Source organism: Streptomyces sp. NPDC048191, from assembly GCF_040652655.1.
Taxonomy (GTDB): Bacteria; Actinomycetota; Actinomycetes; order Streptomycetales; family Streptomycetaceae; genus Streptomyces.
This window is the reverse complement of record NZ_JBEZMO010000040.1, coordinates 1-53,518: the sequence shown is the minus strand read 5'-3', so window position 1 is coordinate 53,518 and position 53,518 is coordinate 1. Positions and strand designations below refer to the sequence as shown.

The 53,518-nt window shown below is 71.7% G+C and carries 53 protein-coding genes and 1 pseudogene; 35 read left to right on the top strand and 19 right to left on the bottom strand.

The features are described from left to right. Window positions 1-171, top strand: a pseudogene (locus AB0D93_RS37680) (esterase); the annotation flags it as partial. A 96-nt stretch (window positions 172-267) separates the two neighbouring features. Beyond that, window positions 268-1,734 (top strand): hypothetical protein, encoded by a 1,467-nt coding sequence (locus tag AB0D93_RS37675; RefSeq protein ID WP_362129929.1) that lies wholly within the window; start codon window positions 268-270, stop codon window positions 1,732-1,734. Window positions 1,735-1,788: 54 nt separating this feature from the next. Here the strand turns inward: AB0D93_RS37675 and AB0D93_RS37670 are convergent, their stop codons facing one another. After that, the gene (locus AB0D93_RS37670) at window positions 1,789-3,213 is read right to left on the bottom strand and encodes a PH domain-containing protein (RefSeq protein ID WP_362129926.1); all 1,425 of its coding nucleotides are present in this window, start codon (window positions 3,211-3,213) and stop codon (window positions 1,789-1,791) included. Then, window positions 3,210-3,713, bottom strand: a complete 504-nt coding sequence (locus AB0D93_RS37665; RefSeq protein ID WP_362129923.1) for a PH domain-containing protein — start codon at window positions 3,711-3,713, stop codon at window positions 3,210-3,212. The genes AB0D93_RS37670 and AB0D93_RS37665 overlap by 4 nt, the downstream gene beginning before the upstream one ends. A gap of 31 nt (window positions 3,714-3,744) precedes the next feature. Here AB0D93_RS37665 and AB0D93_RS37660 point away from each other — a divergent pair, with 31 nt between their 5' ends. Further along, window positions 3,745-4,896, top strand: a complete 1,152-nt coding sequence (locus AB0D93_RS37660) for an NADH-quinone oxidoreductase subunit D (protein WP_362129920.1) — start codon at window positions 3,745-3,747, stop codon at window positions 4,894-4,896. 24 nt (window positions 4,897-4,920) lie between these two features. On the opposite strand, the gene AB0D93_RS37655 is transcribed toward AB0D93_RS37660, so the two are convergent. After that, on the bottom strand, window positions 4,921-6,018 hold the full coding sequence (locus AB0D93_RS37655; RefSeq protein WP_362129935.1) for an SAM-dependent methyltransferase: 1,098 nt from the start codon (window positions 6,016-6,018) through the stop codon (window positions 4,921-4,923). A gap of 250 nt (window positions 6,019-6,268) precedes the next feature. Between AB0D93_RS37655 and AB0D93_RS37650 the strand changes: the two genes are divergently transcribed. Then, window positions 6,269-7,474 carry a sensor histidine kinase gene (locus tag AB0D93_RS37650; RefSeq protein WP_362129916.1) on the top strand — a complete coding sequence of 402 codons (1,206 nt, stop codon included), beginning with the start codon at window positions 6,269-6,271 and terminating at the stop codon, window positions 7,472-7,474. Window positions 7,475-7,541: 67 nt separating this feature from the next. After that, complete coding sequence (locus AB0D93_RS37645) at window positions 7,542-8,213, top strand: response regulator transcription factor (RefSeq protein ID WP_362129913.1); 672 nt, start codon at window positions 7,542-7,544, stop codon at window positions 8,211-8,213. Between the two features lie 78 nt (window positions 8,214-8,291). On the opposite strand, the gene AB0D93_RS37640 is transcribed toward AB0D93_RS37645, so the two are convergent. Beyond that, window positions 8,292-9,473: a beta-eliminating lyase-related protein gene (locus AB0D93_RS37640; protein WP_362129911.1), complete on the bottom strand. Its 1,182-nt coding sequence runs from the start codon at window positions 9,471-9,473 to the stop codon at window positions 8,292-8,294. A 245-nt stretch (window positions 9,474-9,718) separates the two neighbouring features. On the opposite strand from AB0D93_RS37640, the gene AB0D93_RS37635 reads away from it, so the two are divergent. The 10 genes from AB0D93_RS37635 to AB0D93_RS37590 all read left to right on the top strand — a co-directional run bounded on the left by AB0D93_RS37635 (window position 9,719) and on the right by AB0D93_RS37590 (window position 18,076). After that, window positions 9,719-10,666, top strand: a complete 948-nt coding sequence (locus AB0D93_RS37635) for a DUF2520 domain-containing protein (RefSeq protein ID WP_362129909.1) — start codon at window positions 9,719-9,721, stop codon at window positions 10,664-10,666. Then, a complete protein-coding gene (panC, locus tag AB0D93_RS37630; protein ID WP_362129907.1) occupies window positions 10,663-11,664 on the top strand; it encodes a pantoate--beta-alanine ligase in 1,002 nt (333 codons plus the stop codon). The genes AB0D93_RS37635 and panC overlap by 4 nt, the downstream gene beginning before the upstream one ends. Continuing rightward, complete coding sequence (locus tag AB0D93_RS37625; protein WP_362129904.1) at window positions 11,661-13,382, top strand: L-aspartate oxidase; 1,722 nt, start codon at window positions 11,661-11,663, stop codon at window positions 13,380-13,382. Before panC ends, AB0D93_RS37625 begins: the two co-directional genes overlap by 4 nt. Before the next feature lie 5 nt (window positions 13,383-13,387). Next, the gene (nadC, locus tag AB0D93_RS37620) at window positions 13,388-14,353 is read left to right on the top strand and encodes a carboxylating nicotinate-nucleotide diphosphorylase (RefSeq protein WP_362129901.1); all 966 of its coding nucleotides are present in this window, start codon (window positions 13,388-13,390) and stop codon (window positions 14,351-14,353) included. A gap of 5 nt (window positions 14,354-14,358) precedes the next feature. Continuing rightward, window positions 14,359-15,156 carry a type III pantothenate kinase gene (locus tag AB0D93_RS37615; RefSeq protein ID WP_055708030.1) on the top strand — a complete coding sequence of 266 codons (798 nt, stop codon included), beginning with the start codon at window positions 14,359-14,361 and terminating at the stop codon, window positions 15,154-15,156. Between the two features lie 197 nt (window positions 15,157-15,353). After that, on the top strand, window positions 15,354-16,004 hold the full coding sequence (locus AB0D93_RS37610; protein ID WP_362129932.1) for a hypothetical protein: 651 nt from the start codon (window positions 15,354-15,356) through the stop codon (window positions 16,002-16,004). 178 nt (window positions 16,005-16,182) lie between these two features. Further along, entirely contained in the window at window positions 16,183-16,359 is a 177-nt protein-coding gene (locus AB0D93_RS37605) for a hypothetical protein (protein ID WP_362129897.1), read from the top strand. 138 nt (window positions 16,360-16,497) lie between these two features. After that, window positions 16,498-16,995 (top strand): BlaI/MecI/CopY family transcriptional regulator, encoded by a 498-nt coding sequence (locus tag AB0D93_RS37600; RefSeq protein ID WP_362129894.1) that lies wholly within the window; start codon window positions 16,498-16,500, stop codon window positions 16,993-16,995. A gap of 9 nt (window positions 16,996-17,004) precedes the next feature. Continuing rightward, window positions 17,005-17,538: an amino-acid N-acetyltransferase gene (locus AB0D93_RS37595; RefSeq protein WP_362129892.1), complete on the top strand. Its 534-nt coding sequence runs from the start codon at window positions 17,005-17,007 to the stop codon at window positions 17,536-17,538. 202 nt (window positions 17,539-17,740) lie between these two features. Next, window positions 17,741-18,076 carry an Lsr2 family protein gene (locus tag AB0D93_RS37590; RefSeq protein ID WP_362129889.1) on the top strand — a complete coding sequence of 112 codons (336 nt, stop codon included), beginning with the start codon at window positions 17,741-17,743 and terminating at the stop codon, window positions 18,074-18,076. Here the strand turns inward: AB0D93_RS37590 and AB0D93_RS37585 are convergent. Next, entirely contained in the window at window positions 18,055-18,765 is a 711-nt protein-coding gene (locus AB0D93_RS37585; RefSeq protein ID WP_362129886.1) for an SCO3374 family protein, read from the bottom strand. The genes AB0D93_RS37590 and AB0D93_RS37585 overlap by 22 nt on opposite strands. A 430-nt stretch (window positions 18,766-19,195) precedes the next feature. Between AB0D93_RS37585 and AB0D93_RS37580 the strand changes: the two genes are divergently transcribed. Further along, complete coding sequence (locus AB0D93_RS37580) at window positions 19,196-21,721, top strand: ATP-dependent Clp protease ATP-binding subunit (protein WP_362129883.1); 2,526 nt, start codon at window positions 19,196-19,198, stop codon at window positions 21,719-21,721. 78 nt (window positions 21,722-21,799) lie between these two features. Here the strand turns inward: AB0D93_RS37580 and AB0D93_RS37575 are convergent, their stop codons facing one another. Beyond that, on the bottom strand, window positions 21,800-22,414 hold the full coding sequence (locus tag AB0D93_RS37575) for an HAD family acid phosphatase (RefSeq protein WP_362129880.1): 615 nt from the start codon (window positions 22,412-22,414) through the stop codon (window positions 21,800-21,802). Between the two features lie 385 nt (window positions 22,415-22,799). On the opposite strand from AB0D93_RS37575, the gene AB0D93_RS37570 reads away from it, so the two are divergent. Next, a complete protein-coding gene (locus tag AB0D93_RS37570; protein ID WP_362129878.1) occupies window positions 22,800-23,351 on the top strand; it encodes a M23 family metallopeptidase in 552 nt (183 codons plus the stop codon). 1 nt (window position 23,352) lies between these two features. On the opposite strand, the gene AB0D93_RS37565 is transcribed toward AB0D93_RS37570, so the two are convergent. Next, entirely contained in the window at window positions 23,353-23,952 is a 600-nt protein-coding gene (locus tag AB0D93_RS37565; protein WP_362129875.1) for a TetR/AcrR family transcriptional regulator, read from the bottom strand. A gap of 125 nt (window positions 23,953-24,077) precedes the next feature. On the opposite strand from AB0D93_RS37565, the gene AB0D93_RS37560 reads away from it, so the two are divergent. From AB0D93_RS37560 to AB0D93_RS37550, 3 genes are all read left to right on the top strand, one after another. Continuing rightward, window positions 24,078-25,652: an MDR family MFS transporter gene (locus tag AB0D93_RS37560; RefSeq protein ID WP_362129872.1), complete on the top strand. Its 1,575-nt coding sequence runs from the start codon at window positions 24,078-24,080 to the stop codon at window positions 25,650-25,652. A gap of 114 nt (window positions 25,653-25,766) precedes the next feature. Continuing rightward, window positions 25,767-26,273 (top strand): helix-turn-helix transcriptional regulator, encoded by a 507-nt coding sequence (locus AB0D93_RS37555; protein WP_362129869.1) that lies wholly within the window; start codon window positions 25,767-25,769, stop codon window positions 26,271-26,273. Continuing rightward, window positions 26,270-26,719, top strand: coding sequence for a VOC family protein (locus AB0D93_RS37550; RefSeq protein ID WP_362129866.1), 450 nt, complete (start codon window positions 26,270-26,272; stop codon window positions 26,717-26,719). The genes AB0D93_RS37555 and AB0D93_RS37550 overlap by 4 nt, the downstream gene beginning before the upstream one ends. A gap of 24 nt (window positions 26,720-26,743) precedes the next feature. Here AB0D93_RS37550 and AB0D93_RS37545 read toward each other — a convergent pair whose 3' ends face one another. Then, the gene (locus AB0D93_RS37545; protein ID WP_362129863.1) at window positions 26,744-27,496 is read right to left on the bottom strand and encodes an SDR family oxidoreductase; all 753 of its coding nucleotides are present in this window, start codon (window positions 27,494-27,496) and stop codon (window positions 26,744-26,746) included. Window positions 27,497-27,629: 133 nt separating this feature from the next. Between AB0D93_RS37545 and AB0D93_RS37540 the strand changes: the two genes are divergently transcribed. Continuing rightward, window positions 27,630-28,211 carry a TetR/AcrR family transcriptional regulator gene (locus tag AB0D93_RS37540; protein ID WP_362129860.1) on the top strand — a complete coding sequence of 194 codons (582 nt, stop codon included), beginning with the start codon at window positions 27,630-27,632 and terminating at the stop codon, window positions 28,209-28,211. 17 nt (window positions 28,212-28,228) lie between these two features. Here the strand turns inward: AB0D93_RS37540 and cseC are convergent, their stop codons facing one another. The 5 genes from cseC to AB0D93_RS37515 form a co-directional block, all read right to left on the bottom strand. Further along, window positions 28,229-29,581 (bottom strand): two-component system sensor histidine kinase CseC, encoded by a 1,353-nt coding sequence (gene cseC / locus AB0D93_RS37535; protein ID WP_362129857.1) that lies wholly within the window; start codon window positions 29,579-29,581, stop codon window positions 28,229-28,231. Window positions 29,582-29,591: 10 nt separating this feature from the next. Then, entirely contained in the window at window positions 29,592-30,296 is a 705-nt protein-coding gene (gene cseB, locus AB0D93_RS37530; RefSeq protein ID WP_362129853.1) for a two-component system response regulator CseB, read from the bottom strand. Between the two features lie 39 nt (window positions 30,297-30,335). Continuing rightward, a complete protein-coding gene (locus AB0D93_RS37525; RefSeq protein WP_362129850.1) occupies window positions 30,336-30,932 on the bottom strand; it encodes a hypothetical protein in 597 nt (198 codons plus the stop codon). A gap of 41 nt (window positions 30,933-30,973) precedes the next feature. Beyond that, entirely contained in the window at window positions 30,974-31,513 is a 540-nt protein-coding gene (locus tag AB0D93_RS37520) for a SigE family RNA polymerase sigma factor (RefSeq protein ID WP_055703482.1), read from the bottom strand. A gap of 274 nt (window positions 31,514-31,787) precedes the next feature. Further along, window positions 31,788-32,663: an A/G-specific adenine glycosylase gene (locus AB0D93_RS37515; RefSeq protein ID WP_362129846.1), complete on the bottom strand. Its 876-nt coding sequence runs from the start codon at window positions 32,661-32,663 to the stop codon at window positions 31,788-31,790. Between the two features lie 180 nt (window positions 32,664-32,843). Between AB0D93_RS37515 and AB0D93_RS37510 the strand changes: the two genes are divergently transcribed. Beyond that, complete coding sequence (locus AB0D93_RS37510) at window positions 32,844-33,653, top strand: hypothetical protein (RefSeq protein ID WP_362129843.1); 810 nt, start codon at window positions 32,844-32,846, stop codon at window positions 33,651-33,653. A gap of 60 nt (window positions 33,654-33,713) precedes the next feature. On the opposite strand, the gene disA is transcribed toward AB0D93_RS37510, so the two are convergent. Both disA and radA read right to left on the bottom strand, forming a co-directional pair. Next, window positions 33,714-34,838, bottom strand: coding sequence for a DNA integrity scanning diadenylate cyclase DisA (disA, locus tag AB0D93_RS37505; protein WP_362129840.1), 1,125 nt, complete (start codon window positions 34,836-34,838; stop codon window positions 33,714-33,716). An 80-nt stretch (window positions 34,839-34,918) separates the two neighbouring features. After that, entirely contained in the window at window positions 34,919-36,328 is a 1,410-nt protein-coding gene (gene radA, locus AB0D93_RS37500) for a DNA repair protein RadA (protein WP_362129837.1), read from the bottom strand. 200 nt (window positions 36,329-36,528) lie between these two features. Between radA and AB0D93_RS37495 the strand changes: the two genes are divergently transcribed. Then, a complete protein-coding gene (locus AB0D93_RS37495) occupies window positions 36,529-38,280 on the top strand; it encodes a hypothetical protein (protein ID WP_362129834.1) in 1,752 nt (583 codons plus the stop codon). A gap of 36 nt (window positions 38,281-38,316) precedes the next feature. On the opposite strand, the gene AB0D93_RS37490 is transcribed toward AB0D93_RS37495, so the two are convergent. Next, window positions 38,317-39,177, bottom strand: a complete 861-nt coding sequence (locus AB0D93_RS37490) for a hypothetical protein (protein ID WP_362129831.1) — start codon at window positions 39,175-39,177, stop codon at window positions 38,317-38,319. Window positions 39,178-39,248: 71 nt separating this feature from the next. Between AB0D93_RS37490 and AB0D93_RS37485 the strand changes: the two genes are divergently transcribed. The 4 genes from AB0D93_RS37485 to ilvD all read left to right on the top strand — a co-directional run bounded on the left by AB0D93_RS37485 (window position 39,249) and on the right by ilvD (window position 43,822). Further along, complete coding sequence (locus AB0D93_RS37485; protein WP_362129828.1) at window positions 39,249-40,181, top strand: Ppx/GppA phosphatase family protein; 933 nt, start codon at window positions 39,249-39,251, stop codon at window positions 40,179-40,181. Between the two features lie 191 nt (window positions 40,182-40,372). After that, the gene (locus AB0D93_RS37480) at window positions 40,373-41,191 is read left to right on the top strand and encodes a sugar phosphate isomerase/epimerase (protein ID WP_362129825.1); all 819 of its coding nucleotides are present in this window, start codon (window positions 40,373-40,375) and stop codon (window positions 41,189-41,191) included. A gap of 14 nt (window positions 41,192-41,205) precedes the next feature. Beyond that, window positions 41,206-41,835 (top strand): TetR family transcriptional regulator, encoded by a 630-nt coding sequence (locus AB0D93_RS37475; protein ID WP_362129822.1) that lies wholly within the window; start codon window positions 41,206-41,208, stop codon window positions 41,833-41,835. A gap of 133 nt (window positions 41,836-41,968) precedes the next feature. Beyond that, window positions 41,969-43,822, top strand: coding sequence for a dihydroxy-acid dehydratase (gene ilvD, locus AB0D93_RS37470; protein ID WP_362129819.1), 1,854 nt, complete (start codon window positions 41,969-41,971; stop codon window positions 43,820-43,822). A gap of 49 nt (window positions 43,823-43,871) precedes the next feature. On the opposite strand, the gene AB0D93_RS37465 is transcribed toward ilvD, so the two are convergent. Next, complete coding sequence (locus AB0D93_RS37465; protein WP_362129816.1) at window positions 43,872-45,971, bottom strand: serine/threonine-protein kinase; 2,100 nt, start codon at window positions 45,969-45,971, stop codon at window positions 43,872-43,874. A 178-nt stretch (window positions 45,972-46,149) separates the two neighbouring features. Here AB0D93_RS37465 and AB0D93_RS37460 point away from each other — a divergent pair, with 178 nt between their 5' ends. Genes AB0D93_RS37460 through AB0D93_RS37445 form a run of 4 tightly spaced genes read left to right on the top strand, consistent with a single transcriptional unit; the run spans window position 46,150 to window position 47,785 of the window. Further along, complete coding sequence (locus AB0D93_RS37460) at window positions 46,150-46,476, top strand: SH3 domain-containing protein (RefSeq protein WP_362129813.1); 327 nt, start codon at window positions 46,150-46,152, stop codon at window positions 46,474-46,476. A 25-nt stretch (window positions 46,477-46,501) separates the two neighbouring features. Next, window positions 46,502-46,846 (top strand): SH3 domain-containing protein, encoded by a 345-nt coding sequence (locus AB0D93_RS37455; RefSeq protein WP_362129810.1) that lies wholly within the window; start codon window positions 46,502-46,504, stop codon window positions 46,844-46,846. Window positions 46,847-46,873: 27 nt separating this feature from the next. Next, entirely contained in the window at window positions 46,874-47,218 is a 345-nt protein-coding gene (locus tag AB0D93_RS37450; protein ID WP_362129807.1) for a hypothetical protein, read from the top strand. A 42-nt stretch (window positions 47,219-47,260) separates the two neighbouring features. Further along, entirely contained in the window at window positions 47,261-47,785 is a 525-nt protein-coding gene (locus AB0D93_RS37445; RefSeq protein WP_362129805.1) for an EamA/RhaT family transporter, read from the top strand. Window positions 47,786-47,821: 36 nt separating this feature from the next. On the opposite strand, the gene AB0D93_RS37440 is transcribed toward AB0D93_RS37445, so the two are convergent. After that, complete coding sequence (locus tag AB0D93_RS37440; protein ID WP_362129802.1) at window positions 47,822-48,307, bottom strand: SAM-dependent methyltransferase; 486 nt, start codon at window positions 48,305-48,307, stop codon at window positions 47,822-47,824. A gap of 162 nt (window positions 48,308-48,469) precedes the next feature. Here AB0D93_RS37440 and AB0D93_RS37435 point away from each other — a divergent pair, with 162 nt between their 5' ends. The 4 genes from AB0D93_RS37435 (at window position 48,470) to proC (ending at window position 51,929) form a co-directional block, all read left to right on the top strand. Then, window positions 48,470-49,255, top strand: a complete 786-nt coding sequence (locus AB0D93_RS37435; protein WP_362129799.1) for a class I SAM-dependent methyltransferase — start codon at window positions 48,470-48,472, stop codon at window positions 49,253-49,255. A 117-nt stretch (window positions 49,256-49,372) separates the two neighbouring features. Then, window positions 49,373-50,173: an ABC transporter ATP-binding protein gene (locus AB0D93_RS37430; RefSeq protein WP_362129796.1), complete on the top strand. Its 801-nt coding sequence runs from the start codon at window positions 49,373-49,375 to the stop codon at window positions 50,171-50,173. Beyond that, on the top strand, window positions 50,170-50,967 hold the full coding sequence (locus AB0D93_RS37425) for an ABC transporter permease (RefSeq protein ID WP_362129793.1): 798 nt from the start codon (window positions 50,170-50,172) through the stop codon (window positions 50,965-50,967). The genes AB0D93_RS37430 and AB0D93_RS37425 overlap by 4 nt, the downstream gene beginning before the upstream one ends. A 149-nt stretch (window positions 50,968-51,116) precedes the next feature. Continuing rightward, on the top strand, window positions 51,117-51,929 hold the full coding sequence (proC, locus tag AB0D93_RS37420) for a pyrroline-5-carboxylate reductase (RefSeq protein WP_362129790.1): 813 nt from the start codon (window positions 51,117-51,119) through the stop codon (window positions 51,927-51,929). Window positions 51,930-51,976: 47 nt separating this feature from the next. On the opposite strand, the gene trpS is transcribed toward proC, so the two are convergent. After that, the gene (trpS, locus tag AB0D93_RS37415; RefSeq protein ID WP_362129787.1) at window positions 51,977-53,005 is read right to left on the bottom strand and encodes a tryptophan--tRNA ligase; all 1,029 of its coding nucleotides are present in this window, start codon (window positions 53,003-53,005) and stop codon (window positions 51,977-51,979) included. Window positions 53,006-53,518 lie beyond the last annotated feature (513 nt).

Genomic DNA, 53,518 nt, shown 5'->3' with positions numbered 1-53,518 from the left:
GGTGAACACAACTACAAGGACACGCTCAGATTCATCAAGAGTGTGCAGGACACGAACGTGACCAGGATTTCGTCGATCATCCTTCCGAGCGGCGGGCACAACTTCAACACCTGGCGGCGCGAGATCCCCGCCACGCTCCAGTGGCTCAGCACCCGACTGGTCGCCCACTGAGCATCCCGGACCCGAAGCCCCGTGAAGCCGGTGATGTGGCCGGGTTTTTACGGGGCGGGGGTCCGCGATTCGCCTACGCGCGGTAAGTTTCTGGCCATGCCACGTGGACGCCACCGCCATTCCCCACCTCTGCACAGGCTGTTGCCTCCCTCGGCGATCGCCGGTGTCTCCCTCGTCTGCGCGCTGGGTCCCTGGGTGTTCTCCGAGGCGACGGTGTTGCGCGCGCTGGCCGCGGCCGCCGCGGCGACCGCGCTCGTCGGCGCCTTCGTGATGCGCCGCTGGGACATTCATGCGGGCAAGCAGGTCGCCGACCTCACGCGCGCGCGTGCCGGCGACGAATGGCGGTACGAGGAGCGGGTCGCCGAACTGGAGACCGACCTGGAGGAGTCGCGCGAGCTGCGCACCAAGCTGGAGCAGCGGCTGCGCGCCAAGCGCGCGGAGCTGGCCGGCCTGCGCAACGAGCACGCGGCCCTGCTGCGCCGGTACGCCACGGCGGAGACCGAGCGCGCGAGTGCCCTGGAGGGACGCCGGCTGCTGGAGCTCGAGGCGGCCGTGCCGTCGTCCTCGCCCGCGCTGCCGCCGGCGCGCAGCCCCGAGCCGGAGCCGGCCGAGGAGCCGGAGCCCGCGGGGACGAAGGCCGTGGGCGAGGCGGACTCCGCGGACGAGCCGACGGCCTACGCGGTGTTCTCGCCCGAGGGAGCACGGCTGTACGGGCGGGCACTGACCGCCCTGGCCCGGTTCGAGGCCAAGGCCGAGGACGAGTCGGCGACGCCCGCCGCGGAGGCGGCCCCGACCGTCGTGGACGAGGCCGCGCCCGCCGCTGACGAGGCCCCGCCCACCGCTGACGAGGCCGCGGCCGCCGCTGTCGAGGCCGCGCCCGTGTCTGCCGACGCCGCGCCCGCCGGGGACACGGCTCGGACGCCGACGTCTCCCGACGTGGACGAGGACGACGGTGACGGCGGTGACGACGGTGACGGCGTCAAGGCCGACGCGGGCGTCGTCGTCACGCGCAAGGACCAGGTTCGCAGGGCCGGTGCGGGCGAGGCCGCACCCGTCGCCGGAGGCGCGGTGGACGGCGGCGTGCCGGACGGCGCCGGAGCCTCCCGGAGCGAGGCCGCCGTGTCGGCCGCACCGGAGAACCAGGAGGACGAGGCGCAGGGGCAGTCCGTGGCGGCCGGCGAGCACGCGCGCGCGGCCGCCGCCCCCTTGGCACCGGCCGAGCCCGCCAAGCCCGTGACCCAGCCGCCCGCCGGGCACTTCACGGTGCCGACCGCGGTGGCCGTCGTACCGGCCGCGCCCGCGCGGCGCCCGGTGGTCGAGGGCGGTTTCGACTTCTTCGGCACCCAGAAGGACGCGCCGCAGGCCACGCTGGACTCCGTGCAGAACGAGGATCTCGCCGACGTCGTCGGCCCGGAGGCCCTCGCCGTGCACAAGGCCGAGGCCGAGGCGGAGTTCAAGCACGCCGGTGCGGGAGAACACGGCGTCGGCCAGGTCATCGACCTGACCGCGCACGACGAGACCGAGCAGATCGACGTCCAGGGACTGCGCACCGCGGCCTCCTGAGACCTCACCAGGCACAGGGCCCGGCTTCCCCGCGCAGGGGAGCCGGGCCTCCTGTCATCCGGAGGTCATCCAGCGGTCGGGACGGGCCTCCCGGCGGCCGGTACGGGATCTCTCCGCCTGGGCGTGCAGGAGCCGCTCGGCCTCCTGGGCGTCCCGCAGCCGGGCCGTCACGGTCTTGTCGGCCCCGGTGTCCACGTGGACGTCCGCGAGCCGCCAGAGGCGCTGCCAGGGTCCCTGGCTCAGCCGTACGCTCTGCACCTTGGCGTGCGGGACCAGTGAGAGCCTGCGCCGCAGCAGGCCGTGCCGGGTGGCGAACACCGTGTCGGTGACCGCGAGACGGTGGCCGCGCCACCACACCGGCACGTACCAGCGGGAGCGCAGCGGCGGCCGGGACAGTTCCTGAGGCACCGTCACCCCGTGCAGTACGCGCGAGACCACCGACTCGGCGATCGGGCGCGGGGCGACCGGCACCAGCACCGAGTTGGCGGATCCGGCCACGTCCAGCTCCACCCGCACCCAGCCGAGCCGCCGCCACAGCACCGGTTCCACGATCCGCACGGTCTGCACCCGGCCGGGCGGGACCGTCTCGTGCGTACGGTCCAGGAGGCCGTGGTCGATGCGCAGCCCGTCCGGTGACTCGCTCACCTTCCAGTCGAACTCGCCGGCGAACCGTCCGGCGCTGCCCGCGCCGGCCGCGCCGAGCAGCGGCAGAGCCGTCGCGAGGACGGTCCACAGGCTGTGGGTGGTGAGCCACAGCACGGCCGGCACGACGATCGCGGCGCACAGCGAACCCCAGGTGGCGCCCGTCAGCACCAGGGAGAGCGCCAGCGCGCGTGGGGGCACGCGCAGCAGCTCCCGCGCCGGAGCCTCACCGACTTCGCGCGCCGTCTCGGGGGCGAAACCCGCCGCGCGCGCGAGCAGCTCCGCGCGCAGGGCGCGCGCCTCCTGCTCGCCCAGGAAGGCCAGTTCGTCCTTGTCGTCGGCGCCCACGACGTCGATCCGCAGCTTGGCGACGCCGGCCACGCGTGCGAGGAGGGGACGGGAGACGTCCACGGCCTGGATGCGCTCCAGCCGGATGTGCGCGGTGCGCCGGAACAACAGGCCGGTCCGGATGCGCAGTTCGCCTCCGGTGACCGCGAAGTGCGTGAACCACCAGGACAGGAAGCCGTACAGGCCGGCCACCGGCACCAGCACCGCGAGCCCCAGCAGCAGCGCGGTCGTGGTCAGGCGCGCCAGCTGCTCCTGCGTGCCGTTCGGGTCGTGCACGGCCCACCCGGCGAGTACGGCGACCGGGGCCCAGGCCCGCCGGAAGGGCGTGACGGGGTGCAGTCGGCGCTCGGTCACGTCCGCGCGCCCCGCGGCGCCCGCCGGACCGCCCGCGTCCCGTATCGGCTCTGCGGCGTCCACGCCGTCCATGGAGTCCCCGGCGTCCGCGGCGCCCGTCGCGTGTATCGCGGCGCCGTCGTCCGGGCCCGTCACAGGCCCGCCGATCGCGCCTCGCCCAGCTCGGTGAGCCGGTCGCGCAGCCGCTCCGCCTCGGCCGGGTCCAGGCCGGGGATGGTGGCGTCGCTCGCGGCGGCCGCCGTGTGCAGCTGCACGGTGGCCAGCCCGAAGCGCCGCTCGAGCGGCCCGGACGTGACCTCCACGAGCTGCATCCGCCCGTACGGCACCACGGTCTCCTCGCGCCACAGGACACCGCGGCTGATCAGCAGGTCGTCGGCGCGCTCGGCGTACCGCCACGAGCGCCAGTTGCGCCCGATCAGCCACCGGCACCATACGGCGACGGCCAGGGGGACCAGCGCGAACGCCGCCCACGCGGGCCCCACGAGCAGGCCGAGCAGCAGTCCGGTGGCCACCGCGAGCCCCGTCATCCACACCGCCACGAGCAGCCGGCGCACCTGCATCAGAGCGGGCTGCAGTCCCCGCCAGACCAGGCCGGCCCCCGGTATCCCGGTCTCACCCGGGCTCCCCGTTTCCATGGGCCCAGCGTACGTAGGGGAAACTGGGGCCATGACTCCTACGACGGAGACCACGGTCGGTATCGGCGGCGCCGCGGAGAGCACCGACATGGTGCTCAACATCGGGCCCCAGCACCCGTCCACGCACGGCGTGCTGCGGCTCAGGCTCGTGCTGGACGGGGAGCGCATCGTGCGCGCGGAGCCGGTGATCGGGTACATGCACCGCGGCGCCGAGAAGCTCTTCGAGGCGCGCGACTACCGGCAGATCATCGTGCTCGCCAACCGCCACGACTGGCTGTCGGCGTTCTCGAACGAGCTGGGCGTGGTCCTCGCCGTGGAACGGATGCTCGGCATGGAGGTGCCCGAGCGGGCGGTGTGGATGCGCACGCTGCTCGCCGAGCTGAACCGGGTGCTGAACCACCTGATGTTCCTCGGGTCCTACCCGCTGGAGCTGGGTGGCATCACCCCGGTGTTCTACGCGTTCCGCGAGCGCGAGGTGCTCCAGAACGTCATGGAGGAGATCTCCGGCGGCCGCATGCACTACATGTTCAACCGCGTCGGCGGTCTCAAGGAGGACATGCCGGCCGGCTGGACGGCACGCGCGCGTGCCGCCGTCGCCGACGTGCGCTCGCGCATGGACGTCTTCGACGAACTGGTGCTCGGCAACGAGATCTTCCGGGGGCGTACCCGCGGGGTGGGCGCGATGACGCCGGAAACCGTGCACGCCTACGGGGTGAGCGGGCCCATCGCGCGTGCCTCGGGCGTCGACTTCGACCTGCGCCGCGACGAGCCGTACCTGGCGTACGGCGACCTCCAGGACACCCTGAAGGTCGTCACCCGGAGCGAGGGCGACTGCCTCGCCCGCTTCGAGGTGCTCCTGGAGCAGACCCACAACGCGCTCGATCTCGCCGACGCCTGCCTGGACCGGCTCGCCGAGCTGCCGCAGGGGCCGGTCAACCAGCGGCTGCCGAAGGTGCTGAAGGCGCCCGAGGGGCACACGTACGCGTGGACCGAGAACCCGCTCGGCATCAACGGCTACTACCTGGTCAGCAAGGGCGAGAAGACGCCGTACCGGCTGAAGCTGCGCTCGGCGTCGTACAACAACATCCAGGCGCTGACCGAGCTGCTGCCGGGGACGCTGGTGGCGGACATGGTGGCGATCCTGGGCTCGATGTTCTTCGTGGTCGGCGACATCGACAAGTAGGCCGGCGCAGGGAGAGCGGCCGGCTCAGGCGAGCGGGTCCGGGATCCCGACCGCCTGGACCAGCCAGCCGAAGTCGCCGAGCCCGCCCGGGGCGGTGAGTTCGGCGGCCTCTCCGGCGCTCGCGAGGGCGCGCACGTAGGCGGAGGGGTCGGTGGAGGCCAGCGTGAGCGGGGGGCGTGCGCCGGTGATGTCCAGGGTGCGCAGGGCGGCGCGCTGGGTGAGCAGGCGCGCGGGGGGCAGAGTGCGCGTCGTGCCGGAGGGCGCGTCCGCCGCGCCCGGGTGCGAGGCCGAGCGCGCCGGGTCCTGGGGCGCGTCCGAGTGTGCGGGCGCCGGGCCCAGCGACGTACGCGCCGTGCGCGCCGTGTCCCATGGCGCCTCCGAGCGCATGCGCGCCGTAGGAGCCGCCGCGCACGCGTCCAGTGCGACGTGCGCCGTGATGTCGCACGACCCGTCCGGCACGGGCGCCGTCTCGCGCCCTTCACAGAAGCCCGTGAGCGTCCCGAACGGGGGACGCGTGCCGGCGGTGTGCGCGTAGTCCACGGCCACCGCGAGCCCGCGCGCCATCCGGTCCACGACCGACGCCCACGCCAGGTCCCGCGGCAACCCGATCTCCGCGCGCAGCCCTTCCTCGGCCGGCAGCGGCCACCATCGTGCGAGCCAGTCCGCCCCGGCGCCGGTCACCGGCTCACCGAGCCGCTCGGTGCCGTCGTCGGCGACGAGCACCAGCCGGGGCACCCCCGCGGAGTCGGCCTGCACGACGTCGACGGGCACGTTGTCCAGCCACTCGTTGGCGAACAGCAGCCCCGTGACGGCGGCCGGGGGCGTGTCCAGCCAGGTGACCCGGTTGTCCAGTCCGGCCGGGCGGTCGGCGAGTTCGACGGCGTACGCGCGCGTGCGGGCGGCCACCTCGGCCGGCAGGGCGGCCAGCACCCCGGTGACCAGTTCGCCGCGCCCCGCCCCCATGTCGACGAAGTCCAGCCCGGGGGGCCGTCCCAGCGCCCCGTCGACCAGGCACAGCAGCCGGGCCACGGCCCGCGCGAACAACGGGGAGGCGTGCACGGACGTACGGAAGTGGCCGGCCGGTCCCTCCGGGCGGCGGTAGAAGCCGCCGGGTCCGTACAGCGCCGCTTCGGTCGCCGCGCGCCAGCCGCGCCGGCCGCGCCGGGCCCCCGCGCCGTGCGGGCCGGGCCGGTCGTGAGCGCCGTGGCCGTCGCCGCCGGGCCGTTCCGCTTCCGGGGCCGTCTCATCCGTCACCGGAACAGACTAGGCGCACAGATGATCACTTCCTCCACCTTGCGGAGTACGCGTGCGGGGGACGGATCGGCCCTCCGGTTGACCCCTGCACGCATCTGTTTTCCCTACTCTGGGTTACGTGCAGCGCCTCTACGACTTCCTCCGCCGCCACCCGACCTGGGTCGACACCTTCTGGGCCGTCGTCCTGCTCGGGCTGTCCGGTCTGAGCGTGGTCAACATCCACGGGGCGCCCGGTCACCACATGACGCTCGCCGGCGGGGCGGCCGTGTCCGCCGTCCTGTGCGTCGTCGTCGCACTGCGCCGCCGCTTCCCCGAGCCCATGCTGCTGGTGGCCCTCGCCGTGGGCCTGGCCCAGCTGGTGCTGGACATCGAGACGACCGTCGCCGACTTCGCGATGCTCGTGATCGTCTACACGGTCGCGACGATCGGCGCGCGCTGGGCCTCCCGGCTCGCGCTCGCCGCCAGCCTCGGCGCGGCGACCCTCGCGCAGATCCGCTGGCCGAGCGAGCACACCGGCTTTCTGGGGCAGATCGTCATCGTCGTCTTCCAGACCGTGCCCTTCGCGCTCGCCTGGGTGCTCGGTGACTCCATGCGCACCCGGCGCGCCTACTTCGTGCAGCTGGAGGAGCGGGCCGCCCGCCTGGAGAAGGAGCGGGAGGCGCAGTCGAAGGTCGCGGTGGCCGCCGAGCGCGCCCGTATCGCACGCGAGCTGCACGATGTCGTCGCGCACAACGTGTCGGTGATGGTGGTGCAGGCCGACGGCGCCGCCTACGTCCTCGACACCACGCCCGACCAGGCCAAGAAGGCCCTGGAGACGATCTCCTCCACCGGCCGCCAGGCCCTCGCCGAGATGCGCCGCCTGCTGGGCGTGCTGCGCACCGGTGAGCACCAGGAGGGCGGGGAGTACGTCCCCCAGCCCGACGTCGAGCAGATCGACGACCTAATCGAGCAGTGCCGCAGCTCCGGCCTCCCGGTCGACTTCAAGGTCGAGGGCACCCCGCGTCCGCTGCCCAGCGGCGTGGAGCTGACCGCGTACCGGATCGTGCAGGAGGCGCTCACCAACACCCGTAAGCACGGCGGGCCCAACGCGGGCGCGAGCGTCCGGCTGGTCTACTTCGACGACGGGCTCGGCCTGCTCGTCGAGGACGACGGCAAGGGCGCCCCGCACGAGCTGTACGAGGAGGGCGGTGCGGACGGCCACGGGCACGGGCTGATCGGCATGCGCGAACGGGTCGGCATGGTCGGCGGCACCCTGGACGCCGGGCCGCGCCCGGGCGGAGGATTCCGCATCAGCGCGCTGCTCCCGCTCAAACCGGCGCACTGACGCAGCCGTACGCCCCCTGTTGGCACCTGTACACCGGTACGACCCCGCTCCGACCGAAAGAGGCCCGATGACGATCCGCGTGATGCTCGTCGACGACCAGGTGCTGCTGCGCACCGGGTTCCGGATGGTGCTCGCCGCCCAGCCGGACATGGAGGTCGTCGCGGAGGCGGGCGACGGTGTCGAGGCCCTGCAGGTGCTGCGGTCCACCGCCGTCGACGTCGTCCTGATGGACGTCCGCATGCCCAAACTGGACGGCGTGGAGACGACCCGGCGGATCTGTGCCGAGCCCAACCCGCCCAAGGTGCTGATCCTGACCACCTTCGACCTGGACGAGTACGCCTTCTCCGGGCTGAAGGCGGGCGCCTCCGGCTTCATGCTCAAGGACGTGCCGCCCGGTGACCTGCTGGGCGCGATCCGTGCCGTGCACAGCGGTGACGCGGTCGTGGCGCCCTCCACCACCCGGCGCCTGCTGGACCGCTTCGCACCGATGCTGCCCTCCACCGGCAAGGAGCCGCAGCACAGGGAACTGGAGCGGCTCACCGACCGGGAGCGCGAGGTGATGGTGCTGGTCGCCCAGGGCCTGTCCAACGGGGAGATCGCGGCCCGGCTGGTGCTGAGCGAGGCGACAGTGAAGACCCATGTGGGCCGCATCCTGACCAAGCTCGGCCTGCGCGACCGGGTACAGGTCGTGGTGCTGGCCTACGAGACGGGCCTGGTGCGCGCGGGCGGCCACGGCTGAGCCCGGCCGCCGGGCGACCCGGGTGCGGGCCGCCGTCCGGTCACGCCCCGCACCGCCGGCCGCGCCCGCGCGCGGTGATCACGGAGCGGGCAGCCGGGAGACGAAGTCCGCCACGGCCGTGCGCACGTCGTCCGCCGTCCAGCCGAGGCCGGGGGCACGCACGGCGACCTCGGTGAAGGACAGCCCCGGTCCGCCGCGGTCCCACGGACCGGCGAAGAGGTACGTCCCCGTCTCCTCGGCCTGGCGCAGCGCCGCCTCCGTCAGGACGCCGTGGTCGTACGGCAGCCAGACCTGGAAGTCGTGGGTGTGCGGTTCCCCCGGGTGCACGCGCGCCCACGGGACCCCGGCCGCCGCGAACCCCTCCCGCAGCGCGGCGGCCACCACGCGCGCGTGCCGCACGTAGTCCGGCAGCCGGGGCAGTTCCCGCTCCAGGCCGGCGAGCGCCGACAGCGCGGTGGGGAACTGCTGGAAGACCATCCCGCCGTACCGGTGCCGCCACGTCTTCGCCTCCTCCACCAGCGTCCTCGGACCGGCCAGCGCGGCACCGCCGAAGCCGTCGAGGGACTTGTAGAAGGACACGTAGACGCTGTCCGCCAGCCCGGCGATCTCCTCCAGGGACCGGCCGAAGTGGACCGTGGTCTCCCACAGGCGCGCGCCGTCGAAGTGCACCACCGCGTCACGCTCCCGCGCGGCCTCGACGACCTCGGTCAGCTCCTCCCAGGCCGGCAGCACGAAACCGGCGTCCCGCAGGGGCAGTTCCAGCATCAGTGCCCCGAAGGGCTCGTCGAAGTCGCGTATCTCGGCGGCGGTGGGCAGCCGCGGCTCGCTGGTCACGCGCACCGGACGCAATCCGCTGACCTCGCTGAACGCGTGGCGTTCGTGCACCTCCGGGTGGGCCAGGGCGTGCAGCGCGACCGTGGGGCTGCCGGTGCGGCCCGCCCAGCAGCGCAGTGCCACCTGCTGGGCCATCGTGCCGGTCGGGAAGAAGGCGGCGGCCTCCGTGCCGAGCAGGGCGGCGACCCGGCCCTCCAGGTCCGCCACGATCCCGTTGCCGTACTGGTCCACGTACTGGTCCAGGTCGTACACCTGCGGCGCCGCTTCCTGGAGGGCCGCCAGCCGCTCCCCGATGGTGAGCCGGAAGCCCGCGCGCGACAGCACGCACCGCGCGTTCGCGAAGGCGGCCCGCCGCCGCTCCCGCACGCGCTCCTGCTCGGACGCTTCCGCCTGCCGCTCTTCGCCCTGCTCCGCCGTGTCGGTCATGTACGGATCATGCCGTGGGGCCCCGCGCGCGGGCAGCCGGTTTTCCGCGGGCGAAACCGCCGCCACGCCGGGCGAAACCGCCGCGACGCGTGGGGAAACAGCCGCCACGCCGGGCGAAACCGCCGCGACGCGTGGCGAAACCCACAGCCTGTGGACAACCGGTCGGCGCCGGACCGAGATAGCGTTAACATGACGAGAAATCGTCCGGTACCCAGAGCGGACTGGAACGGGAAGGCCGCCGTCGCGTGAGTACAGTCCACCAGCCAGACCTCAAGGACCGCCCCGCGCGGCTCACCGTCGGCGTCGTCGGCGCCGGCCGCGTGGGCCCCGCGCTCGCCGCGTCCCTCCAGCTCGCCGGGCACCGCCCGGTGGCCGTCTCCGGAGTCTCCGACGCCTCCCGCAGGCGCGCCGAGACCATGCTCCCCGACGTGCCGCTGGTGCGGCCCGCCGAGGTCCTCGACCGCGCCGACCTTGTGCTGCTCACCGTCCCCGACGACGTCCTGCCCGACCTCGTCACCGGCCTCGCCGAGACCGGCGCCGTACGGCCCGGGCAGCTGCTCGTGCACACCTCCGGCCGGTACGGCGCACGGGTCCTCGACCCGGCCCTGCGCGCGGGCGCGCTGCCGATGGCCCTGCACCCGGCGATGACCTTCACCGGCACCCCCGTGGACGTCCAGCGCCTGGCCGGCTGCTCCTTCGGCGTCACCGCGCCCGAGGAGCTGCGGCTGGCCGCCCAGGCCCTGGTCATCGAGATGGGCGGCGAGCCCGAGTGGATCAGCGAGCAGAACCGCCCGCTCTACCACGCGGCCCTCGCGCTCGGCGCCAACCACCTGGTGACCCTGGTCGCCCAGTCGATGGAGCTGCTGCGCACGGCGGGCGTCGAGGCGCCCGACCGGATGCTCGGCCCGCTGCTCGGCGCCGCCCTGGACAACGCCCTGCGCTCGGGCGACGCGGCGCTCACCGGGCCCGTCGCGCGCGGGGACGCGGGCACCGTCGCCGCCCACATCACCGAGCTGCGCGAGCACGCCCCGCAGACCGTCGCGGGCTACGTCGCGATGGCCCGCGCGACCGCCGACCGGGCGCTCGCGCACGGCCTGCTGAAGCCCGAACTCGCCGAGGACCTGCTCGGCGTCCTGGCCGACGGGACCGGCGGCACGAGAGGCACTCACGGCACCGAGGGGAACGACCGATGACCACCGCCCTGCTGAGCACCGCCGACGAGCTGCACGCGCGCGTGCGCCGCGGCCGGCGTGCCGTCGTGATGACCATGGGCGCCCTGCACGAGGGCCACGCCACCCTGATCCGCACGGCGCGCGAGATCGCGGGACCGGACGGCGAGGTCGTCGCCACCGTGTTCGTCAATCCGCTGCAGTTCGGCGCGGGCGAGGACCTGGACCGCTATCCGCGCACCCTCGACGCCGACCTGAAGATCGCCGAACAGGCGGGGGCGGACGCCGTGTTCGCGCCCTCCGTGGACGAGGTCTACCCCGGCGGCGACCCCCAGGTCCGCATCACCGCGGGCCCCATGGGCGAACGCCTGGAGGGCTCCTCGCGGCCCGGGCACTTCGACGGCATGCTCACCGTCGTCGCCAAGCTGCTGCACCTCACCCGCCCCGACATGGCCCTGTTCGGGCAGAAGGACGCCCAGCAGCTGGCGCTGATCCGGCGCATGGTGCGGGACCTGAACTTCGGCGTCGAGATCGTCGCCGTACCGACCGTGCGCGAGGCGGACGGGCTCGCCCTGTCCAGCCGCAACCGCTACCTCTCGCCCGAGGAGCGCCTGACCGCGCTCGCGCTGTCCCGCGCGCTGTTCGCGGGCCGCGACCGGCACGCCGCGCAGGAGGCCCTGCGCGCGCGTGCCCGGGAAGTGCCCTCCACGCAGGCGCGTGCCGAGGCGCTGAGCGCCCTCGGGGAGTCCCGGGCGGCCGCCGACGCGCACGCGGTCGCCACGGCGTCCCCCGGCGGCCCGGCGGCCGTCCGCGCCGCCGCCCGCCAGGTGCTGGACGAGGCCGCCCGCTACGCCCCGCCGCTCGAACTGGACTACCTGGCCCTCGTCGACCCGTCCGACTTCACCGAGATCGGCGACGGCTTCACCGGCGAGGCCGTCCTCGCCGTGGCCGCGCGGGTCGGCACGACCCGCCTGATCGACAACCTGCCCCTCACCTTCGGAACCCTCGGAGCCGCCTCGTGACCAGCACAGGCATACGACTGCACGCGCCCGCCCCCGGCTGGGCCATCTCCGCGGACGTGGTCGTCGTCGGCTCCGGAGTCGCCGGCCTGACCGCGGCCCTGCGCTGCCAGGCCGCGGGTCTGACGACCGTCGTCGTCACCAAGGCCCGCCTGGACGACGGCTCCACCCGCTGGGCGCAGGGCGGCATCGCCGCGGCCCTCGGCGAGGGCGACACGCCCGAGCAGCACCTTGAGGACACACTGGTGGCCGGCGCGGGCCTGTGCGACGAGGAGGCCGTACGGATCCTCGTCACCGAGGGCCCCGACGCCGTCCGGCGGCTGATCTCCACCGGTGCGCACTTCGACACCGACGACGAGGGTGACATCCAGCTCACCCGCGAGGGCGGCCACCACCGGCGCCGGATCGCGCACGCGGGCGGCGACGCGACCGGCGCGGAGGTCTCCCGGGCGCTCGTGGAGGCCGTACGCGCGCGTGGGCTGCACACCATCGAGAACGCGCTCGTGCTGGACCTGCTGACCGACGCCGACGGCCGCACGGCCGGTGTCACGCTGCACGTGATGGGCGAGGGCCAGCACGACGGCGTGGGTGCCGTGCACGCCCCCACGGTGGTCCTCGCGACCGGCGGCATGGGCCAGGTGTTCTCCGCGACCACCAACCCGTCCGTGTCGACCGGTGACGGCGTGGCGCTGGCGCTGCGCGCGGGCGCGGAGGTCTCCGACCTGGAGTTCGTGCAGTTCCACCCGACCGTGCTGTTCCTCGGCCCGGACGCCGAGGGACAGCAGCCGCTGGTCTCCGAGGCGGTGCGCGGCGAGGGCGCCCACCTGGTCGACGCCGACGGCGTGCGGTTCATGGTCGGGCAGCACGAGCTGGCCGAGCTGGCGCCCCGGGACATCGTCGCCAAGGGCATCCTGCGGCGGATGCTGGAGCAGGACGCCGAGCACATGTTCCTGGACGCCCGGCACTTCGGCGCCGAGATGTGGGAGCACCGCTTCCCGACCATCCTGGCCGCCTGCCGCGCCAACGGCATCGACCCGGTCACCGAACCGATCCCGATCGCCCCGGCCGCCCACTACGCCTCCGGAGGCGTCCGCACCGACGCCTGGGGCCGTACGACGGTGCCCGGCCTGTACGCGTGCGGGGAGGTCGCCTGCACCGGTGTGCACGGCGCCAACCGGCTCGCCTCCAACAGCCTCCTCGAAGGCCTCGTCTACGCCGAGCGGATCGCCGCCGACATCGCGGCCGCGCGAGCGGAGAACGGCCTCCACGCGCGCGTGCCCGTACCGGTCGCGCACCCCGAGAAGCCCGCGCACCCGCTGCTCGCCCCCGAGACCCGGTTCGCCATCCAGCGGATCATGGCCGAGGGCGCCGGCGTGCTGCGCTCCGAGGACTCCCTCGCCCGCGCCGCCGAAGAGCTCCAGCAGCTGCACACCGACGCCCGCGGCGCCCTGGAGGAGAACGGCAAGACGGCCGAGCCCGGCGTCGACACCTGGGAGGCCACCAACCTCCTGTGCGTCGCCCGCGTCCTGGTCGCCGCCGCGCGGCTGCGCGAGGAGACCCGCGGCTGCCACTGGCGCGAGGACAGCGCCGAGCGCGACGACAGCCACTGGCGGCGCCACATCGTCGTACGGCTCAATCCGGACCGGTCGCTGGCCGTGCGCACCACCGACACCGCAGACTTCCCCCCGACCCGGCACAACCAGCGTCCCCAGGAGCAGTGACAGACGTGAGCACCGACGACCTTCCCCTCGTCCCCAACGGCGGCTGCGGCTGCGGCGCCGAGGGCGACGAGGAGTACCTGGAGAGCGGGCTCGACCCCGCGCTCGCCGAGCTGCTGGCCGCCGCCGGGCTCGATCCCGTAGAGGTCGAGGACATCGCCAACGTGGCCATCCAGGAGGACCTGGACGGCGGCGTGGACGTGACGACCGTCTCGACCATCCCGGAGGACGCCACCGCCACCGGCGACTTCATCGCCCGCGAGGCGGGCGTCGTGGCGGGCCTGCGGGTCGCCGAGGCCGTGCTCTCGGTGGTCTGTACGGACGAGTTCGAGGTCGAGCGGCACGTCGAGGACGGCGACCGGGTCGAGGCCGGACAGAAGCTGCTGTCGGTCACCACGCGCACGCGTGACCTGCTCACCGCCGAGCGCAGCGCCCTGAACATCCTGTGCCGTCTGTCCGGCATCGCGACCGTCACGCGCGCGTGGTCGGACGTGCTGGAGGGCACCAGGACGCGCGTGCGCGACACCCGCAAGACCACCCCGGGCCTGCGCTCGCTGGAGAAGTTCGCCGTCCGCTGCGGCGGCGGCGTCAACCACCGCATGTCGCTGTCCGACGCGGCCCTGGTGAAGGACAACCACGTGGTCGCCGCCGGCGGTGTCGGCCAGGCCTTCAAGGCCGTACGGGAGGCCTTCCCGGAGGTGCCGATCGAGGTCGAGGTCGACACCCTGCACCAGCTGCGCGAGGTCGTCGAGGCGGGCGCCGACCTGATCCTGCTGGACAACTTCACGCCCGACGAGTGCGCGGAGGCCGTCGGGATCGTCCACGGGCGGGCCCTGCTGGAGGCCTCCGGCCGGCTCACGCTCGACACCGCACGCCTCTACGCCGACACCGGCGTGGACTTCCTGGCCGTCGGCGCGCTCACCCACTCCGCGCCGATCCTGGACATCGGCCTCGACCTGCGCGAGGCGGAGTAACCGCGATGCTGCTCACGATCGACGTCGGCAACACGCACACCGTCCTCGGCCTGTTCGACGGCGAGGACATCGTCGAGCACTGGCGCATCTCCACGGACGCGCGGCGCACGGCGGACGAGCTGGCGGTGCTGCTCCAGGGCCTGATGGGCATGCACCCGCTGCTCGGCGAGGAGCTCGGCGACGGCATCGACGGCATCGCGATCTGCGCGACCGTCCCGTCGGTGCTGCACGAGCTGCGCGAGGTCACCCGGCGCTACTACGGCGACGTTCCCGCCGTCCTGGTCGAGCCGGGCGTGAAGACGGGCGTGCCGATCCTCACCGACAACCCCAAGGAGGTCGGCGCGGACCGGATCATCAACGCGGTCGCGGCCGTCGAGCTGTACGGCGGCCCGGCGATCGTCGTCGACTTCGGTACGGCGACCACGTTCGACGCGGTCTCCGCGCGCGGGGAGTACGTCGGCGGTGTCATCGCGCCGGGTATCGAGATCTCCGTGGAAGCGCTCGGCGTGAAGGGCGCGCAGCTGCGCAAGATCGAGGTGGCCCGGCCGCGCAGCGTGATCGGCAAGAACACGGTCGAAGCCATGCAGTCCGGCATCGTGTACGGCTTCGCCGGGCAGGTCGACGGGGTCGTGAGCCGGATGGCGCGGGAGCTCGCCGACGATCCGGACGACGTACGGGTGATCGCCACGGGCGGGCTCGCGCCGATGGTGCTGGGGGAGTCCTCGGTGATCGACGAGCACCAGCCGTGGCTGACGCTGATCGGCCTGCGCCTGGTGTACGAGCGGAACGTGTCGCGTCTGTGAGGTGACCTGCGCCCGTGCGGGGTGCCGGTCCTCCCGCCCCCGCACACGCGCGGGGGGGCGCCCGGGGTGCCGGGTCCGTGGCCCCGGTCGGGGGAAACCGGGAGCGACACGCGGCGAAACAACAGTCCGATCCATCACTTTTGTCCGATTAGCGGTAGCGTCGCCGCATGCCCACGCCATACGGATCCCGCGGCGGCATGGCGTTCGGCGTGGAGGAGCTGCGTGTGCTCCGCCGCGCCCTCGCCCTCGCCCTTCAGCCCGGCCAAGCCTCCGCCGAGGACGTCAAGGACTGCCTCTGGCTCGCCGAGTCGCTCGACGAGGCGATGCGCGAGGGGGCGAGACTGCGCGCCTTCCTGGTGGCCGACCTCGGCCGGTACCGGGCCGCGCTGCCGGGTACCGCCGCCGGCTACCTCGGCCTGCTGGAGGAGGCGCTGGGGGCCGGGCACCGGCCGACGCCGGACGATCTCGCCGCGCTGCGGGCGCTGCGCGGCAACCCCGCGGCGGCCGCGCTGCTGGACCGCTGCCAGGCGCTGGCCGAGCAGGACGTACGGGCCCGGTTCGCGCAGGGTGCGCGCAGGGTGCCCGCGCCCGCCGTACCGCCCGCACGCACGCGCCTCCTGGCCCTTCCGGGCGGCGTGACGGAGTCCGGGGCCCGGCAGGCCGACGAGTCGCGGAAACCCGCGGAGAAGCCCGCCCCGAAGCCCGCGCCCAAGCCCGTCGAACGGCCCGCCACGCAGCCGCCGGCCGCGCCGAAACGGCCCATCCCGACGCCGGGTGAGGTCTTCCCGCGCCGCAAGCCGACGCCCTCAGCGGACCCGGCCGAGCCCCGCGAACTGGCCGCCGGCTGAGCAACCCACGGCCTCCGGCCGGAACGGCCGTCCCACCCGCACCACCCGCGCGGGCGGGACGGCCGTCCGTCCCTGCCGCGGTGCAGGCGGGAATGGTGCGGTGCAGGTGGGAAGGGTGACTCGTGGGGTTCGTGCCCCCCGTACCTTTCGCCCGTTGCGCCGTGGCTACCCTGGTGCCATGGACTACGTCTCCGCGCTCGTGCCCCCGGTCGTCATGGCCGCGTTGTTCATCGGTGTGGTCAGGGTGATCGTGAAGACCCAGGGCGGGGCCGCCAAGGCCAAGGAGGACGCGGCCGTCGACGCCGCCCTCGCGCGCGCGGAGAGCGCGCGTCAGGCCTCCGCCGGCGACGCCTGAGCCGACCCGCCCCCGCTCCCCGTACGGCTCCGCCCTCCCGGTGCGCCTTCGGGCCGTGCGCCCCTTTTGTTCCGTATTCGTGGGCCTGGTGCACGTCCGGCACGCCATTGACGGGATGTCCCACTATTGTTCTGAGTTGTGCCTCGCCCATTGGGAGAACTCGAAGACGCGGTCATGACGCGGGTGTGGAAGTGGAACCGCCCGGTGACCGTTCGAGAAGTCCTGGAAGACCTCCAACAGGAACGCTCGATCGCGTACACCACCGTGATGACCGTTTTGGACAATCTCCATCAGAAGGGCTGGGTCCGGCGCGAGGCGGAAGGGCGGGCCTATCGATATGAGGCCGTCTCGACCCGGGCCGCGTACGCCGCCGCCCTCATGAACGACGCCTGGTCGCAGAGCGACAACCCGGCCGCCGCTCTCGTCGCCTTCTTCGGGATGATGAGCGAGGAACAGCGCCAGGCCCTCCGGGACGCCGTACGCATCGTCCAGGGACCGGAAACCCTGGCAGCCCCCGAACCGCGGGAACAGGAAGCCGCGCGAGAGGAAGCCCCCCGGGAAGCTCCGCAACAGCAGGCGTCCGGAGCCCGGGAAGAGGAGAACCCCGGCTCCGCAGAGGACGCGGACGGGCGATAGCGTCCGCTCATGTCAGCAGAGCGCCCCGAAGTCTCCGCAAAAGCCATCACGGTCCGGCGTGCCCGCACCAGCGATGTCCCGGCGGTACGCCACCTCCTCGACGCCTACGTCCGTGGCCGCATCCTGCTCGACAAAGCCACGGTCACGCTTTACGAGGACATCCAGGAGTTCTGGGTCGCGGAACGCGACGACAACGCCGAGGTGGTCGGCTGCGGTGCGCTGCACGTCATGTGGGAGGACCTCGCGGAAGTCCGCACTCTCGCCGTGAAGCCCGGCCTCAAGGGCGCCGGCGTCGGCCATCAGTTGCTGGAGAAGTTGCTGCAGACGGCGCGCTGGCTCGGCGTTCGCCGGGTTTTCTGCCTGACCTTCGAAGTGGACTTCTTCGGGAAGCACGGCTTCGTGGAGATCGGGGAGACGCCGGTCGACACCGATGTGTACGCGGAGCTGTTGCGTTCCTATGACGAGGGCGTCGCAGAGTTCCTCGGTCTCGAACGAGTGAAACCGAACACCTTGGGCAACAGCCGGATGCTTCTGCATCTGTGATCGTCATTGCCCAGGTGCCCTATGTCCGAAACGCGCATGTTTCCGGGCGGAGGCGGTCCGTCGGTGCTCTCCCAGGGGTTTGTGTTTTTCCGGCAAAAGCGGTTTGCTTTCCGACGTACTGCAGTACTGCATATAACAGGGGCGGCGAAACGGCGGACGCCGCACACCCCTGGTCCTCACGTTATCGATGAAAGGAAATCCGGTGGCACAGAAGGTTCAGGTCCTTCTTGTCGACGACCTCGACGGCGGCGAGGCGGACGAGACCGTGACGTTCGCGCTGGACGGCAAGACGTACGAGATCGATCTCACGACTACCAATGCGGACAAGCTGCGGGCGCTTCTCGAGCCCTATGTGAAGGGCGGCCGTCGTACCGGAGGCCGTGCTTCGGGCGGACGCGGAAAGGCGCGTGCCGCTTCCGGTGGCAACCAGGACACCGCGGCGATCCGCGCCTGGGCGAAGGAGAACGGTTACGAGGTCAACGACCGCGGCCGTGTTCCGGGGAACATCCGCGAGGCTTACGAGAAGGCCAACGGCTGATCCCGTCGGCAGACGGTCGGCAGCCCGGCGCCCAGGCGCCGCAGCCGGACCCGGTGACACCGCGCTGCCACCGTGTCCAGGACCCTCACGAGATCGGGGGCGTTCCCCCCGCGCCCCATGGTCGGCAGAGCCGGCAGCGAGGCCTCGACCTCGCCTCCAGCCCCAGGGGGCCGCAGCCACACGGCGGCCCCCTGCACGGACGACCCGGCCCGGGCCGGCATGACGCCCGCCGGCGGGACCGGCGCCTGAATCGCGTCGCCCGCGCCGCGTACCCGTAGATCGAGGGTCACGGCGCTCCACTCCAGCCAGTCCAGCAGCCCCGGCAGCTCCTCCGCGCTGCCCGCGGCCACCAGCAGCTTCATCCGGTCGCCCCGACGGGCCACCGGAGAGCCCGGCGCGAGATGCCGGAGCGCCTCCGCGCCCGCCTCGGCCGGCACGTCCAGGACGTCGAACCGCACCCCGGTGAGAAGCCGCAGCGGCCGTCCGGGCACTGTCGCCCAGCCCAGATCGTTCTCGTACCAGTGCCGGGCCCGGGCGTCCGGGTCGGCCGGGAGATCACGAGCAGCCGTCCCATCCGCTACGTCCGGTACGTGCCGTACATCTGGTACATGCCGTACATCCGGTACGTCCGGGTCCGGGGATCGACGGGGAAGGGGCACCGTGGAGGTGGTGGGGACCGGGCCAACCATGCCAAGTGCAACCCCCGAAGCGACCGGCAAGTTACGCTGGGTGGCCCGTCAATTGCGCTACGTCCCGAAAGAGGGGGCGCGTGGGGGCGCGGGGAGGCGCAAGGTTGTTCGCCCATAGCGGAGGGAACCGGCGCGCGCGGCATGGAGTGTCAGTCCCTGCGGGTAAGACATGCCTAGTGGGAGGGGGCGACACGCAGTACGGGCCGTCTCACGTTCGCCATGGGCGTACTGGCGATGGGGGTAACTGTCTGGCCTGCGGGAACATCGTCTCGCACCATCGGGTTGGAGCAGATGTCGGCGTTCGGGGTCAGGAGGCCAAGGACGGTGTCGGCAGTTGGAATGAGCGGTCCCCGCTTGCGGGACTAAGCTGCGGAAGGACAGGGAGGGGAAGTTCCCCCCACTGCCTGACCGCTCTGAGGAGCGATTAACGATGTTCGAGAGGTTCACCGACCGCGCGCGGCGGGTTGTCGTCCTGGCTCAGGAAGAAGCCCGGATGCTCAACCACAACTACATCGGCACCGAGCACATCCTCCTGGGTCTCATCCACGAGGGTGAAGGTGTCGCCGCTAAGGCCCTGGAGAGCCTCGGCATTTCGCTTGAGGCGGTCCGCCAGCAGGTGGAGGAGATCATCGGCCAGGGCCAGCAGGCCCCGTCCGGACACATCCCCTTCACTCCCCGTGCCAAGAAGGTCCTGGAGCTGTCGCTCCGCGAGGCTCTTCAGCTGGGCCACAACTACATCGGCACGGAGCACATCCTGCTCGGCCTGATCCGTGAGGGCGAGGGCGTCGCCGCCCAGGTCCTGGTCAAGCTGGGCGCAGACCTCAACCGGGTCCGGCAGCAGGTCATCCAGCTGCTCTCCGGTTACCAGGGCAAGGAGACGGCCGCCGCCGGCGGTCCGGCCGAGGGCACCCCCTCGACCTCTCTCGTCCTGGACCAGTTCGGCCGGAACCTCACCCAGGCCGCTCGTGAGTCCAAGCTCGACCCGGTCATCGGGCGCGAGAAGGAGATCGAGCGGGTCATGCAGGTGCTGTCCCGCCGTACCAAGAACAACCCGGTGCTGATCGGTGAGCCCGGCGTCGGCAAGACCGCCGTCGTCGAGGGCCTCGCCCAGGCCATCGTCAAGGGCGAGGTGCCCGAGACCCTCAAGGACAAGCACCTCTACACCCTGGACCTCGGCGCCCTGGTCGCCGGTTCCCGCTACCGCGGTGACTTCGAGGAGCGCCTGAAGAAGGTGCTCAAGGAGATCCGCACCCGCGGCGACATCATCCTGTTCATCGACGAGCTGCACACGCTGGTCGGTGCGGGTGCCGCCGAGGGCGCCATCGACGCGGCCTCGATCCTGAAGCCGATGCTGGCCCGCGGTGAGCTGCAGACCATCGGTGCGACCACCCTGGACGAGTACCGCAAGCACCTGGAGAAGGACGCGGCCCTGGAGCGCCGCTTCCAGCCCATCCAGGTCGCCGAGCCGTCCCTGCCGCACACGATCGAGATCCTCAAGGGCCTGCGCGACCGGTACGAGGCGCACCACCGCGTCTCCATCACCGACGAGGCGCTGGTCCAGGCGGCCACCCTGGCCGACCGCTACATCTCCGACCGCTTCCTGCCGGACAAGGCGATCGACCTGATCGACGAGGCCGGTTCCCGGATGCGCATCCGCCGGATGACCGCTCCGCCGGACCTGCGCGAGTTCGACGAGAAGATCGCCGCCGTCCGCCGGGACAAGGAGTCCGCGATCGACTCGCAGGACTTCGAGAAGGCCGCTTCCCTGCGGGACAAGGAGAAGCAGCTGCTGGCCGCCAAGGCCAAGCGGGAGAAGGAGTGGAAGGCCGGCGACATGGACGTCGTCGCCGAGGTCGACGGCGAGCTGATCGCCGAGGTCCTCGCCACGGCGACGGGCATCCCGGTCTTCAAGCTGACCGAGGAGGAGTCGAGCCGCCTGCTGCGCATGGAGGACGAGCTCCACAAGCGGGTCATCGGCCAGAACGACGCCGTCAAGGCGCTGTCGAAGGCGATCCGTCGTACGCGTGCGGGGCTCAAGGACCCGAAGCGTCCGGGTGGTTCGTTCATCTTCGCCGGCCCGTCCGGTGTCGGTAAGACCGAACTGTCCAAGGCGCTCGCCGAGTTCCTCTTCGGTGACGAGGACGCGCTGATCTCCCTCGACATGTCGGAGTTCAGCGAGAAGCACACGGTCTCGCGTCTCTTCGGTTCCCCGCCCGGATACGTGGGGTACGAAGAGGGCGGCCAGCTGACCGAGAAGGTCCGCCGCAAGCCGTTCTCCGTCGTCCTCTTCGACGAGGTCGAGAAGGCCCACCCGGACATCTTCAACTCGCTGCTGCAGATCCTGGAGGACGGTCGGCTGACCGACTCCCAGGGCCGGGTCGTGGACTTCAAGAACACGGTCATCATCATGACGACCAACCTCGGCACCCGGGACATCTCCAAGGGCTTCAACCTCGGCTTCGCCGCCGCGGGTGACACGAAGACCAACTACGAGCGCATGAAGAACAAGGTCTCGGACGAGCTGAAGCAGCACTTCCGGCCCGAGTTCCTCAACCGCGTCGACGACGTGGTGGTCTTCCCGCAGCTGACGCAGTCGGACATCCTGCGGATCGTCGACCTGATGATCAGCAAGGTGGACGAGCGCCTGAAGGACCGGGACATGGGCATCGAGCTCTCCCAGTCCGCCAAGGAGCTGCTGGCCAAGAAGGGTTACGACCCGGTGCTGGGCGCGCGTCCGCTGCGCCGCACGATCCAGCGCGAGGTCGAGGACACGCTGTCGGAGAAGATCCTCTTCGGCGAGCTGCGCCCCGGTCACATCGTGGTCGTGGACACCGAGGGCGAGGGCGAGTCCCAGACCTTCTCCTTCCGCGGTGAGGAGAAGTCGGCACTGCCCGACGTCCCGCCGATCGAGCAGGCCGCGGGTGGGGCTGGTCCCAACCTCAGCAAGGAGGCGTAAGCCTTCGGCCGACGGGCCGAGTCGAAGGGGCCGGTGCTGCAAGCACCGGCCCCTTTCGCGTGCCCGGAAGAACCGGGGCTACGACAACTGGCCGTCGTAGTCCGGCAGTTTGAAGGTCTTCTCGGCGTGACCGCCGGAGAGGTCGGTGGCGCTGTTGCCGATGTTCGCGATGATCGTGTAGCCCTTGTTCTCGATGTCGACGCGCTGGGCGGTCTTGTAGACGGCGACATCCTTGAAGAGGTCGAACAGGCCGCGGACGTAGAGCCCGGAGACGTCGTAGCCGTCGTGTTCGAGGTTGTACTCGGTGGGCAGGTAGATGATGCCCGGGCGGGCTGTGACGAAGAACAGCGAGACGCCGTGCTCCTGGGCGTACTTCGCGACGTTCAGGACGGGCTTGTTGGCCGGCTGCGGGTAGCTGAAGCCGAAGTCGGTCTCCAGCGTGGTGTTGTCGATGTCGAAGACGATCGCCTGCTTCTCGCCCGGCCCGGCCTCGGCGATCCGCTCCTTCAGATACGGCAGGGCCTGGTCCATCACGGTCTGGCAGTCCTTCTGCCAGGTGCTGTAGTCGACCTTGGCGGAGCTGCTCGTGGGCGCCGTGTCGTCCGCGGCCCGGGCCGGCGCGGCCATGGCGGCCAGGGCGGCCACGGAGACGGCGGTTGCGGAGATGCGGTGCACCCAGGGGCGACTGGTCATCGGTGGGGGGTCCTCTCACGTCCGTACGCGTGCCGGAAATGGCAGGTGCATGATCTGTGGTGAGGGTGGCGCGAGGGGAACCGTAGGGTTACTGGACGGTAGGTGTCTAGGGGTGTGCGTCCCATTTCCGTGATCGCCGACCCGGATTCCCGGTGATATGCCGCACAGGCGATATGTCCCTTACTAGCCCCGATAGGGGGATTGGCTCACTGAGTAAAGCGGGTAAAGGCCACGCAAAGCAGCTCCAATAACGCACCAACTACTACTGAACGCCGTAGAGGGGGGCGTTTGGGGATGGATGGGGTGCTCGGCTACCAAGGGATGGCCGCTCGGCTGAACGTCCGTTCGCCGGGGGCCGTTCCGTCCCCGAGTCCACGAGGTCCAGATGTTCCAGCGCGTCACGTCCCGTTCTCCCCGCACGTCCTCGCTCCGCACCCGCGTGGCCGTCCTGGCTGCCGGAGCCGGCGCCACGGCCGCACTGGGGACCGGGGTCGCGAGCGCCGCCGCGCCCTCGGCCGCTTCCTGGGTCCACCCGGTGAAGAGCTACGAGCTGTCCGCGAGCTTCATGCAGGCCGGCGGTCACTGGGTCGCCAGGCACAGCGGCCAGGACTTCGCCGTGCCGACCGGCACCGAGGTCGTCGCCGCGCACGGCGGCACCGTCGTCAAGGCCGGTGCCGACGGAGCCGGTGACGGGCCCGCGTACGGCAACGCCGTCGTCATATCCCACGGCGACGGGACCTACTCGCAGTACGCGCACCTCTCCCGGATCGACGTGAAGGCCGGTCAGATCGTCAAGACCGGCCAGCGTGTGGCCCGGTCCGGCTCCAGCGGCAACTCCACCGGACCGCACCTGCACTTCGAGATCCGCAAGAACCCGGACCACGGCTCGGCCGTCGACCCGGTCGCCTTCCTGCGCGGCAAGGGCGTCACCGTCTGAGCTACAGCTCGCCGCAGGCGTGCTCGTGCGCCTGCCTGACCAGGCCGAGGGCGACCTCCAGAACGGCCTCCCGCTTCTTCTCCGGGTCGCCTTCCAGGTCCTGCATCACGAACATCCCGGCGTGCAGCGTGAACATCGCGCTGACCGAGCGCACCTGGTCGACGAGGTCGGCCCGCGGGTCGATGAGGATGTCCCTGAGGCCGCGCATCCGGTCCTTGAAGGTGTCGCCGATGCGCAGTTCGCGGACCGTCGCCTGGTTCTCCTGCATGAAGCGGAACAGCGGTTCGGCGCCGGACAGGGCCTCGCTGTAGCGCCGTACGAGCTCCTGCTTGGTGGCCAGCGTGGGCGGCTGACTGCGGCCCCACTCGATCAGGTCCTGGATCGGCTTCGTCAGGTCGTCGAAGACGCTGACGATGATCTCTTCCTTCGTCTTGAAGTGGTAGTACAGGGCCGCCTTGGTGACGTCGAGACGCTCGGCGATCTCGCGCAGAGAGGTCTTCTCGTAGCCCTGCTCCGCGAAGAGTTCGAGCGCGACGTCCTGGATGCGCTGGCGGGTGTTGCCGCGGCGCTGCTGCTTGGTGCCGTCCATGGTGACGCCCATCCTCGTACTCCTCGCGCTCCCGCGGAAACTTACTTGACGCCCGGCTAGTAACAGGTCTACTTTCCCCAGTGTAGTGAACTAGCCGGGCGGCAAGTAAGTAGCTGTCGCAGGGGGAGTGGGAAGAGATGGCGGACGCGGTGGAGAGCGTGACGGAGAGTAAACAACCCAAGAGCGTGCGCGTGGTCCTGCTCGCGCTCATGATCGCGATGATGCTCGCGATGCTCGACAACATGATCGTGGGCACGGCGATGCCGACGATCGTGGGCGAACTGGGTGGCCTGGAGCACCTGTCCTGGGTGGTCACCGGCTACACCCTGGCCACCGCGGCCTCCACTCCGATCTGGGGCAAGCTCGGTGACATGTACGGGCGCAAGGGCTCGTTCCTCACCTCGATCGTGATCTTCCTGATCGGCTCGGCGCTCAGCGGCATGGCCCAGAACATGGGCGAGCTCATCGGCTTCCGCGCCGTGCAGGGTCTCGGCGCCGGCGGTCTGATGGTCGGCGTCATGGCGATCATCGGTGACCTGATCCCGCCGCGGGAGCGCGGCAAGTACACCGGCATGATGGCCGGCGTCATGGCGCTGGCGATGATCGGCGGTCCGCTGGTCGGCGGCACCATCACCGACAACTGGGGCTGGCGCTGGTCCTTCTACATCAACCTGCCGCTGGGTGCCGTGGCCCTGGCGCTGGTCAGCGCCGTGCTGCACCTGCCGAAGAAGCGGGCGAAGGCGCGTATCGACTACTGGGGTGTCCTGCTGCTGACCGTCGGCATCACCTCGATCGTGCTGGTCACCACCTGGGGCGGCACCGAGTACGCCTGGACCTCCGCGCGGATCATGGAGCTGATCGGCATCGGCGTGGCCGCGCTGGTCGGGTTCGTGTTCTGGCAGACCAGGGCCGCCGAGCCGGTGGTCCCGCTGCACATGTTCCGGAGCCGCAACTTCACTCTGATGTCCCTCATCGGCTTCATCACCGGCTTCGTGATGTTCGGCGCCACGCTCTACCTGCCGCTGTACCAGCAGTCCGTGCAGGGCGCCTCGGCGACCAACTCCGGTCTGCTGCTCCTGCCCATGCTCGGCGCGATGCTCGTGACCTCGATGGTCGCGGGCCGGGTCACCACCAACAGCGGCCGCTACAAGATCTTCCCGATCGTCGGCGGCGCGCTGATGATCGTCGGGCTGTACCTGCTGTCGCTGATGGACACGGGCACCACCCGGTTCACCTCGGGTCTCTACATGGCGGTGCTGGGCCTCGGCATGGGCTGCCTGATGCAGATCACCATGCTGGTGGCGCAGAACAGCGTCGAGATGAAGGACATGGGTGTGGCCTCCTCGTCCACCACCCTGTTCCGGACGCTCGGTTCCTCCTTCGGCGTGGCCATCATGGGCGCCCTGTTCAACGACCGGGTCAAGCACGTCATGGCCGAGCGGGGCGGCTCGCTGGCCAAGGGCGTCACCGAGAAGTCCGCACAACTGGACGCGAAGCACCTCAAGATGCTGCCGGCCCCGATCCGGGACGCGTACCAGTACGCCGTCTCCGCCGGTGTCCACTCCGCGTTCCTGCTGGGTGCGGCGATCTCGGTGGTCGTGCTGATCGCCGCCCTGTTCGTGAAGGAGGTCCCGCTGAAGAGCGGGCAGCCGAAGCCTTCGGCCGAGGCCGGCGAGGACGCGCCTCCGGTGCAGGTGATCGAGGCCGTCTGAGCCTTGCCTGAACGGAAGACCCCGGTTGGTGTCCGCCCCGGGGTCTTCTCCTTTGTCCGGCCGCGTCCGCGCTGGTCGGCGCCGTTGTCAGTGCCTCGTGTCACCATCGGGCGCATGGACAGACTCCACCGCATGCGTCTGGCCAAGGACGCCATGGACCGGGACTGGGCGGACCCCGGTCTCGATCTGGACGCGGTGGCCGCGTGTGCCGGGTATTCGCGGTATCACTTCCTGCGCGCCTTCAAGGACGCCTACGGCGAGACGCCGGGCCAGTACCTGACCCACCGGCGGATCGAGCGGGCCGAGGAGATGCTGCGCTCCGCCAACCTCACCGTGACCGAGATCTGCACACTCGTCGGCTTCAGCAGCCTCGGCACGTTCTCCGCCCGCTTCAAGGCCCGTACCGGCCTCACCCCGAGCCAGTACCGCGCGAAGCACGTGGGCCGCGACGCCTCGCTGATCCCCGGCTGTTACGCCATGCTCTGGGCCGGCGGATTCAGCACCGCAAGATCGGAGAAGCGCTCTGGGACCGGCCCTGCCTACGGTGGCGAAGAGGCGTCCGCCGCGGCGGACAGCGCCTCCAGAGTCGCCGGCACCGCCGACAGGAGAGCAGAAGCATGATCAAGGGGCTTGCCATCACCACCGTCTGGGTCCTCGACCAGGACCGGGCCAAGGAGTTCTACACCGAGAAGCTGGGCCTCGAGGTCCGGACGGACATGACCATGGGCGAGGGCGGCGCGCGCTGGCTCACCGTCGGCGCCCCCGACCAGCCGGACGTCGAGCTGACACTGATGGTGCCGGGGCCGCCGGCGATGGATCCCGAGTCCGCCGAGATGATGAGGAAGCTCGTCGTGAAGGGTGCGCTCGGAGCCGGTGTCCTGGTGACCGACGACATCCACGGTGACTACGAGAAGCTCAAGGAGCGCGGGGTGGAGTTTCTCCAGGAACCGAAGGAGCGGCCGTACGGCACGGAGGCCCTGTTCCGGGACGACTCCGGGAACTGGTTCTCGTTCACCCAGCGCCGTGCGGACGGCGGCCTGGACCTGGAGCAGGAGTGGGCCCGCTGAGCGCCTGACGGCTCAGGACGCTCGTCAGCGCCCCGTCGCCAGCGTCGCCCCACCCGTCGCCTCCAGCACCACGCCCGTCACGAAACCGTTGGCCGCGAGCATGTGGATCGCGCGGGCGATGTCCTCCGGGCGCCCGACGCGGCCGACCGGAGTGATCGCGGCGAAGCCGTCGAAGAGGGACCGGCGCTGCTCGGCCGGCACGCCGTCCCACCAGGGGGTGTCGACGACGCCGGGGGGGACCGCGTTGATCCGGAGCGGCGCCAGCTCCACCGCGAGGGGCGGGACCATCGCCTCCAGGGCGCCGTTGATCGCGGCGAGGCCCGCGGTGCCCGGCAGCGCGGCGCGGGCGGAGGCGGCGGTCACCAGCGTCACCGAGCCGTCGCGGCGCAGGGCCGGCAGAGCGGCCTGGAGCACCTGCACGTGCGGCCAGAACTTGCCGTCGAAGCCAGCCGCCAGCTCGGCCAGGTCCAGCTGGGCGAAGGCACCGCCGCCCTTGCTGCCGCTGAGCGTGACGACCAGGTGGTCGACGGGCCCCGAGCCGGCGAAGAAGGCGTCCACCGCGGCGCGGTCCGCCCCGTCCAGCCGGTACGTCGAGACCTTGCCGCCGATGCGGTCCGCCGCGGCGTCGAGGCGGTCCTGGCTCCGGCCCGTGACGACCACCTCCGCGCCGTCCGCCGCGAAGGCCGCGGCCGCCGCCTCGCCGATGCCGGAACTGCCGCCCATGACGACGACCCGCTGTCCGGCGAGCGGGTGCACAGGGCTGTTCGGAGTGCTCATGAGTGGCTCTCTCCCGAGGAATCACCGGGCCCCGACCCTTTGCCGAGAACGTCGGTCTCGTTAAAGTCTTACCGAGACCGCCAGTCTCGTCAAGGGAGGGCCGGAAACCGCCGCGCTCGGGGAGGATGGGCCTGTGCACGACAGCAACGAACCCCGCCCGCACACCGGCCGCCGCCGCAACGAGGCCGCGCGCCGGGCGATCCTGGACGCCGCGCTGGAGCTGCTCGCCGACGCCGACGGCGCCCCGGTGAGTGTGGAGACCATCGCGCGCGCGGCCGGGGTCGGAAAACAGACCCTCTACCGCTGGTGGCCCTCCAAGGGCGCCGTCCTGCTGGAGGCGCTCACCGACCGCGCCGCCCAGGACGTGCCCGCGCCGGACACCGGGAGCCTGCGCGACGACCTGCGCGCCCTGGCGCTCGCCACCTTCGAGGCCTCCCAGCGCCCGCCGTCCGCACCGGCCCTGCGCACCCTCGTCCGGGAGGCGGCCCGGGACGCGCATCTGGCCGAGCTCATGCGGGAGTTCACGCAGTCCCGCAGGGCCGCGGTGCGAGTGGTGCTCGAACGGGGACGGGAGCGGGGGGAACTGGACGCCGGCCGGGACCTCGACCTGCTGGTCGACCAGTTCTACGGGTTCTTCTGGTACCGGTTCCTGCTGGGGCACGCGCCGTTGGACGCGGCCACGGCCGAACGGCTCACCGAGTCACTGCTGGGCTGAGCCCCGCCGCCGCAGGCTCAGGCCGCTCCCCCCGACGGCAGGGTCGGATAGGTGCCCGTGCTCGTCGGTGCGTGCTCCGGCAGCCACAGCACCGCCACCGCGCCCTCCGCCGGGATCCCGGCGGGGGTTCCCGCGGGCCGTACGTTGCGGAACGTCAGGCGGGCGCCCAGGACCCGGGCCTGGCCCGCCGCGATGGTCAGACCCAGCCCGTGGCCCGTACCGGCGCGGTCCTTGCTGCCGGTGCGGAAGCGGCTCGGGCCCTCGGCGAGGAGTTCCTCGGGGAAGCCGGGGCCGTGGTCGCGGACCCGGATGACCCGGCCCTCGACGGTCACCTCGATCGGCGGCCGGCCGTGCCGGCCGGCGTTGGCGAGCAGGTTGAACAGCACCCGCTCCAGACGGCGCGGGTCGGTGGTGACCTCCGACTCGTGCACCACCCGTACCTCGATCTCGGGGTCCTTGGCGGCCACGCGCCGGGTGACGAACTCGCCGAGCATGATGTCCTGCAGCTCGGCCCGCTCGGAGGCGCCGTCGAGGCGGGCCACCTCCAGGACGTCCTCGACGAGCGTGCGCATCGCCTTGGCCCGGTCCAGCACGAGTTCGGTCGGGCGGCCCGGGGGGAGCAGTTCCGCTGCGGTGAGCAGGCCGGTCACGGGGGTGCGCAACTCGTGCGCGATGTCGGCGGTGACCCGCCGCTCGGCCTCCAGACGCTGTTGCAGCGCGTCGGCCATGGCGTCCACCGCGCGGGCCAGATCGTCGGTCTCGTCCCGGACGACCCCGCCGATGGCCTCCCGCACCCGGACGTCGGTCTCGCCCCTGGCGACCTGGTTCGCCGCGGCCGCCGCCTTGCGCAGCCGTCGGGACAGCTGGCCGCCGATCAGCACGCCGAGCGCGCTGCCGCCGAAGACGACCGCGACGGAACCGATGACCAGCGCCTGGTCCAGGTCCTTCATCACGTCGGTGGAGCGGTCCGGCATATGGCTGTGCAGGGACAGCACATGCCGGTCCTTGGTCGGCACGGCCGACCAGATGTCCGGCACTCCGCCGCGGTCGATGACGTCACTGGCCTTGCGGCCGTTCTCGACCTTCTGGCGCAGGGGGAGCGGCAGTTCGGGGTCGTCGAGCTTGATGTTGGGAAAGTTCGGGCGCCGGTTCAGGTCGTAGTTGCGCTGGGCGATCTGGACGCGCTGGTTGGCCAGGTCGCGTGCGTTGTCGAGCATCGAGACCCGGGCCGCGTTGTGCACGACGAGGCTCAGTGCGATCGCCACCAGGCCGGCCACCAGCGCGATCGCTGCGCTGAGCTTCCATCTGAGCCCGGTGTGCAGGCCCGCGCGCTCCATGCGCCGGACCGGGTATCGAAGGATCCCCCGCATACCGCCCCGCTCAGGCCTTCAGCTTGTAGCCGAAGCCGCGGACCGTCTCGATCCGGTCCTGGCCGATCTTCTGGCGCAGCCGCTGCACATGCACGTCGACGACCCGGGTGTCCCCGCCCCAGCCGTAGTCCCAGACACGCTCCAGCAGCTTGTCGCGCGAGAGCACGGTGCCCGGCGCGGAGGAGAACTCCAGTAGCAACCGCATCTCGGTCGGGGTGAGCGCCACCGGCTGCCCGGCCCGGCGCACCTCCATGCCCTCGGTGTCGACCTCCAGGTCCCCGAAGGTGAGCACGCCACCGGTCACCGGGTCCTCGGCGGCCTCGCCCCGGTCGCCGCCGCCCGCGTGCCCGAAGCGGCGCAGCACGGCCCGGATCCGGGCGACCAGCACGGCTCCGTCGAACGGCTTGGTCACGTAGTCGTCCGCACCCGCCTCCAGGCCGAGGACGACGTCGATGGAGTCGGCGCGTGCCGACAGCATGATCACCGGCACGGTCGACTCGTCCCGGATGCGACGGCACAGGCTGACACCGTCCAGACCCGGGACCATGACGTCCAGCAGGGCGATGTCGGGGCGGTTCGCCCGGAACGCCTCCAGGCCGGACAGGCCGTCGGGCATGGCGGTGACCGCGAAGCCGTCCCGTTCCAGGGCGAGCTGGGTGGCCTCGCGGATGACGTCGTCGTCCTCGACGAACAGGACGTGGGTCTGGTCTGCCATCCCGGTGCTCTCAGTCCTCGTGAATGTGCGTGTGGGGGGTCAGTTGTCGGCGGCCGTCGCGTCGCCGCCGACCTTGCTGTAGTAGTTGTCGTGGCTGTTCACCTGGGTGAACCGGCCCGCCTTCCAGCTGTACGTGATCACGGTCTCCCGGGACGGGTTCGACACCGTGTCGTCCGTGTCGTACACCTGCTTGGTCACGGTCAGGTCGGTGCCGTCGATCTCCCCGTAGACCGGCGCGTCCTCGGCCCCGAACACATTCTTGTACGTGTCTCCGGCCTCCCGGTACACGTATGTGGCGATGCCCACCAGGTCGCCGCAGGTCACCACGTTGACGAGGACGTCGTTGACCGATCCGTGGGTCAGGTCGCCGTAGGAGACGTCGACCGGGTAGTCGTTGTCGCCGTTGCACGGCTTCAGTCCCCGCTTGATCGTCGTCGAGACCGCCGGGTCGTTCTTGAGCAGCGATATCGCGTTCACCCGTTTGTAGCCACGGGAGGGGCTGGGCGTGGGCGAGGCGATGGCTCCCGACATCGCCGACGCGTGTGCCGGGCCCTCGTCCCGGGTTCCCGTGCCCCCCGTGCCGCACGCGGCGACGAAAAGGGCGACGGCGGCGAACACGGCCCCCACCGTGATCACCGCCTGTGTAGTGCCTCGGACCCCCTCGGGCCCGGCCCCGGTCAGGCCGCGCAACGCTCCCGCTCCTCACGCTCCAGCGCGCGTGCGTCCAGATCGCGGGCCTCCAGCTCCTCGCGGAGCCGGGCGAGCGCCCGGTGCAGCGTGCTCTTGACCGTACCGGCCGACATGCCGAGGGCGGCGGCCGTCTCCTCCGTGGACATCTGCTCCCAGTGTCGCAGTACTACAACACTGCGCTGCTTCGGTGCGAGCACTTTCATGACGTCCATCAGCAGGGCCCGGTCGGCGTGCTGCTCGGTGGAGTCCTCCACGGACGCGTCCGGCAGCTGCTCGGTCGGGACCTCCTCCAGCTTGCGCGCCCGCCACCACTCCGTACGGGTGTTGATCATGACGCGGCGCAGATAGGCGTCGGCGAGCCGCTTGTCGGCGATGCCCTCCCAGCGGCCGTACGTGCGCACCAGCGCCGTCTGCAGCAGGTCCTGGGCGTCGACCGGGTCCGGAACCAGCCGACGGGCGCTGCGCAGCAGCGCGTCCTGCCGGGTGCGAACGTACTCCTCGAATTCGAGCACCTCGCCCTGCGCCATGATCAACCGCCTCCGTTCCCCGTTTACTCCGGCTCAACTGCCTGAAGTCCCGCGTTCCCCGTGTCCGGTGGTCCGCCGGGCACGGAAAAGAAGCTACGGAGTGGTTGTCACGGCGTTGTCCGAACCAGCCTGCGGCTAGCAATCGGCTATCCGTCGGTTGTGTAACGGCCGTAGGAACGGGGTAAGCAGGCGGACCGTTATGTCCCCTTCTGTAGGCCTTTGTCGGGCTGATGGGTCTGTAACAGAGCCGCCGGAGCTGTGACTTGGTTGTCCGTCAGCTGAGCGGCAGCCGATACAGACCGCCCGGCAACGGCTCGACCAGACCGTCCGTGACGAGCCCGTCGAGTGCGCGGGCGCGCTGCACCGGCTCGTGCCACACCCGGTCCAACACGGCCTGCGGCACCGGCGCGTGCGCCTCCCGCAGGACCGCCAGCAGCTTGCCGCGCACCTGCCGGTCCGTACCGGCATACGTCTGTCCCCGGCGCGGCGGCCCGACGTGCTCCGGCTTGCCGGCCAGCCGCCAGGCGCACTGCGCGGCGATCGGACACCGTGCGCAGCCCTCGTTCTTCGCCGTGCACACCAGTGCGCCCAGCTCCATGGAGGCCGCCGCCCAGCGCGCGGCGGTCTTCTCGTCCTCCGGCAGCAGTTCGCGCGCCAGGCGCCGCTCGGCGGCCGTGGTCGCGTTCGGCGGGTACTGCACTCCGGTCACCGCACGCGCGAAGACCCGGCGCACGTTCGTGTCCAGCACCGGATGCCGCTGCCCGTACGCGAACGAGGCCACCGCGGCGGCCGTGTACTCCCCGATCCCGGGCAGCGCCAGCAGCTGCGCGTGGTCCGTCGGTACGTCCCCGCCGTGCCGTTCCGTTATGGCGACCGCCGCCCCGTGCAGTCTGAGGGCCCGGCGCGGATAGCCGAGCCGTCCCCAGGCCCGCACCGCCTCGCCCGGGGCCTCCTTCGCCAGGTCGGCGGGGCGCGGCCAGCGGGCCAGCCACTCCTCGTACACGGGTAGCACCCGGTTGACCGGGGTCTGCTGGAGCATGAACTCGCTGACCATCACCCCCCACGGGCCCGCCTCCGGGCGGCGCCAGGGGAGGTCGCGGGCGTGGATGTCGAACCAGGCGATCACGGGGGTGTGCAGCTTCTCAGTCATGGCGTTCCGATCCTGCCACGGACCGGCACCCGGGGCCGGTGACGGCACGGTCACCGAGGGTGCCGAAGGAGGAAGAACCGCAGGGGTTGCGGCAGTTACCGGAATGATGATCCGGAAAAGTTGGTGTGCGCGCGGCGGGTGGGGCCAGCAAGCACGGCGATCTCTCGTACAGTTTGCGCCGTGGGATCTCTGCGCAATCCGGTCGGGCCGCTTCCCTCCTCCATCTACTGGCGAAGGAGGGTGGTCCTGCTGTCCGCGGTCGTCGTTTCGGCGCTGCTGATCACGTGGGTCGTCACCTCCGGAGGCGGGGGCGGCAAGAAGGACTCCGGCGCGTCCAACGGCAAGAATCCCGCATCCACCATCACTCCGGGGCCGACCTCGTCCGGGCCCGCGATCAGCCAACACCCGGGCGGACGCGGCGATTCCGGCGGCGACTCCAGCGGGAGCGGTTCCGGCTCCGGGGGCGGCGGTTCGGACACCGGCTCCGCCGGCTCCTCCGGGTCCGGTGGCGGCTCGGCCGGCGGCGCGGGGTCGGGCGCCGGCGGCGGTGTCGGTACGGGCGACACGCTCCCGGCCTCCTCGTCGCTGCCCAACTGCACCGCCCCCGCAGTGACGTTGAGCCTGCGCAGCCTGCACAACTCCTACTCGCCGGACCAGACGCCGACCTTCGAACTCACCGCCAGGAACGGCTCGTCCACCGACTGCAAGATCGATCTCGGCCCGAAGATCGCGGTGTTGACCATCACGTCGGCGGACGGGGGCAACGCGTTCTGGTCGTCGGCCGATTGCCCCCCGGGCGCGGGGAGCCTGCTGTTCCGGGTGCCGGCGGGGCAGAGCATCACCTACACCGTGAAGTGGGACCGCAAGCCGAGTGCCGCGCACTGCGCGACGCCCTCCGCGGGTTCGGCGAAGACGGGCACCTACCTGCTGGAGGCCAAGGCGCCGGGATTCGGGAAGGCGCAGGCGTCCTTCGTGCTGTCGGCCGACTGAGAAGCGCGCCGCGACTCGCTCACCCGAAGGGCGCGGAGGAACCGCGCACACGACCCCGACTCAGACGTACCGCTCCAGGATGGACGACTCGGCCAGACGCGACAGGCCTTCCCGCACGCTCCTCGCCCGGGCCTCGCCCACGCCGTCCACCGTCTGCAGGTCGTCCACGCTGGCGGCGAGCAGCTTCTGCAGGCCGCCGAAGTGCTCCACCAGCCGGTCGATGATCGCGCCCGGAAGCCGCGGAACCTTCGCCAGCAGCCTGAAGCCCCGCGGGGACACCGCGGAGTCGAGGGTCTCGGGCGACCCGGTGTAGCCCAGCGCACGCGCCACCGTGCCGAGTTCGAGGAGCTCCGCGTGGGTCAGCGCGTCCAGCTCGGACAGCGCCTCCTCGACCGTGCGGGAGCGCTTGGCGGTCGGCTCGGGGACGTAGTCCCGGACGACCAGCTCGCGGTCGGGCTCCACCCCGGCGATCAACTCCTCCAGCTGGAGCGCGAGAAGACGCCCGTCCGTGCCCAGTTCGACCACGTATTCGGCGATTTCGGTGGCGATGCGCCGGACCATCTCGAGGCGCTGCGCGACGGCGGACACGTCCCGCACCGTCACCAGGTCCTCGATCTCCAGCGCCGACAGCGTGCCGGCCACCTCGTCCAGACGCAGCTTGTAGCGCTCCAGCGTGGCCAGCGCCTGGTTCGCGCGGGAGAGGATCGCCGCCGAGTCCTCCAGGACGCGGCGCTGACCGTCCACGTAGAGGGCGATCAGGCGCATCGACTGGGAGACGGAGACCACGGGGAAGCCGACCTGCTTGCTGACCCGGTCCGCCGTACGGTGCCGCGTGCCCGTCTCCTCCGTCGGGATCGTCGGGTCCGGCACCAGCTGGACGCCCGCGCGCAGGATCTTCGACAGGTCCGACGACAGGACGATGCCGCCGTCCAGCTTGCACAGCTCCCGCAGCCGGGTCGCGGTGAACTCCACGTCGAGGACGAACCCGCCCGTGCACATCGCCTCGACCGTCTTGTCGGAGCCGAGGACGATCAGCCCGCCGGTGTTGCCGCGCAGAACGCGCTCGAGGCCGTCGCGCAGGGCCGTACCGGGAGCCACGGCGCTCAGCGAGGCGCGCATCAGGCCATCGGAACCGGCACTCCCACCGATTTTTCCGGGGCCCGCTGCCCGGTCGTTGGCTGCCACTGCACTCCTCCGGTCGCAGGTTCTGACGCGCTCCCGTACCCGCACTCTCTTCGTACGGACGGGCGAGACCTGGGCAAAGTCTACCGGCGCTCCTCCGCCTCCCGTGGGGCCTCTCGGCGACGGGAGCGCGGCAGCACCCGCAGCGCGTCCCCCATGTCGGCGACTTCCAGGACCTTCATGCCGGACGGCACCTTGCCCGGATCGGTCGGCACGAGCGCGTGCGTGAAGCCCAGCCGGTGCGCCTCGGTGAGCCTGCGCTGCACGCCCGTGACCCGTCTGACCTCGCCCGCGAGGCCCACCTCGCCGATCGCGACCAGGTTCTTCGGCAGCGGGGTGTCGCTGGCGGCGGAGGCGAGCGCGAGGGCGATCGCCAGGTCGGCGGCCGGCTCCGACAGCTTCACGCCGCCCACCGTCGCGGAGTAGATGTCCCGCTTGCCGAGCGCGCTGATCCGGCCGCGCTGCTCCAGGACCGCCAGCATCATCGACACGCGCGAGGTCTCCAGGCCCGAGGTCGTACGCCGCGGGGAGGGGATCTGGGAGTCGACGGTCAGCGCCTGCACCTCGGCCACCAGTGGGCGGCGGCCCTCCAGGGTGACGGTCAGGCAGGTGCCGGGGACCGGTTCGTCCCGGCGCGTCAGGAAAAGTCCGCTCGGGTCGGCGAGGCCGGTGATGCCCTCGTCGTGCAGCTCGAAGCAGCCGACCTCGTCCGTGGCGCCGTAGCGGTTCTTCACGCCGCGGACCAGGCGCAGGCGCGCGTGCCGGTCGCCCTCGAAGTGCAGGACGACGTCCACCAGGTGTTCGAGCAGGCGGGGACCCGCGATCGCCCCGTCCTTCGTGACGTGGCCCACCAGGAGCGTGGACATGCCGCGCTCCTTGGACGCCCGGATGAGGGCACCCGCCACCTCCCTGACCTGGGCCATGCCGCCGGGCGCGCCCTCGATCTCCGGGGAGGCGACCGTCTGCACCGAGTCGAGGATCAAGAGGGAGGGCTTGACCTCGTCCAAGTGGCCGAGGACGGAGGACAGATCGGTCTCGGCGGCCAGGTACAGCTCCTCGTGCAGAGCGCCGATGCGGTCCGCGCGCAGCCGCACCTGGCTCGCCGACTCCTCGCCGGTGACATAGAGGGTGCGGTGCTCGGAGCTCGCCGACTTGGCGGCCACGTCCAGCAGCAGCGTGGACTTGCCCACGCCGGGCTCGCCCGCGAGCAGCACGACCGCGCCGGGCACCAGACCGCCGCCGAGCACCCGGTCCAGCTCGGGCACGCCGGTCGAGCGCGCGGTGGCCTGCCGGCCGTCGACCTGGCCGATGGGCAGCGCGGACGTCGTGACACGGCCCGGTGTCGTCGTGCGGACCGCGGGCGCGCCGTACTCCTCGACCGTGCCCCAGGCCTGGCACTCGGGGCAGCGGCCGAGCCACTTGGCCGTCTGCCAGCCGCACTCGGTGCAGCGGTAGGACGGGCGGTCCTTGGTGGTCTTGGTACGGGCAGCCATGCGGAAACCGTAGCCCGCGGCACTGACAACGGGTCCCCGGGTCGCGAGTGGGTGAGCCCGAACCGGCCATCACCCATCGGGATCGGGCCACGGAACAAAGGGTTCCTGTCCCCTTATGAGGGATCGTTTCACCCGTACGGATTAAAAGAGCTCAAGGTGCGAGAACAGGCACTCCAGGGCCGCCTACGGTCGCACGGGTGATGAGCAGTAGTCCGGAGACCACCACCCGCACCACCGACGCGCACGGGGCCCGCCGCGAGGCGCGCGAAGCACGAGAGGCGCGGGAGGGGCGCGAAGCACGAGAGGCCCGGGAGGCGCGCGATCGCGCCGCCGCGCGCACCCTCGCCCAGCGGACACCGGCGCGCTACGAACCGTACCTGGACGGACTGTTCACCTACTGTCTGTCGGTGCTGTGCGACCACGACGCGGCCACCGCCGCCCTCGGCGACGTCCTCGCCCTGGCCGAGCGGCGCGGACACCGCGCCCCGGAGGCCGCCGCGGACCGCAGGGCCTGGCTGTACGCCCTGGCCCGCTGGGCATGCCTGCGCAAGCTGGCCGAGGCCAAGCAGAAACGTCAGGCCACCCACGCGGCGGGCCGTTCGAGCGCCGGGAAAGCGGCCCGGAGCCGGGTGCCCGATCCACCGGTCGCCCCGGAGGCCCAGGAACACCGGCGCCGCGAACTGGCCCTGCTCGCCTGGCCGGAGGCGGCCGGCACGACCCCGGAGCAGCGCGAGGCCCTGGAGCTCGCCGTCCGCCACCACCTGGCCGCGCACGAGGTCGCCGCCGTCCTCGGCATGGAACCCGCCGCCGCGCGCGAGCTGCTCGCCACGGCCGCCTGCGAGGTCGAGCGCACCCGCGCCGCCCTGGCCGTCGTCGAGACCGGCGGCTGTCCGAGCGTGGCCCATCTCACGGGGGACAGCGGGCTGGTCCTCAGTACGGCCCTGCGCCGCGAACTGGTGCGGCACGTCGACGACTGCCCGCGCTGCCGCCGCACCGCCGAGAGCGCCGTCCCCGGCCGCTGGCCCGGCGCCACCGTCACCCCGGCCGAGCTGCCGGTCCTCGAAGCACCCCGGGCCGCCCTGCACATGGCCCTGGCGCACCACTCACGCGCGCGGGGCACGGCCGTACCCCGTTTCGACCGGCGCGGCTTCCCGATGGACCCCAAGGACCGCGCGGCCCGCCGCGACCGGCTGCGCGCGCGTGCGGTGACGACGACGGTCGTCGCCACGGTGGTGGCCGCCCCCGTCCTGGCCCTGTGGGCCGCCTACCGGGGCGCCCCGGCGGGGGAGGGGGAGGGCCCCTCCGCCACCGCGCACGAGGCACAGGGCCCCGACACCCTCGGCAGCGACTCGGACGGCGGCTACGAGAACGCCGGCAACGCGCGTGTGAAGCCCGGCGCCCGCCCCGGCAAGGACGGCAAGGCGGACGTCTCCGTGGAGGTCGTCAGCGTCCCCGGGGTGGGCAGGAAGGTTTCCGGACGGCTCGACGTCAGCGCCGGGAACGACGGCGACACCACACTCATCACCCTCACCGCCTCCGGCTCCTCCCCGGTGCGCTGGTCCGCCTCCGTCCCGGCACCCTGGCTCTACCTAAGCCGGTCCTCGGGAACTCTCGCGCCCGGCGACACGTTCACGATCAAGGTGTACGTCGACCACCTCCGCGAGCCCTCCGGCCACTGGCACGCACAGATGGGGATCTCCCCGGCTGGCGCGGTGGTCACCATCGACGGCTACGGCACGGCCCCGACGCACCGCCCCACACCCCCGCCGACGTCCCCCGACCCGACGTCGCCCACCCCACCCCCGAGCGACCCGCCCTCCACCCCGCCGTCGACGCCTCCGGCCGGCCAGAGCCCGACCCCGACGGACCCGACCCCACCGGACGACACCCCCACGCCGACACCGACGCCGACGCAGTCCGACAGTGACACCCCCAGCCCTTCGGGCAGCTAGGGCGTGGGAAGGGCCGGAGCAAAGGGGCCGGAGGGGCTACGGCGCCGGATCGGCCGGGTGGGGTGCCACGAGCGGCAGCTGCGACGCCAGTCGCTGTTCGCACAGCTCGACCAGGCGGTCGTAGCCGGCCTTGCCCATCAGTTCGGTCAGCTCCGCCCGGTAGGAGACGTACACCGGCTCGCCCGCGCCGTGCGCCGACGTCGCCGACGTGCACCACCAGTGCAGGTCGTGGCCGCCCGGCCCCCAGCCCCGGCGGTCGTACTCGCCGATGGACACCTGCAGGACCCGGGTGTCGTCGGGGCGGTCGATCCAGTCGTACGTCCGCCGGATCGGGAGCTGCCAGCAGACGTCCGGCTTGGTCTCCAGCGGCTCCCGGCCCTCCTTCAGGGCCAGGATGTGCAGCGAGCAGCCCGCGCCGCCCGCGAAACCGGGCCGGTTCTGGAAGATGCAGGAGCCCTGGAAGGGGCGGGTCTGGCGGGAGCCCTCGTCGTCCGTGGAGACCCAGCCACCCCGGGTGCCCTCGTCGTGGTGCTGCCAGATCTCCGGCGTGAGCCGCGCCACATGCTCGGTCACCCGCTTCTCGTCGTCCTCGTCCGAGAAGTGAGCGCCCAGCGAGCAGCACCCGTCGTCCGCGCGGCCGGCCTGGATGCCCTGGCAGCCGCTGCCGAAGATGCAGTTCCAGCGAGAGGTCAGCCATGTCAGATCGCAGCGGAAGACCTGCTCGTCGTCCGCGGGATCGGGAAACTCCACCCAGGCGCGCGCGAAGTCGAGCCCCTTCTCGTCGCTCACCTGGGGGGCCTTCCTCGACTTCTTGGTCACGGACGACGCCGTCGCCTGCGCAGAATCCTTCAAACCCTTGGAGGATTTGTGGTCCTTCGCCTTTTTCGTCTTTGGCACGCGTCCAGGGTAAGTGGCCGAAGGCCGCTCCGGGGACCGTGGACGGACGATCTGGCAGTAGCGTTCCGTATATGAGACTCGGTGTCCTGGACGTGGGTTCGAACACGGTGCATCTGCTGGTGGTGGACGCCCACCCCGGTGCACGCCCGCTGCCCGCGCATTCCCACAAGGTCGAACTTCGGCTCGCCCAGCTGCTCGACGACAGCGGTGCCATCGACGACGGCGGCATACACAAGCTGATCGCCGTCGTACAGGACGCGCTGCAGGCCGCCGAGGACAAGGGCGTCGAGGACCTGCTGCCGTTCGCGACCTCCGCCGTCCGGGAGGCCGGCAACGCCGACGACGTCCTCGCGCGCGTGGCCGACGAGACCGGCGTACGACTCCAGGTCCTCACCGGCGAGGAGGAGGCCCGCCTGACCTTCCTCGCGGTCCGCCGCTGGTTCGGCTGGTCCGCCGGAAAGCTGCTGGTCCTGGACATCGGCGGCGGCTCCCTGGAGATCGCCTACGGCATGGACGAGGAGCCGGACATCGCCGTCTCCCTGCCGCTCGGCGCCGGCCGGCTCACCGCGGGCTGGCTGCCCGGCGACCCGCCCTCCCCCGAGTCCGTGCGCGCGCTGCGCCGCCACGTCCGCGCGGAGATCGCCCGCACGGTCGGCGAGTTCAGCCGCTCGGGCGCCCCCGACCACGTCGTCGCGACGTCCAAGACCTTCAAGCAGCTCGCCCGCATCGCCGGGGCCGCCCGCAGCGCCGAGGGCCTCTACGTCCAGCGCGAGCTCAAGCGCGAGTCCCTGGAGGCCTGGGTGCCGCGCCTGGCCGGCATGACCGAGGCCCAGCGCGGCGAGCTCCCGGGAGTCTCGGAGGGCAGGGCCGGCCAGCTGCTGGCGGGCGCCCTGGTGGCCGAGGGCGCGATGGACCTGTTCGGCGTGGAGAGCCTGGAGATCTGCCCGTGGGCTCTGCGGGAGGGCGTGATCCTCCGGCGCCTGGATCACATGGGGTCCGCTTAGCGCCTGCCGTCGCATTCCAGTCAGTCCCGCGACGCCCGGCACGCTCCCCCACCGGCTCCCGGAGCCCCGGAAGGGGCGCGGCGAGCTGCGCGAGCGGCCACCACGCACGCCGCGCCCGCTCGCATGGCAAAGCTCACAACGGCGAACAGGCACCCAACACCCGCACCACTCCACCCCGTAAGGTGACGGACGTGGTTGAACCAAGGGACGCGGACGTGCGGATCGCGCTGTCGACGGCCTCCGTCTACCCGGAGTCCACCGCGACGGCCTTCGAGATCGCCGCGCGCCTCGGGTACGACGGTGTCGAGGTCATGGTGTGGACCGACCCGGTCAGCCAGGACATAGAGGCGCTGCGCCGCCTGTCCGACTACCACGGCATCCCGATCCTGGCCGTCCACGCGCCCTGCCTGCTGATCACCCAGCGGGTCTGGTCGACGGACCCCTGGGTCAAGCTGCAGCGGGCCCGGGCGGCCGCCGAGAAGCTGGGCGCCTCCACCGTCGTCGTCCACCCGCCCTTCCGCTGGCAGCGGCAGTACGCCCGTGACTTCGTCGACGGCATCTGGCGGATGGCGAACGAGACGGACGTACGGTTCGCCGTCGAGAACATGTACCCGTGGCGCTACCGCGACCGCGAGATGCTCGCCTACGCCCCCGACTGGGACGTCACCCAGCACGACTACCGGCACTTCACGATCGACCTCAGCCACACGGCCACGGCCCGTACGGACGCGCTGGACATGGTCGGCCGCATGGGCGACCGCCTCGGCCATGTGCACCTGGCCGACGGCCGGGGTTCCGCCAAGGACGAGCACATGGTGCCCGGCCGCGGCACCCAGCCCTGTGCCGAGCTGCTGGAGCACCTGACCCTGTCCGGCTTCGACGGCCACGTCGTCATCGAGGTCAACACCCGCCGGGCGATGTCCAGCGCCGAGCGCGAGGCCGATCTCGCCGAGGCCCTGGCCTTCACCCGCAAGCACCTGGCGTCGGCGGTCCGGGTGCCCCGGCGATGAGCGAGACTCCGGCCATGAGCCAGACCCCGCCCCCCTCCGGGAACGAGCCGGCCGCCCGCAGAAGAGGCAGACCCCCGCGCACCGAGTCCGCCGGCACCCGCGACCGCATCCTCACCGCGGCCCGTGAGGAGTTCTCCGAGCGCGGGTACGAGAAGACGTCCGTGCGCGGTATCGCCAAGGCGGCCGGCGTCGACTCCGCGCTGGTCCACCACTACTTCGGCACCAAGGAGCAGGTCTTCGAGGCGGCCGTCGCGGTGGCCTTCGCGCCCGCGCTGAACGCCCCCGAGGCGGTGGCCGCCGGTCCCCTGGACGGTGTGGGGGAGCGGCTGACCCGGTTCATCTTCGGTGTCTGGGAGAACCCCAGGACCCGTACCCCGCTGCTGGCCATCGTCCGCTCGGCCGTCAACAACGAGACCGCGGCCGCCGTCTTCCGCCGCCTGATCGCCGCCCAGCTGCTGCGCCGCATCGCGGCCCAGGTGGATCTGCCGGACCCGGAACTGCGCGCCGAGCTGGCCGCCGCCCAGGTGGTCGGCGTGGCGATGATGCGCTACGTGATCAAGCTGGAGCCGCTGGCGTCGGCGGACCTGGAGCAGATCATCGAGCGGGTCGCCCCCGTCGTCCAGCACCACCTCACGGACAGGTGAGCGGCCCGTCTCACGGACGGATGAAACACGCGTCCCGCATTCCGGACAACCGTGTCCAGGGTTTGGAGCACCGGCGTACGCTCGGAGACAGTCAGAACTCCCTGGCAGAAGGTCTTCGAAGGAGCGAGCGACGATGCCCGAGCTGAGGTCCCGCACAGTCACCCACGGCCGCAACATGGCGGGCGCCCGCGCCCTTATGCGCGCCTCCGGTGTACCCGGTGCGGACATCGGCCGGAAGCCGATCATCGCGGTCGCGAACTCCTTCACCGAGTTCGTGCCGGGCCACACCCACCTCCAGCCCGTCGGCCGGATCGTCAGCGAGGCGATCAGGGAGGCCGGGGGAATCCCGCGCGAGTTCAACACGATCGCGGTCGACGACGGCATCGCGATGGGCCACGGCGGCATGCTCTACAGCCTCCCCTCCCGCGACCTGATCGCGGACTCGGTGGAGTACATGGTCGAGGCCCACTGCGCCGACGCCCTGGTCTGCATCTCCAACTGCGACAAGATCACCCCGGGCATGCTGCTGGCGGCCCTGCGCCTGAACATCCCGACGGTCTTCGTCTCCGGCGGCCCGATGGAGTCCGGTCGCGCCACCCTCGTGGACGGCACGGTCCGCACCCTCGACCTGGTCGACGCGATCTCCGACGCGGTCAACGACAAGATCTCCGACGAGGACATCCTCCGGATCGAGGAGAACGCCTGCCCGACCTGCGGCAGCTGTTCCGGCATGTTCACGGCCAACTCGATGAACTGCCTGACGGAGGCCATCGGCCTGTCGCTCCCCGGCAACGGCTCGGTCCTCGCCACCCACACCGCGCGCAAGCAGCTGTACGTCGACGCGGCCCGCACGGTCATGGACATCACCCGCCGTTACTACGAGCAGGACGACGACACGGTCCTCCCGCTCAACATCGCCACCTTCCAGGCCTTCGAGAACGCCATGGCCCTGGACATCGCGATGGGCGGCTCCACCAACACGATCCTGCACCTGCTGGCCGCCGCCCAGGAGGCGGGCGTCCCCTTCGGCCTGGAGCAGATCGACGCCGTCTCCCGCCGCGTCCCCTGCCTCGCCAAGGTCGCCCCGAACGTCGCGAAGAACCGCACGTACTACATGGAGGACGTGCACCGCGCCGGTGGCATCCCCGCCCTGCTGGGCGAGCTGCACCGCGCGGGCCTGCTCAACGAGGACGTCCACGCCGTCCACAGCCCGTCCCTGGCCGACTGGCTGAAGACCTGGGACGTCCGCGGCGGCTCCCCGTCCCCCGAGGCGGTCGAGCTGTGGCACGCGGCGCCGGGCTGCGTGCGCTCGGCCGAGGCCTTCTCCCAGTCCGAGCGCTGGGCGGCGCTGGACGAGGACGCGGAGGGCGGCTGCATCCGCTCGGTCGAGCACGCCTACTCCAAGGACGGCGGCCTGGCGGTCCTCAAGGGCAACCTCGCCGTCGACGGCTGCGTGGTGAAGACGGCCGGCGTCGACGAGTCGATCTGGACCTTCGAGGGCCCGGCGGTCGTCTGCGAGTCGCAGGAGGAGGCCGTCCAGCGCATCCTCACCCAGGAGGTCAAGGACGGCGACGTCGTCGTCATCCGCTACGAGGGTCCCAAGGGCGGCCCCGGCATGCAGGAGATGCTCTACCCGACCTCGTACCTGAAGGGCCGGGGTCTCGGCAAGACCTGCGCGCTGATCACCGACGGCCGCTTCTCCGGCGGCACCTCGGGCCTGTCCATCGGCCACGCCTCCCCCGAGGCGGCCTCCGGCGGCACGATCGCCCTCGTCCAGGACGGCGACCGCATCCGCATCGACATCCCGGGCCGCACGATCGAGCTCCTGGTCGACGAGGCCGAACTCGCCCGTCGCGAGCAGTCCCTGAACGGCGTCTACGCCCCCAAGAGCCGCGACCGCAAGGTGTCGGCGGCACTGAGGGCCTACGCGGCGATGGCCACCAGCGCCGACAAGGGCGCGGTGCGGGACGTGACGAAGCTGGGCTGAACGCACACGCGAAGGGGCCGCCTCCTGACGGGGGCGGCCCCTTCGCGTGTCACCACCCGGCCGGATCCCGCGTGCCCACCGCGAAGACGGTTCCGTCGGGGGCGGTGGCGCAGAGGCGGGCGCCCATGAGCACGGGCTCGGCCGGTGCCCCGGTGACCTCGGCCGAGTTCGCTCCCAGGAGCGCGCGGGTCTGTCCGACGAGGGTGCCCCGGTGGGCGTCGACGGCGAGGAGTCGTCCGTCCGCTGCCGTGAAGTAGACATGGTCGCCGTCTGCGACGGGCGTCGATCCGCGGCTCACGGAGGTCTCCAGACGCCACAGCTCCCTCCGGGAGGCCATGTCGACGGTCACCAGGGTGCCGCCGGAGGCCAGGATGTGGACCACGTCCCCGCGCACGGAGGCGTGAGCGCTTGCGAGCGTGAGGGACAGGGGCATCCGCTGCGCCGACTTGGATCCGGGTACATAGCGGACGACGGCCTGAGTGTCTCCGTAGACGCCGTTCAGGGCGAGGAAGTAGACCGAGCCGTGCTGAGCACCGAACGGCTTGAGCCGACCGCTCAGCCGAGCCTCCCAGCGCACCTCACCGGTGCGCGGGTCCACCGCGGTCACGTGCGCGCCGGCCCCTTCGGCGGCCACGACGGTCGTGTACGCCAGTGAGTCCCCGGGGAACGACGCGAAGGACGGCACGCCCCGGCCCGGGTACGTCCGGTGCCACAGCGTACGGCCGTGGGCGCTGTCCACACCCGTCACCGTCCCGTCGGGACCGGTGAGCAGGGCCGCACTGCCCGCGTACCGGATCCACGTGCCCGTCGGCAGCCGCCGCTGCCAGACGGTCCTGCCGGAGGCGGGGTCCAGCGCCGCCAGCCGGGTGCCGCCGCCGGTGTACGGCTGCACCAGACCGCCCGACAGGATCGGTGGACCACTCGCGGACCGGGTGGCCACCGAGCGCTGCCAGAGCAGTTTTCCGTCGACGGGGGAGAGGGCGAAGACCACACCGGGCCGCGCGCAGAGCAACCTCCCCGCTCCGTAGGAGCATTGAGGCATACCCGTGCCCTTGCCCACCGGTTTCTCCCGCCAGGCGGTGAAGGCGGCGGCTCTGGTGCGAGGGGCCTCCCGGGACGCATGGCTGCCGCCGCCGAGGAGCTGCACCGAGGCGAGGGCGACGGACAGGACGAGACCGAGCCCTCCGACGGCGAGTACCGCCTTCCTGCCCGCCCGTCCCCAGAAGGGCTTGCGGCGCCGCTCGGACCGTGCCGCAGCGGCCTCCGGAGTCGGGTCCTCGCCCTCCCGCTGGGCCGGTATGAACGCCTGCGTGTCGTAAGAGGCCGCGACCGACCGAAGCTCGCGCATGAGCTCGTCCGGGGTCGGCCGGTCCTCCGGTTCCTTGGCGAGGCAACGTCGCACGAGCGGCGCCAGAGTCTCCGGAACGCCGGTCAGATCGGGCTCGTCGTGCACGACTTGGTACGCGACGACGTACGGGCTGTCGGAGTCGAACGGACCCCGGCCGGTCGCCGCGTGCACCATCACGGACCCGAGCGCGAAGATGTCCGCCGCCGGCCCCACTTCCCGTGGCCGCCGGAACTGCTCAGGCGCCATGAAGGGCGGCGTACCGATCAACTTGCCGGTCTCGGTGCGCAGTTCACTGTCCTTCGGCCGGGAGATACCGAAGTCGATGACCTTCGGCCCGTCCTCGGCGAGCAGCACGTTGCTCGGCTTCAGGTCGCGGTGTACGACCCCGACTCGATGGATGTCCCGCAGCGCCTCCGCCAGTCCGGCCATCAGACGACGCAACTGCGCTGTAGGCATGGGGCCGTTCCGCTTCACGTGATCCGACAGGGTCGGCCCGGGAATGAACAGGGTGGCCATCCAAGGCCGTTCGGCTTCGGGATCGGCATCGACGACCGACGCGGTGAAAGCACCGCTCACCCGTCGGGCGGCGGCGACCTCCTGCCTGAAACGGCCCCTGAACTCGGGATCCCTGGCGAACTGGGCATGGACGACCTTCACCGCGAGCTTCAGTCCCGACGTGCTCCGCGCCAGGTGCACCACCCCCATGCCGCCCGAGCCCAGGCACGACTCGAGCCGGTAGTGACCGACGTGTTCGGGAAGTTCCGCTTCCGCGCCCGCTCCGGTGTTGCGCTGTGGCGTCATGGACCACCCCCGTGCTGTTCGTCCGCGCGCGCGACGCACGGAGCCTAGTCGATGACTCGTACGAGACAGAGGCGGCTTGCTAGCCTCCGCGTGCGAGTCGCGCACAGATGTTTCGCGGTTCGCTTCATGGGAACCAACGGGCCCCATGGCGCACATGGGGCTGACGGGGGAGGCACGCATGTCCGTTGAACGCGCCGAAGACATTCGGAACACCGACGAGGGCGAGGACGTCAAGGCCGTTGCCGGGAGCGCGGCCCTGCGCTACTACGCGGTCGCCCCGGGCACCCGCCTGAACGTCCGCAGCGGCCCCGGCACCAGCTACAACGTCCTGTACGTCCTCCCTGAGGGCGCCAAGGTCCCGATCTACTGCCAGACCTCCGGCACCACGGTCACCGGCCCGTACGGCACGACGAAGATCTGGGACAACATCGACAACGGTGAGTACGTCTCCGACGCCTACGTCCAGACCGGCAGCGACGGTTACATCGCCCCGCGCTGCGGCTGACCCCCCCTTTTGAGAGGAATCCGAGATGACCACCCTGGGCCGTAGATCCGCCCTGGCCGCCGGCGCTGCCGCGGCCTTCCTCGTGGTGCTGGGCTCGTCGGCGACCGCCAACGCGGCCACCATACGGACGTATCCCGTCGCTCCAGGCGTCCGCCTGAACGTCCGCAGCGGCCCGGGCACCGACTACGGGATCGTCCGCGTCCTGCCCGAGGGCATGAGTGTCCCGATCTTCTGCCAGTCCCCCGGCACGACCGTGACGGGCCCGTACGGCACCTCGAACATCTGGGACAACATCGACAACGGTGAGTACGTCTCCGATGCCTACGTCCAGACGGGAAGCGACGGTTACATCGCCTCCCGTTGCGGCTGACCCCCCTTTTTTTGAGAGGAATCCGAGATGACCACCCTGGGCCGTAGATCCGCCCTGGCCGCCGGCGCCGCCGCGGCCTTCCTCGTGGTGCTGGGCTCGTCGGCGACCGCCAACGCGGCCACGGTCCAGACGTACCCCACCGCCCCCGGCGTCAGAATCAACGTCCGCAGCGGCCCCGGCACCAACTACAGCATCATCCGCGTCCTCGTGGAGAACACCCGCGTACCGATCTTCTGCCAGGCGCCGGGCACGACCGTGACGGGCACCTACGGCACGACGAACATCTGGGACAACATCGACAACGGTGAGTACGTCTCCGACGCCTACGTCCAGACCGGCAGCGACGGCTACATAGCCTCGCGCTGCGCCTGACCCCGCCCGGAGCCCGCCCCCGCCCGGCGCCATAATCGTTCCGTGAGCGACGAAACCGGCACCCCGGACACCCCGGCGGGCTCCTCGGGCGGTGCGGCCCAGGGCGGTGGCCCCCGCCCCGAGCCTCTCCGCTTCTTCGGCACCACCTGGGTGCACCACGACAACGGCTACCCGGCCCGCCGCGCCGGCGTCGCCGTCGGCTCGCTCGTCGCGGCCGTCGTCTCCTGCCTGGTCCTGCGCTTCGCCTACGAGGGCATCCGGATCGCCGGCACCGGCTCCTTCGTGACCGTGCTGATCATCGCCATGTTCGCGATCTGCAGCGCCCTCGCCTTCCGCAACACCTGGGACGGCTTCGGCAAGCGCCACGACCCGCAGCGCCAGGCCTCCCTGCGCGGTCTGCTCGCCATCGGCTTCGTCGGCTCCCTCCTCGCCTACTTCTTCCGCTCCCTCACCGAGGCCCCGGGCGAGAAGCTGCACCGCGAGGAGTACGAGAAGGCCCGCGAGGAGTACGAACGCCGCGGCACGCGGCGCACCGGCAACCCGTCGAAGAAGAAGCGCCGCCGCTGACACCGGCTCCCGGCGGCCGGTCCACGGCCGGCCAGGTCAGTAGTACCGGCTCATGATCGCCGTGGCCCACTCCGGCTGACGCGTCCCACCCTGCGGCCCGAACTCCGCCATGTACGGCTTGAGGTCCAGCACCGGAGTGCCGTCCACCGCGTCGAGCCCCTGCACGTGCACGTCCAGCCCGTCGACCCGCAGCACACGACAGCGCGAGACCCCGATCCGGTTGGGCCGGTTCTTGCCCCGCTGGGCGAAGATGCCGACCTTCGGCCAGTCGGTGTTGCCGCGCGGATGCCGGGCCCCGGTCTCGATCCGCTCCTCCGGTACCCGGTCGAAGTGGTAGACGACCTCCAGGTGGGAGAAGTCCTCCAGTCCGGCCAGGGCCTCGGCCGTGAACCGATCACCGTCCACCCGGATCACGGCACGGACCTCACCCCACTCGTCGTCCCGCACCTCCCGCCGCCCACCGACGACCCGGCCCACCGGCCGCACCACCACGTCTCCGACGTCCCGACCCTGCCCGGCCACACCGGCCCCCTCTCCCAACCCGCCAGCGCTACAAGTGACTTGATCCCACGCTATCCGCTCCCGGCGGCCGCATGCCCCGTCGGCCCCGGCCGCCCGCACCCCGGCCGCCGTGAGACCCGAAAACCCGCTGCTCTTCGCGCCCGGCCTGCCCACCATGTCCGTATGACCACGACACCACCGCACTCACCCTCACCCGCGGCCCGCGCGCACTCCTTCAACTCCGCCGCGGCCCAGTACGCCGCGAACCGCCCGTCCTACCCGCCCGCCCTCTTCGACGCCGTCGAGGAGCTGGCCGGCCGGTCGCTGTCCGGCGCCAGGGTCGTGGACGTCGGCGCGGGTACGGGCATCGCGACCGCCCTCCTGCACGCCCGTGGCGCCGAGGTCCTCGCCGTCGAACCCGGCGCGGGCATGGCCGCCGAGTTCCGCCGCGCACTGCCGCACCTCCCGCTGGTCCGCGGCAACGGCGACGCCCTCCCCGTCGCCGACGCCTGCGCGGACTTCATCACCTACGCCCAGGCCTGGCACTGGACGGACACCGCCCGCTCGGTACCGGAGGCGCTGCGGGTGCTGCGGCCGGGCGGCGCGCTGGCCCTGTGGTGGAACACCGACGCCCTCGACGTCCCGTGGATCGCCGAGGCGGCCGAGCGCACCGGCCGGCTCACCGGTGTGGACATCCCCGCCGAGAAGCGCAAGGCCGCGGACCGTACCGACCTGGCCGACCCCAGCGGCGTCCTCCGTTTCAGCCGCCGGGACGTCCGCTGGAGCCGCCGCGTCACCGTCGACACCCACCTCGCGAACATCGGCAGCCACTCGGCGTTCCTCCTCACGCCCGAGGACCGCAGGACCGCCTTCCTGGAGGAGGAGCGCGGCCACCTGCTGAAGGCCTTCCCGGACGGCATGGTCGAGGAGACGTACGACGTGCTGCTGCTCGTCGCCACCAAGCCCTGACCCGTCCCCACCCCAGAACCGCGGCGGCCCGGTCTCCCACCGGGCCGCCGTTCTCGTGCGCGCCCGCACCGGCTCGCCCCTTGACGACCGCGGCCCGCCGGGGCAATTATTCATCACATGATGAATTACGTGGCCGACCCACCCCGGCCCACCGCACCGGACGCCATCCACGCCGACGACCTCACCGTGGTGCGCGGCCCCCGCACCGTCCTGCACCACCTCCACTTCACCGTCCCCCGCGGCCAGATCACCGGCCTGCTCGGCCCCTCCGGCTGCGGCAAGTCCACCCTGATGCGCGCCGTCGTCGGCACCCAGGCCAAGGTCACCGGCACCCTGGACGTCCTCGGCCGACCGGCCGGCCACCCCACCCTGCGCAGCCGCATCGGCTACGTCACCCAGGCCCCCTCCGTCTACGACGACCTCACCGTCCGCCAGAACCTCGAGTACTTCGCCGCGATCCTCGACCCGGGCGGCGCCGCCGCCGAACGCCGCCACGCACACGTCGAACAGGCCATCGCCGACGTCGACCTCACCAGCCACGCCGACGCCCTCGCCGGCAACCTCTCCGGCGGCCAGCGCAACCGGGTCTCCCTCGCCGTGGCCCTGCTCGGCACCCCCGAGCTCCTCGTCCTGGACGAACCCACCGTCGGCCTCGACCCCGTCCTGCGCCGCGACCTGTGGAACCTCTTCCACGACATCGCCGCCACCCGCGGCGCCACCCTCCTCGTCTCCTCCCACGTCATGGACGAGGCCGAGCGCTGCCACCGCCTCCTCCTCATGCGCGAGGGCGAGATCCTCGCCGACGACACTCCGGACGCCCTGCGCACCCGCACCGGCACCGACACCGTCGAGGCGGCCTTCCTCCACCTGGTCGACGAAGAGGCCGCCAAGGCCCGCACGAAGGAAACGGCACGATGACCACTCAGACGGCGACCACTCCGACGGCGACCACCACGGCCGCACCCGTCAGCGCCCTGAACCTCTCCCGCACCACCGCCACCGCCACCCGGGTCCTGCGCCAACTCCGCCACGACCCCCGCACCATCGCGCTGATGGTCCTCGTCCCGTGCCTGATGCTGGTCCTGCTGCGCTACGTCTTCGACGGCAGCCCCCGCACCTTCGACAACATCGGCGCCTCCCTGCTCGGCATCTTCCCGCTGATCACGATGTTCCTGGTCACGTCCATCGCCACCCTGCGCGAACGCACCTCCGGCACCCTCGAACGCCTCCTCGCCATGCCCCTCGGCAAGGCCGACCTCATCGCCGGCTACGCCCTCGCCTTCGGCGCGATCGCGATCGTCCAGTCGGCCCTCGCCACCGGCCTCGCCGTCTGGTTCCTCGGCCTCGACGTCACCGGCTCCCCATGGCTCCTGCTCCTGGTCGCCCTGCTCGACGCCCTGCTCGGCACGGCCCTCGGTCTCTTCGTCTCGGCCTTCGCGGCCTCGGAATTCCAGGCGGTCCAGTTCATGCCCGCGGTGATCTTTCCCCAGCTCCTCCTCTGCGGCCTGTTCACTCCCCGCTCGGAGATGCACCCCGCCCTCACGGCCATCTCCGACGCCCTGCCGATGTCGTACGCCGTCGACGGCATGAACCAGGTCCTCCACCACACCGACATGACGGCCACGTTCGTGAGGGACGTCCTGATCGTGGCGGGCTGCGCACTGCTCGTGCTGGCGCTGGGGGCGGCGACACTGCGACGCCGGACGGCGTGAGCCCGTAGCGACCACGCGTCGGCCACCGGGCCGGGCGGCGGGCGAGCACGGTCCGGCGGTCCGGGGGACGAAGCCCCCTGGCGGCAAACGGCGTCCGCCCACCGGACAGCCGACCCGCGCCCTTCCGCACCGGTGCCAAACTGACCCACATGAGCCAGAAAGTCGCAGTCCTCGGCACCGGCAAGATCGGCGAAGCCCTGCTCAGCGGAATGATCCGGGCGGGCTGGGCCCCCGCCGACCTCCTGGTCACCGCCCGCCGCCCCGAACGCGCCGAAGAACTCCGCACCCGCCACGGAGTCACCCCGGTCACCAACACCGAGGCCGCCAAGACCGCCGACACCCTCATCCTCACGGTCAAGCCGCAGGACATGGGCACCCTCCTGGACGAGCTCGCCCCGCACGTCCCCGCCGACCGCCTGGTCATCAGCGGTGCCGCCGGCATCCCCACGTCCTTCTTCGAGGAGCGTCTGACCGCCGGCACCCCGGTCGTCCGCGTCATGACCAACACCCCGGCCCTCGTCGACGAGGCCATGTCGGTGATCTCCGCCGGCACCCACGCCACCGAACAGCACCTCGCGCACGCCGAGGAGATCTTCGGCGCCGTCGGCAAGACCCTCCGCGTCCCCGAGACCCAGCAGGACGCCTGCACCGCCCTGTCCGGCTCCGGCCCCGCGTACTTCTTCTACCTGGTCGAGGCCATGACCGACGCCGGGATCCTGCTCGGCCTGCCCCGCGACAAGGCCCACGACCTCATCGTCCAGTCCGCCATCGGCGCCGCCGTGATGCTCCGTGACAGCGGCGAACACCCCGTCAAGCTCCGGGAGAACGTCACCTCCCCGGCCGGGACCACGATCAACGCCATCCGCGAACTGGAGAACCACGGCGTACGAGCCGCCCTCATCGCCGCCCTCGAAGCCGCCCGCGACCGCAGCCGCGAACTCGCCTCCGGCAAGAAGGACTGACCGGCGCCGGGGCGGGGGCTCACCCACGGCCCCCGCCCCGCCCGGCCCTAACGGCCGACCGCGCTCAACGCCGTCTCGAACGCCGGCGGCAACAACCCGATCGCCCGGTACGCCGCGTCCACGGTCGGCCGGGCCATCGCCCGCGCCTTCTCCGCACCGTCCCGCAGCACCCCCTCCACATGGGCGGGATCCGTGCACAGCTCCCGATGCCTGGCCCGCACGGGCTCGAGCACCTCCAGCACGGCCTCGGCGGTGTCCTTCTTCAAGGCGCCGTAAGACTCATACGCACCGGCCAGGGCCTCCGGGTCCCCACCCGTGCACGCGGCGAGGATCTCCAGCAGGTTCGCGATCCCCGGTCGCCCCTCCCGGTCGTACTCCACGCTCCGCCCGCTGTCGGTGACGGCCCGCATGATCTTCTTCCGTACGACGTCTGGCTCGTCCAGCAGATAGACGACCCCCAGACCCGAATCGTCCGACTTCCCCATCTTCGCCGTCGGGTTCTGCAGGTTCATCACCCGCGCCGCGACCGCGGGCCGCGTCGCCTTCGGCACCACGAACGTGTGGCCGTAGCGCTGGTTGAACCGCACCGCGAGATCCCGCGCCAGCTCGACGTGCTGCACCTGGTCGTCCCCGACCGGCACCTCGTCCGCGCCGTACCCCAGGATGTCCGCCGCCATCAGCACCGGATACGTCAGCAGCGACAGCCGCACACTCGCCCCGCGCTCCCGCTGCCGCGCGACCTTCTCCTTGTACTGGATCATCCGCCGCATCTCACCGTCGCTCGCCACGCACTCCAGCAGGTACGACAGTCTGGTGTGCTCGTCGACATGGCTCTGCAGGAACACGGTGCACACCTCGGGATCGAGCCCGGCGGCCAGCATCAACATCGCCGTCTGCCGACTGAGCCTGCGCAGTCGCGCCGGATCCTGGTCCACGGTCAGCGCGTGCAGATCCACCACGCAGAACACCGAGTCGGTCTGGTGCTGGTCCGTCTGCGCCCACCGCCGCATGGCGCCCAGGTAGTTGCCCAGCGTCAGATTCCCGGTCGGCTGAATCCCGCTGAAGACCCGCGTCATCTCCACTCCACCTCCTGATCGGGACCGCCGCTCCCGCGGCCGGCCCCCGGAGTCCGGAGGAGAAACGAGAACGGCCGCCGAGGCGGCGGCCGTTGGTCGCATACGTGAGTCGGCCGCCGTCAGGCGGCCCACCAGAACTGGGTACACGTACGCGTCGTCATGCCGCCCAGAGTACGCCCCCGGGGTGCACCGTGCACCGAAGTTGACACCCGCCACGCCGATCCGTAGTGTTCTCCGGGTTGTCCGACGTGAGCGCCGACTTCGGTCGGTCCCCGGACAGCCACTCCGCAAGTACCGACCAGCAATCGACGCCCGGCGCCGAATGCTTTGGCGCGCGTATTTATGGAATGAGGAGTCCGCGTTCGAAAGGACGCGCCCCCGATTAGCTCGGGAGCACGGAATCCGCTAAAGTCTCACTCGTCGGAACGGCCCAACGGCCGGGAAGACAAACCCCGCTGACTGGGAGTCAGAGCCGAAAGGATCTGATAGAGTCGGAACCGCCGGAAAGGGAAA

Coding starts and splice junctions, on each gene's coding strand:
- AB0D93_RS37495 (WP_362129834.1), top strand. CDS start 36,529: ATGAGCAGTAGTCCGGAGACCACCACCCGCACCACCGACGCGCACGGG.
- AB0D93_RS37430 (WP_362129796.1), top strand. CDS start 49,373: ATGATGAATTACGTGGCCGACCCACCCCGGCCCACCGCACCGGACGCC.
- AB0D93_RS37435 (WP_362129799.1), top strand. CDS start 48,470: ATGACCACGACACCACCGCACTCACCCTCACCCGCGGCCCGCGCGCAC.
- AB0D93_RS37605 (WP_362129897.1), top strand. CDS start 16,183: ATGGACTACGTCTCCGCGCTCGTGCCCCCGGTCGTCATGGCCGCGTTG.
- AB0D93_RS37580 (WP_362129883.1), top strand. CDS start 19,196: ATGTTCGAGAGGTTCACCGACCGCGCGCGGCGGGTTGTCGTCCTGGCT.
- AB0D93_RS37475 (WP_362129822.1), top strand. CDS start 41,206: ATGAGCCAGACCCCGCCCCCCTCCGGGAACGAGCCGGCCGCCCGCAGA.
- AB0D93_RS37465 (WP_362129816.1), bottom strand. CDS start 45,971: ATGACGCCACAGCGCAACACCGGAGCGGGCGCGGAAGCGGAACTTCCC.
- cseC (WP_362129857.1), bottom strand. CDS start 29,581: ATGCGGGGGATCCTTCGATACCCGGTCCGGCGCATGGAGCGCGCGGGC.
- AB0D93_RS37570 (WP_362129878.1), top strand. CDS start 22,800: ATGTTCCAGCGCGTCACGTCCCGTTCTCCCCGCACGTCCTCGCTCCGC.
- AB0D93_RS37550 (WP_362129866.1), top strand. CDS start 26,270: ATGATCAAGGGGCTTGCCATCACCACCGTCTGGGTCCTCGACCAGGAC.
- AB0D93_RS37450 (WP_362129807.1), top strand. CDS start 46,874: ATGACCACCCTGGGCCGTAGATCCGCCCTGGCCGCCGGCGCCGCCGCG.
- AB0D93_RS37645 (WP_362129913.1), top strand. CDS start 7,542: ATGACGATCCGCGTGATGCTCGTCGACGACCAGGTGCTGCTGCGCACC.
- AB0D93_RS37660 (WP_362129920.1), top strand. CDS start 3,745: ATGACTCCTACGACGGAGACCACGGTCGGTATCGGCGGCGCCGCGGAG.
- AB0D93_RS37425 (WP_362129793.1), top strand. CDS start 50,170: ATGACCACTCAGACGGCGACCACTCCGACGGCGACCACCACGGCCGCA.
- AB0D93_RS37595 (WP_362129892.1), top strand. CDS start 17,005: ATGTCAGCAGAGCGCCCCGAAGTCTCCGCAAAAGCCATCACGGTCCGG.
- panC (WP_362129907.1), top strand. CDS start 10,663: ATGACCACCGCCCTGCTGAGCACCGCCGACGAGCTGCACGCGCGCGTG.
- AB0D93_RS37665 (WP_362129923.1), bottom strand. CDS start 3,713: ATGGAAACGGGGAGCCCGGGTGAGACCGGGATACCGGGGGCCGGCCTG.
- AB0D93_RS37675 (WP_362129929.1), top strand. CDS start 268: ATGCCACGTGGACGCCACCGCCATTCCCCACCTCTGCACAGGCTGTTG.
- AB0D93_RS37485 (WP_362129828.1), top strand. CDS start 39,249: ATGAGACTCGGTGTCCTGGACGTGGGTTCGAACACGGTGCATCTGCTG.
- AB0D93_RS37520 (WP_055703482.1), bottom strand. CDS start 31,513: ATGGCGCAGGGCGAGGTGCTCGAATTCGAGGAGTACGTTCGCACCCGG.
- ilvD (WP_362129819.1), top strand. CDS start 41,969: ATGCCCGAGCTGAGGTCCCGCACAGTCACCCACGGCCGCAACATGGCG.
- radA (WP_362129837.1), bottom strand. CDS start 36,328: ATGGCTGCCCGTACCAAGACCACCAAGGACCGCCCGTCCTACCGCTGC.
- AB0D93_RS37515 (WP_362129846.1), bottom strand. CDS start 32,663: ATGACTGAGAAGCTGCACACCCCCGTGATCGCCTGGTTCGACATCCAC.
- AB0D93_RS37585 (WP_362129886.1), bottom strand. CDS start 18,765: ATGGTTGGCCCGGTCCCCACCACCTCCACGGTGCCCCTTCCCCGTCGA.
- AB0D93_RS37615 (WP_055708030.1), top strand. CDS start 14,359: ATGCTGCTCACGATCGACGTCGGCAACACGCACACCGTCCTCGGCCTG.
- AB0D93_RS37460 (WP_362129813.1), top strand. CDS start 46,150: ATGTCCGTTGAACGCGCCGAAGACATTCGGAACACCGACGAGGGCGAG.
- AB0D93_RS37640 (WP_362129911.1), bottom strand. CDS start 9,473: ATGACCGACACGGCGGAGCAGGGCGAAGAGCGGCAGGCGGAAGCGTCC.
- AB0D93_RS37455 (WP_362129810.1), top strand. CDS start 46,502: ATGACCACCCTGGGCCGTAGATCCGCCCTGGCCGCCGGCGCTGCCGCG.
- AB0D93_RS37575 (WP_362129880.1), bottom strand. CDS start 22,414: ATGACCAGTCGCCCCTGGGTGCACCGCATCTCCGCAACCGCCGTCTCC.
- trpS (WP_362129787.1), bottom strand. CDS start 53,005: ATGACGCGGGTCTTCAGCGGGATTCAGCCGACCGGGAATCTGACGCTG.
- AB0D93_RS37565 (WP_362129875.1), bottom strand. CDS start 23,952: ATGGGCGTCACCATGGACGGCACCAAGCAGCAGCGCCGCGGCAACACC.
- cseB (WP_362129853.1), bottom strand. CDS start 30,296: ATGGCAGACCAGACCCACGTCCTGTTCGTCGAGGACGACGACGTCATC.
- AB0D93_RS37545 (WP_362129863.1), bottom strand. CDS start 27,496: ATGAGCACTCCGAACAGCCCTGTGCACCCGCTCGCCGGACAGCGGGTC.
- AB0D93_RS37555 (WP_362129869.1), top strand. CDS start 25,767: ATGGACAGACTCCACCGCATGCGTCTGGCCAAGGACGCCATGGACCGG.
- proC (WP_362129790.1), top strand. CDS start 51,117: ATGAGCCAGAAAGTCGCAGTCCTCGGCACCGGCAAGATCGGCGAAGCC.
- AB0D93_RS37560 (WP_362129872.1), top strand. CDS start 24,078: ATGGCGGACGCGGTGGAGAGCGTGACGGAGAGTAAACAACCCAAGAGC.
- AB0D93_RS37610 (WP_362129932.1), top strand. CDS start 15,354: ATGGCGTTCGGCGTGGAGGAGCTGCGTGTGCTCCGCCGCGCCCTCGCC.